Raw genomic sequence first — 42132 nt, 5'->3', positions numbered from 1 at the left:
TTTCGACTGCGCCGGAAGTGGGGCGAATTATAGACAGATATAATTCGCCGTCAACTCTTAATTTTGCTTTCCTATCAATAAGTTAGCTTCGGTTAAAAAACAACCAGCTCACCAGTGCGCTTCTATATAGAAGGGAACGCTCAAATAACACCCGCCTCCTTCAATGCGGCCACATGAGCAGCTCCCAGCCCCAGAACCCCCTGCAGCACCTCAAGCGTATGCTCCCCCAATAGAGGAGGCGCACTCCGGTACTCAACAGGCGTCTTGGATAAGCGTATCGGGCTCGCAACCTGGGGCACCGTCCCCGCCAATGCGTGAGGCAGCTCAATCGCCAAACCACGCGCCTGGACCTGCGGATCGGAAAACACCTGCGCCAGATCATTGATCGGCCCACATGGCACGCCCACTTGCTCCAGCTGCGACACCCACTCAGCGGTCGTCTTGAAGACCGTCGCTTGACGGATCAAAGGAATCAGCTCCGTGCGATTAGCCACCCGCGCGCGATTAGTGGCGAAACGCACGTCATCCGCCCATTGTGGCTGCCCGGCGACTTCAGCGAACTTACGGAACTGCCCGTCATTGCCTACGGTGAGGATGAAATCTCCATCGGCAGTGGGAAAATCCTGATAGGGCACAATATTAGGGTGAGCGTTCCCCAAGCGCTTCGGCGGCGTCCCGGTGGTCAGGTAATTCATCGCCTGATTCGCCAGGCAAGCCACCTGCACATCCAGCAACGCCATGTCGATATGTTGCCCACCACCGTCGTGATCGCGATGCGCTAGCGCAGCCAGGATCGCCACGGTCGAATAAAGCCCGGTCAAGATATCGGTCAAGGCTACGCCAACCTTTACCGGCCCAGCGCCTTCATCCCCTTCAGGCCGCCCGGTCAGGCTCATGAGCCCGCCCAGACCCTGGATCATGAAATCGTAGCCGGCACGCATCGCATAGGGGCCCGTCTGACCAAACCCAGTGATGGAGCAGTAAATCAGCTCCGGGTTGACCTCTTTGAGGGATTCATAGTCCAGCCCATACGCCGCAAGGCCGCCCACCTTGAAGTTTTCGATCAGTATGTCGGACTTGGCAGCCAGATCGCGTACCAGTTTCTGGCCTTCCGGCCGCGTAAAGTCGATGGTCACCGACTCTTTATTACGGTTGGCCGACAGGTAATACGCCGCCTCACTGGTATTCTCGCCATCCGCACCCTTAAGGAAGGGCGGCCCCCAAGCGCGCGTGTCATCGCCGCTGCCCGGCCTTTCGACCTTGATCACCTCGGCCCCAAGGTCTGCAAGAATCTGCCCGGACCAAGGGCCCGCGAGTACTCGCGACAAATCCAGCACTCGCAGATGCGAAAGCGCGCCCATACCCATGCTCCTATTAATAGAACGCTTGAAGACCGGTTTGCGCGCGCCCCAGGATCAAGGCATGCACGTCATGGGTCCCCTCATAGGTGTTGACCACTTCCAGGTTGACCAAGTGGCGCGCCACTCCGAATTCGTCGGAGATACCGTTGCCGCCCAGCATGTCCCGGGCCATGCGCGCGATATCCAATGACTTGCCACACGAGTTACGCTTCATGATCGAAGTGATCTCAACCGCCGCCGTACCCTCATCCTTCATCCGACCCAGGCGCAGGCAACCTTGCAGGGCCAAGGTAATCTCGGTCTGCATGTCTGCCAGCTTCTTCTGGATCAGTTGAGTAGCAGCCAACGGGCGACCAAACTGCTGGCGATCGAGGGTGTACTGGCGCGCGGTATGCCAGCAGAACTCAGCAGCCCCCAGCGCCCCCCAAGAAATCCCGTACCGTGCCGAGTTGAGGCAGGTAAAAGGCCCTTTCAAGCCACGCACATCCGGGAAGATATTTTCTTCCGGCACAAATACGTTATCCATGACGATTTCACCGGTAATCGAGGCCCGCAGACCCACCTTGCCGTGGATAGCGGGAGCGCTCAGGCCTTTCCAGCCTTTTTCCAGGACGAAGCCACGGATATCACCTGCATCGTCTTTGCCCCACACCACAAACACATCCGCAATCGGACTGTTGGTGATCCACATTTTGGCGCCGGTCAGGCTGTAGCCGCCATCCACTTTGCGTGCACGAGTAATCATCGCACCCGGGTCGGAACCATGGTTGGGCTCGGTCAGCCCGAAGCAACCGATCCATTCACCAGAGGCCAGTTTGGGCAAGTACTTCTGTTTTTGCGCCTCGGTACCAAACTCATTGATCGGCACCATGACCAGGGAAGACTGCACACTCATCATCGAGCGATAGCCGGAGTCGACACGCTCGACCTCACGCGCAATCAAACCGTAGCTGACGTAGTTCAAACCACTGCCACCGTACTGCTCAGGGATCATCGCCCCCAGCAAACCGGTCTCGCCCATCTCACGGAAAATAGCGGGGTCTGTCTTTTCATGACGGAAGGCTTCGAGCACACGAGGAGCCAGCTTGTCCTGAGCAAATTGCTCGGCGCTGTCACGCACCATGCGCTCTTCTCCGGTGAGCTGTTGATCCAGCAGCAGTGGATCGATCCAGTTGAAGCTTGCCTTGCCAGCCATGAATAAGTCCTCGCGGAAAAAATCAGAAGTCGTGGAACCAGACTAGGCGCGGTCAGCGCAGAGGGCAAACGAGGTTTTTGCATAGGCTTGTGCTAATTTCTCACTTCGTAACACTAAAAAAGCCCAGAAATGCGCTTTATCTGTGAGGGCAACGTACATGCGCCGGAAAATCCCCAGTACCACCGCACTCATCAGCTTTGAGGCAGCAGCCCGGCACGAGAGCTTTACCAAGGCAGCACTGGAGCTTTCCATCACCCAAGGCGCGATTTGCCGACAGATCGCCAGCCTGGAGGAGTTTTTGAGTGTCGAACTGTTTCGCCGCTCACGCCGTGGAGTGAAGCTGACGGAGGCGGGGCTGTCTTATAGCCGCAGGGTTGCAACGCAACTGGACGCCGTAGAGCGCGACACCTTGTCGGTGATGGGCCAGCAGGGCGCCAACGTCATCGAACTGGCGGTGGTACCTACCTTCGGCACGCAGTGGCTGATCCCACGCCTGAAGGATTTTCAACATCAGCACCCGGAAGTCACGGTGAACCTGACAAACCGCACGCGCCCCTTCCTGTTCGCTGATACCGAGTTCGATGCGGCGATCTACTTCGGGGATGCCGATTGGTCGGGTACGCAATCCCACCGGTTAATGGGCGAAAACCCGGTACCGGTATGCAGCCCGCGCTTACTCGGCGACCGCACGCATTTCACCCCTCAACAGATCGCCGAGCTGCCCCTGCTGCAGCAGACCACACGTCCCTACGCCTGGCGCCAATGGTTCAACGCCCAACAACTGAACATCCCACGCGACATGACAGGCCCTCGATACGAGCTATTCTCGATGCTGTCTCAAGCGGCCATGCATGACATGGGCATCGCACTAATTCCTCCCTTCCTCATACAGCGGGAGCTGAAGGAGCAACAACTGGTAATCGCCAGCACCGAAGCACTGACCAGCGAAAAGGCTTATTACCTGATGATTCCTGACAAAAAGGTCGAATCCGCTTCTCTGCATGCATTCAGGGACTGGCTGCTCGACCAGTCAAGACGCTACAACCCATGTAAATGAAGGACACAACGCAAGTGCTGACTTTGTAGTCAAATAAATTCAGAACCTACAGATGTACGTATATGTCGCATTTAAACAGACTGTACTTGTCAGCCAAAAAAAAGGCTAAAAGCCATGTATCTCATGGCTCTTAGCGACTCTTACCGGCCAATGCACGACTATTCACACTGGCAATGGAAAAACGGACCGAAAACGCCTGAACACCTTTAAAGGCCTGTATTTAAAGAGGTTATTTCAGCTTGTTGCGACAATCAGTCACAGGGTGACTTGTAGTTAATTTTTCGTCACCCGTCATAATCCCTTGATGGCCGTAAAGTTCGCCTGCAAAATGCCGCGCCCCGCTGTCATTTCAGCGGGATCGTGCTGATCGGCCGCCCCAGTTGCGCCACTCGCGGTGCACTGGCCTTTTTACAAAAAGATCAAAAGCAAAAAGATCATGCAGGAGATTTGACGTGCACATTGGTGTTCCTCTCGAAACCCAGACCGGTGAAACGCGGGTGGCTGCCACCCCGGAAACCATCAAGAAGCTGATCGGCCAGGGCCATAAGGTCACTGTACAAAGCGGCGCAGGCATCAATGCCAGCATCGTCGACAGTGCCTATGAAACGGCAGGCGCCACCATTGGCAGTGCCAACGACGCGTTTGGCGCCGAGCTGATCCTTAAAGTGGTTGCCCCCAGCGACAGCGAACTGGCGCTGATCAAAAGTGGCACCGTGTTGGTGGGCATGCTCAACCCGTTCAGCAACGAAACCATCGCCAAGCTCGCCGAGCGCGGCATCACCGCTTTCGCCCTGGAAGCCGCGCCGCGCACTTCACGCGCCCAAAGCCTTGATGTGCTGTCTTCGCAGGCCAACATCGCCGGTTACAAGGCCGTGTTACTGGCCGCTCATCACTACCCGCGCTTCATGCCGATGCTGATGACTGCCGCTGGCACTGTAAAAGCCGCGCGCGTACTGATCCTCGGCGCCGGTGTGGCAGGCCTGCAAGCCATCGCCACGGCCAAGCGCCTGGGCGCGGTGATCGAAGCGTCCGACGTACGCCCGGCGGTAAAGGAGCAGATCGAATCCCTGGGCGCCAAGTTTGTCGACGTACCGTACGAAACCGATGAAGAACGTGAATGCGCCGTTGGTGTCGGCGGCTACGCGCGCCCGATGCCCAGCAGTTGGATGCAGCGCCAGGCCCTGGCCGTGCACGAACGCGCCAAACAGGCCGACATCGTCATCACCACCGCCCTGATTCCGGGCCGCAAGGCTCCGACCCTGCTGAGCGCCGATACCGTGGCGCAGATGAAACCCGGCTCGGTGGTCATCGACCTCGCTGCAGCCCAAGGTGGCAACTGCCCGCTGACTGTGGCCGACCAGGTCGTGGTGGAAAACGGCGTGATCATCTGCGGCCCGACCAACCTGGCAGGTGCGGTCGCCGCCGACGCCTCTGCCTTGTATGCGCGCAACCTGCTGGACTTCCTGAAGCTGGTCTTCACCAAGGAAGGGCAGTTTGAAATCAACCTCGAAGACGACATCGTCGCCGCGTGCCTGATGTGCCGCGACGGCCAAGTCATCCGCAAAAACGCCTAAGCAGGGATTCAGACGATGGAAGAGCTTATCTCCCCCGGTATCTACAACCTGATCATCTTTGTGCTGGCGATTTATGTCGGTTATCACGTGGTCTGGAACGTAACACCTGCATTGCACACGCCGCTGATGGCCGTGACCAACGCCATTTCCGCGATTGTTATCGTCGGCGCCATGCTAGCCGCAGCTCTCACCGTGACGCCACTGGGCAAGACAATGGGCACACTGGCCGTGGCCCTGGCGGCGGTGAATGTCTTCGGTGGCTTCCTGGTCACCCGCAGGATGCTTGAGATGTTCAAGAAGAAAGCCCCGAAAGTAAAAGAAGAGGCGCCCAAGTAATGAGCATGAATCTCGTGACGACGCTCTACCTGATCGCGTCGATCTGTTTCATCCAGGCCCTCAAAGGCCTCTCGCACCCGACCACTTCGCGGCGCGGCAACCTGTTCGGCATGCTCGGCATGGCGCTGGCGGTGCTCACCACCGTCGGCCTCATCTATAAGCTGGGGGCTGAACTGGCGACTGCCGGTATTGGCTACGTCATCGTTGGCCTACTGGTCGGCGGCACCGCCGGCTCGATCATGGCCAAGCGCGTCGAAATGACCAAGATGCCAGAGCTGGTCGCCTTCATGCACAGCATGATCGGCCTGGCAGCGGTGTTCATCGCCATTGCCGCCGTGGTCGAACCGCAGTCCTTGGGCATCGTCAAGCAGTTGGGCGATTCGATCCCGGCCGGTAACCGCCTGGAACTGTTCCTCGGTGCTGCCATCGGTGCTATCACCTTCTCCGGCTCGGTGATCGCGTTCGGCAAGCTGTCGGGCAAGTACAAGTTCCGCCTGTTCCAGGGCGCACCGGTACAGTTCGGCGGGCAACACAAACTGAACCTGGTGCTCGGCCTCGCAACCCTGGGCCTGGGCCTGGCGTTCATGTTCACCGGCAACCTCACTGCGTTCGCGCTGATGCTGGCCTTGGCCTTTGTACTGGGTGTGCTGATCATCATCCCGATTGGCGGCGCCGACATGCCCGTGGTGGTGTCGATGCTCAACAGCTATTCCGGCTGGGCAGCGGCGGGCATCGGTTTCTCGCTGAACAACTCGATGCTGATCATCGCTGGTTCCCTGGTGGGCTCCAGCGGCGCGATCCTGTCGTACATCATGTGCAAGGCGATGAACCGCTCCTTCTTTAATGTGCTGTTGGGCGGTTTCGGCAATGCGCCGGATGCTGGCGCCGCGGCGGGCTCCAAAGAAGCACGCCCGGTGAAGTCCGGCTCCGCGGATGACGCCACCTTCCTGCTGACCAATGCCGATACCGTGATTATCGTCCCAGGCTACGGCCTTGCGGTCGCGCGGGCACAACACGCGCTCAAGGAGCTGACCGAGAAGCTGACCCACCGCGGCGTCACCGTGAAGTACGCGATCCACCCGGTGGCGGGCCGTATGCCGGGGCACATGAACGTATTGCTGGCCGAGGCCGAAGTGCCTTACGACCAGGTGTTCGAGATGGAAGACATCAACTCCGAGTTCGGCCAGGCCGACGTGGTGCTGGTGTTGGGCGCCAACGACGTGGTCAACCCGGCCGCCAAGAACGACCCGAACTCACCGATTGCCGGCATGCCGATCCTCGAGGCCTTCAAAGCCAAGACCATCATCGTCAACAAGCGCTCGATGGCCAGCGGCTACGCCGGCCTGGATAACGAGTTGTTCTACCTGGACAAGACCATGATGGTCTTCGGTGATGCCAAAAAGGTCATCGAAGACATGGTCAAAGCCGTCGAATAACACTGCGCCAGCGCAATACCCGAAACCCTGGCCTGCTGTAGGCTGGGGTTTTTTTATGGTTCCCAAGCTCTGCGTGGGAACGCGTCCCGGGATGCTCTGCGTCCCGCTTTGCACACACATGAAACCCGACCAAAGGCTCTAAATCGCGACCTGGCATTCGACCATGGTAGCGGGCCGAAACTTTTTGAAATCACTACACTGCCCACCTTGCTTTCCGTAGCCAGAGATAACAATTCATGTACCGTGATCGTATCCGCTTGCCTTCGTTGTTGAACAAGGTCATGAGCGCGGCAGACGCCGCTGCACTGATCGAGGACGGCATGACCGTCGGCATGAGCGGCTTCACCCGTGCCGGTGAAGCCAAGGCCGTCCCCCACGCCCTGGCCGAACGCGCCAAGACTTCGCCGCTCAAAATCACGCTGATGACCGGCGCCAGCCTGGGCAATGACCTGGACAAGCAGTTGACCGAAGCCGGCGTACTGTCACGACGCATGCCCTTTCAAGTCGACAGCACCCTGCGCAAGGCGATCAATGCCGGCGAGGTGATGTTTATCGACCAGCACCTGTCGGAAACCGTCGAGCAACTGCGCAACAATCAGCTCAAATTGCCCGACATCGCCGTGATCGAAGCCGTCGCGATCACTGAGCAGGGGCATATCGTGCCCACTACCTCCGTAGGCAACTCGGCCAGCTTCGCGATTTTTGCCAAACAGGTGATCGTCGAGATCAACCTGGCGCACAACCCGAACCTGGAAGGGCTGCACGACATCTACATCCCGACCTACCGGCCGACGCGCACGCCGATCCCGCTGGTGAAAGTCGACGACCGCATTGGCAGCACTGCGATTCCGATCCCACCCGAGAAAATCGTCGCCATCGTCATCACCAACCAGGCGGACTCCGCCTCCACGGTAACGCCGCCTGATAGCGACACCCAAGGCATCGCCAACCACCTGATCAACTTCCTCAAGCAAGAAGTCGATGCCGGGCGCATGACCAACAAGCTCGGCCCGCTGCAAGCCGGCATCGGTAATATTGCCAACGCGGTGATGTGCGGGCTGATCGAGTCGCCGTTCGAAGACCTGACCATGTACTCGGAAGTGTTGCAGGATTCGACCTTCGACCTGATCGACGCCGGCAAGCTGAGCTTTGCCTCCGGCAGTTCGATTACCTTGTCGGAGCGGCGTAATGCCGATGTGTTCGGCAACCTGGAGCACTACAAGGACAAATTGGTGCTGCGCCCGCAGGAAATTTCCAACCACCCTGAAGTGGTACGGCGCCTGGGCATCATCGGTATCAATACCGCGCTGGAGTTCGATATCTACGGCAACGTCAACTCCACCCACGTCTGCGGCACGCGGATGATGAACGGCATCGGCGGCTCCGGGGATTTCGCCCGCAATGCGCACCTGGCGATCTTCGTCACCAAGTCCATTGCCAAGGGCGGCGCAATTTCCAGCGTGGTACCGATGGTCAGCCATGTGGATCACACCGAGCATGACGTGGACATTCTCGTCACCGAAGTAGGCCTTGCCGACCTGCGGGGCCTGGCGCCACGGGAGCGCGCTCGGGTCATCATCGATAACTGCGTGCACCCAGCCTACCGCGATGCCCTGAACACTTACTTCGATGCCGCCTGCGCCATCGGTGGGCATACCCCGCACATCTTGCGCGAAGCACTGAGTTGGCACATTAACCTGGAAGAAACCGGGCACATGCTCAAGGCTTGATGAATACAGATCCGGGCTGATGCAAATACAGTTTCATCAGCTCGGTGAACCCACCCGCACTTATGGAAAAAAACTGTACTGCTGTACTGGTCATTTCCTACCGAAATATCCCACACCTCAACCCAAAAATGCCGATTTCGCACCTTTTAAGTGCGCACAGGTACAGTTGCCCCAATTTCGTACCGTACAGCCTGTTTAAACAGTTAACTGGCCTCTCACAATACAGGTGAACTGTATCTAGAGAGTCTTGCCTCGGAAGAGGATCATTGGCATCAGTTAAACCACTACCTAATCCCGCCACAAGCGGAAGGATGTCATCATGGAACGTACACTCAGTTCCGAACTGTTCTTCGAAGAAAAAGCTGTAAACACCCAGGCTTCTCTGCCTTTGCGCGTTCTCGCCAACCTGATGTTGTGGCAGCGCCGCATCTCCAGCCGCCACCAACTGGCTCGCCTGGATTCGCGTCTGCTGGCTGACGCCGGTATCAGCGAAGCTCAACGCTACGAAGAGCTGAGCAAGCCGTTCTGGCGCTAAGTGGCGCCCGCTGGCCCTGACCTGACGGGTCCACTGCCAGCACCCTGATTTGTCAAAGCAAAGCCCGCCCCGGGTAACCGGAGGCGGGCTTTGTTGTATCTGCGATAGCGCATTGGATTGGCTCGATTCAAGCACACAGATACAGTTTTAAATTAATAAAATATGACAGGTACAGTTTAATTACAGGCTTCCGAATAGCTGGGCACACGCCTAATATCGGTTCACCACGTGGCGAACCCTGTAGAGCGTGCGTCTGATGCTCGACAGTCCCAGTCCGTTTCATTGTGGCCGTTTCGCGCCACCTTATTATTCGTCTACAGGAGTTACCCCATGTCCCGTCTTCGCCTGCTGTGCACTGCCGCTGTGCTGACCCTGGCTGCCAATGCCAACGCGAGCAGCCTGATCATGACGACTGACTCGATCGTCGGCGCTCTGAAGGCAACCTCCGATGCCACGTCTGATGCCACCTCATCCCTGCGCGACAACAAGGTCGTACAAGCGGCCCGTGACGACGCCGCCAGCTTTGTCGCCAGCGAAGGCGCCATCCGTGGCGTGAAACTGGAAAGCGCCCTGGCCCAGATCCGCCAACAAGCGCCGCAATTGAATACCGCTACCGATACGCAGCTGGCACAGGCCATCCTGGCTATCTGACCCACGGCAACCAGACGGGAGCGCCTGCCGCTCCCGGATGGCTCGGCGCTGGCTCTCGCCCGGCCGTTGCGCTAGCCTTGGCGCTCGCTTTCAGTTGTCGAGTCCCATGGCTTTTTCATACCGTTTATTGAGTGTTCCTGTACTGTTTTGCGCCTGCTGGTCACCCATGGCTTCAGCGTTGGATGTGTCCACCCAGAGCACGGTTGTCAGCGTGTATGCCACCAGCAAAGTGACCTCTGCGCCGTTCGACAATAAGTTGGTCCTGGCCGCTCGGGATGATGCTGCCGCTTTCATTGCCACTGACGGCCAATGGCGGGGCGCACGCCTGGAGTCCGCGCTGGACTATCTGCGCCGCACCCAGCCAAAACTTCATGCAAGCGACCTTGAACTGGCGCAAGCAATTCTCGTCCAATAATCATCATTGTATTTCTATCTTTGTCATTGGAGTCACCCCATGCGTAGCCCGCTGATCGTCGCCGCCCTCGGCCTGCTGTTTTTGGCCGATGTCGCCCAGGCGCAAACCTTGAAGGCCACCAGCAACATCGTCGTGCGTGCCTCGGCGCGCACCATTGATTTCACCTCGGACACCACCACCTCCATCCGCGACTCCAAGATCGTGCGCGAAGCCCACGATGACGCCGCCAGTTTCGTCGCTACCAATGGCGAGATCCGTGGCGCCCAACTGGAAGCCGCGTTCGATACCCTTCGCACCCGCGTGCCAGAAGCCCGTGATGCCAGCGACCAGACCCTCGCAGAAGCTATCCTCGCTCTGTGAGGCGCCTCAAAACCTGGCTCCTGGCCGGGGCCGTGCTGCTGTGCGCGAGTACGGCCCAGGCCGGCCTGCAACTGCGGCTCAAGACCGAAGGCTTGAGCCCGGCCGAACAGCAGGCCAGCCAGGCATTGCTGGATGAAGCGCTGCGCTCCTTGCCGCCGCGCTTTGTCGAGCAATTGGACCGACGTATTGATGTCGGCTGGACCGACAAGATGCCTGAGAACGCCTACGGGCAGGCATCCCTGGTGTCCGAGTTGGACCTCAACCAGAACCTGCTCGCCAGCCTGACTGACGGCAGCGCCGCCACCCAGAAAACCAATCGCCCCCACGGTACGGTGCGCCGGGAAATGCTCGCCACCGTGCTGCATGAACTGACCCACATCTATGACCGTGCGCGCCTGTGGTCCAAGGACGAGCGCACGCTGATCCAGCGCTGCAGCCGTCAGAACAACATCACCGGCTTGATCGGCTTGCCCGACCAGTGCCGTGGCCAGAACGACCGCCGCTTTACCCTCAGTGACGACCCGCGCCTGCTGGACCTTGCCGGCTGGCCACAATATGTGGGTCGGCGCGGCGAGCGTGAGCAGCACAACCATCAGGTGGTACGCAGCCCGGACATCTACGAAACCACCAGCCCGCTGGAGTTCGTGGCGGTCAACATGGAGTACTTCCTCCTAGACCCCAGCTACGCCTGTCGCCGCCCCGCGCTGTTCCGTTATTACAAGGATCACTTCGGCTGGGCTCCACCCGAACAGGACACCTGCGCCAGCACCTATGCCTTCCTGAACGCAGGCAACGATTTCGCCAAGACGCCCCTGGGCCAGATCGATCCGGAACGCGTGTATGAAATCGACTATTTGCTGGCCGAAGCCAACCAGAACCTGGTGAGCCGTTGGGGCCACAGCATGTTGCGCCTGGTGATTTGCGCCCCGGGCCGCCCGCGTGGCCCGGATTGCCGGCTAGATCTGGACCGGCACCTGGTCTTGTCTTATCGCGCCTTCGTCGGTGACGTTCAGCTGTCGAGCTGGGATGGCCTGGTGGGCAAATACCCGTCACGGCTGTTCGTGCTGCCGCTGGCCCAGGTCATTGATGAGTACACCAAGACCGAACTGCGTGGCCTGGCGTCGGTGCCACTGAAGCTCAGCCGCCAGGAAATCAACGACACCGTCGAACATGCCGCCGAGATGCACTGGAGCTACGACGGCAACTACTTCTTCATTTCCAACAACTGTGCGGTCGAAAGCCTGAAACTGTTGCGCAGTGGCAGTGCCAACCCGCAATTGACCGGCCTGGACAACATCACCCCCAATGGCTTGCTGGAAGTGCTCAGCGCCCGCGGCCTGGCCGATACCAGTGTATTGAACGACAAGCGCGAAGCCCTGCGCCTGGGGTATCACTTCGACTCGTTCCGCGAGCGCTACCAGGCCATGTTCGATGTGCTACGCAAGCAACTGCCTATCAAGCAGACCCAAGTCGAAGACTGGTTGTCCCTGGACGCGCAAGCGCGTCGCCAATGGTTTGCCCAGGCCGACCTGCGTACCAGCGCCGCACTGTTGCTGCTGGAGCAGGCCAGCTATCGCAAACAACTGATGCTCGCCCAGGATGAGGTCAAACAACGCTATCTCAATGCCCGCGAGCTGAAATACGGCGGCATGGAGAAAGCCAACAACACGCTGCAGCAAATTCTCGCCAACAGTGGCTTTCTGAGCCGCCCGGCCGAGTTGCTGGACAGTGGGGGTTATGGCCTGCCGCAACCTTCGGAAGCCAAGCGCCTGGAATCAGAAAGCGCCGAACGCCAGAAGCAGTTGCAGTCGTTGACCGGCGAGCTGGATAAGGAGGTGAGGGCGCTGCTCGATCCGTCTCGCGCCGCCGAGATTGCCGCCTGTGAGGCCAACCTCAAACAAGTGGGTGAGCATTTGCGGGCGCTGCATAAAGCCGCCGGCGGCCTCGAACTGCCCTGAATTTTATTAGCAACCACCTTCCAAATGTGGGAGCTGGCTTGCCTGCGATGACGGCGTCACAGCCATAAGAGATATTGGCTGATACACCGCCATCGCAGGCAAGCCAGCTCCCACATTTTGTTCTGCGCCAACCTGAAGATTGGTGCCTGCCCTTCATCAGCTGTTTTCCCAGCGAAAGCTGGCTGAAAGCTTCCCCGTCTAGGATCGCCTCCACTGCCGGCAACAGACCGGCTGTTAACAACAACAATGGTGATTCCCGATGTCCGCTCGTACCCGCCTGTTCGCTCCAACTCCACCCGTACGCCTCGTGCCTTTCGTTCTGCGCTGACCGCCACTCGGTCCGCCATTCCCTAGCCGCGCTACGCCTGGAGTATTCCTATGCTGACTTTCCTTGGCTTTGCCATGGTCATCACGTTCATGTTCCTGATCATGACCAAGCGCCTGTCCGCGCTGATCGCCTTGATCATCGTGCCGATCCTGTTCGCGCTGTTCGGCGGTTTCGCACCGAAGATCGGCCCGATGATGCTCGAAGGCATCACCAAGCTTGCGCCGACCGGCGTGATGCTGATGTTCGCCATCCTCTATTTTGCTTTGATGATCGACTCCGGCCTGTTCGACCCGGCCGTGCGCAAGATCCTCAAGATGGTCAAGGGCGACCCCCTCAAGGTGTCGGTCGGCACTGCCGTGCTCGCGTTGGTGGTATCCCTGGACGGTGACGGTGCCACCACCTACATGATCTGCGTCGCGGCCATGCTGCCGCTGTACCAGCGCATCGGCATGAGCCCACGGATCATGGCCGGCCTGATCATTCTCGCCGGTGGCGTGATGAACATGACCCCCTGGGGCGGCCCGACGGCGCGCGCCGCCAGTGCGCTGCATGTAGACCCGTCGGACATCTTCGTACCGATGATCCCGGCCATGGCCGCCGGTGTCGTGGCGATCCTGGTGATTGCCTACATGTACGGCAAGCGCGAGCGTGCACGCCTGGGTGAATTGCACCTGCAAGGCGATGAGATCGATCACAGCGAAATCAGCGTGTCGCAATTCCCCGACGCCCGCCGGCCGAAATTGATCTGGTTCAACGGCGCCCTGACCCTGGCGTTGATGTGCACCCTGATTGCCGGCCTGTTGCCGCTGCCGGTGCTGTTCATGGTGGCGTTCAGTATCGCCATGATCGTCAACTACCCGTGCCTGCAGCAGCAGAAAGACCGCGTCGCTGCTCACGCCGGTAGCGTATTGGCCGTGGTGGGCTTGATCTTCGCCGCCGGTATCTTCACAGGCATTCTGTCGGGCACTGGCATGGTCGACGCCATGTCCAAAAGCCTGTTGGCGGTCATCCCCGAAGCGATGGGCCCTTACCTGGCGGTGATTACCGCGCTGGTGAGCATGCCGTTTACCTTCTTCATGTCCAACGACGCGTTCTACTACGGCGTCCTGCCGGTACTGGCCGAAGCCGCCAGCCATTACGGCATCACCGCTGTGGAAATGGCGCGGGCGTCGATCGTCGGGCAACCCGTGCATTTGCTCAGCCCACTGGTACCCTCGACGTACTTGCTGGTTGCCCTGGCGGGTATCGAATTCGGCGATCACCAGCGCTTCACGCTCAAGTGGGCAGTGCTGGTGTGCCTGTGCATAATGTTCGCCGCATTGCTGATGGGGATTTTTCCGCTGTTCAGCACTCTATAATCGTACCGACTCACTCACCGCGCGGCGCTACAGCTTGCGCGGTTTAACATTTGCTCAAAGGAATACACATGGAATGGCTGACCAATCCGGAAATCTGGATTGCCTTCTTCACCCTGACGGCCCTTGAGATCGTCCTGGGCATCGATAACATCATCATGATTTCGATCCTGGTCAGCCGCATGCCCAAGCATATGCAGGCGCGCACTCGGATCTTCGGCCTGGCGTTGGCCATGGTCACGCGCATCCTGTTGCTGCTGTCGATCGCCTGGGTCATGCAACTGACCGCCGACCTGTTCGTGGTGTTTGGCCAGGGCATCTCCGGTCGCGACCTGATCCTGTTCTTCGGTGGCCTGTTCCTGCTGTGGAAAAGCTCCCAGGAGATGTACCACGCCCTGGAGGGTGAAGATGAAACCCAGGACGAGCCCAAAGGCGCCGGTGGCAAATTCATCTACACCATTATCCAGATCGCCATCATCGACATCGTGTTCTCCCTGGACTCGGTGATTACCGCCGTCGGCATGGTTTCCCACGTGCCGGTGATGGTTGCCGCCATCGTCGTTGCGGTATTGGTGATGATGCTGGCTGCCGGCACTATCAGCGAATTCATCGACAAGCACCCGTCGCTGAAAATGCTCGCGCTGTCGTTCCTGCTGGTCGTGGGTACCGTGCTGATCGCAGAATCCTTCGACGTGCACGTGCCAAAAGGCTACGTCTACTTCGCCATGGCGTTCTCGCTGGCGGTGGAAGCGGTGAACATCAAGATGCGTACCGCCATCGCGAAAAAGAAGAAACAGCAGGACCCAGTGAAACTGCGCAAGGATATTCCGGGTCAGTAAATTTGACCCGCGAGTGATCGTTCCCACGCTCCGCGTGGGAATGCCCTCTCGGACGCTCCGCGTCCGCAAAGTGACGCAGAGCGTCACAGGATGCGTTCCCACGCCGAGCGTGGGGAACGATCTTCATGACAGTTTTGTTTCAATCCCAAGTTTAGCTATGCGATGCTGGCGCAGAGCCCATTCGCCAACTACAGCTTAGGTACAAGACGTAGAGCGGCACGCGGTAACTTTCCTTCGCTCCTGCTGGAGCGCACCCACACGGGGGGCCGAGCATGCTGACCTTGCTCAATCTGCTTTCCGCCGTGACCCTGCTTATCTGGGGCACGCATATCGTCCGAACCGGCATCCTGCGGGTCTACGGTTCCAATTTGCGCCAAGTCATCGGGCAGAACATGTCCAAGCGCTGGCTGGCATTTGTCGCCGGTATCCTGGTGACGGCCATGGTGCAAAGCAGTAACGCCACCGCGATGCTGGTGACTTCGTTCGTCGGCCAAGGGCTGATGAGCCTTACACCGGCCCTGGCCACCATGCTTGGCGCCGACGTCGGTACGGCTTTGATGGCGCGGGTGCTGACGTTCGATTTGTCCTGGCTGTCGCCGCTGCTGATCTTCCTCGGGGTGATTTTCTTCCTGTCGCGCAAACAGACGCGGGCAGGGCAGTTGGGCCGGGTCGGGATCGGCCTGGGCCTGATCATCCTCGCGCTGCAATTGATCGTCGAAGCCGCCGGGCCCATTACCCATGCCCAGGGCGTCAAAGTCATCTTCGCTTCGCTGACCGGCGATATCTTGCTGGACGCCCTGGTCGGCGCGCTGTTCGCGATGATTTCCTACTCCAGCCTTGCCGCCGTGTTGCTCACGGCCACCCTGGCCGGTGCCGGCGTGATCGGCTTGCACGTGGCCATCGGCCTGGTGATCGGCGCCAACATCGGCAGCGGCGTACTGGCTTTTCTCAGCACCAGCATGCAAAACACTGCCGGTCGCCAAGTGGCCCTGGGCAGCCTGTTGTACAAATTGATCGGTCTGTTGCTGATCATTCCGGTGCTCGACCCGCTCGTAGGCTGGATGGACGGCCTGGACTACAGCGTTCAGGGCATGGTCATCACCTTCCACCTGCTCTACAACGTCAGCCGTTGCCTGATCCTGTTGCCCACCATCGGGCCGATGGCACGCCTGTGCGAATGGCTGCTGCCGGAACGCCCCGAAACCAATGGCAAAGCCAAGCCACGCCATCTGGACCTGGCCTCATTGAATACCCCAAGCCTGGCCCTGGCGAACGCCGCCCGCGAAACCCTGCGCCTGGGCGACTTGATCGACAATATGCTTACCTCGATGCAGGAAGTGCTGCGCGGCAATCAAACCGCCGTTACCCAAGAAATGCGCAGCCTGAGCGATGACGTCGAAGCGCTCTACAGCGCGATCAAACTCTACCTGGCGCAAATGCCCCGTGAAGACCTCAGTGAGCAAGACAATCGCCGCTGGGCCGAGATCATCGAGCTGTCGATCAACCTGAAACTGGCGGGTGACCTGATCGAACGCATGCTGCGTAAGGTCCAGCAACAGAAGACCTCGCAGCGCCGGCAATTTTCCGAAGTGGGCCTGGAGGAACTCAGCGGCCTGCACAGCCAGTTGATCGCCAACCTGCGCCTGGGCCTGTCGGTGTTTCTCAGCGGCGACCCGGAAAGCGCCCGCCAATTACTGCGAGAAAAGCGCCGCTTCCGCGCCCAGGAACGCCGCCTGGCCCACGCCCATGTCAGCCGCCTGCAGCGCAAGATCGTGCAGAGCCTGGAAACCAGTTCCCTGCACTTGGAACTGATTGCCGACATGAAACGCTTGAACTCATTGTTTTGCAGCAGTGCTTATGTAGTGTTGGAAACGTCCGACACTGGCGCGCTCTCGGCTGAAAGTATTGCCGACATTACCCATTCGCCCTGAACGTACGCCCGCGAGCGAAGTCAGTTAACAATGGACCTCATTCGCCAGGAAGCTTGTTATGCGTCGCCTGTTACTCGCCTGCCTGCTCTTGGGCTCGGCACACGCCTTTGCCTTTGACCGTCTGCAAGTCGAGGGCTACACCTTGCCCAACGGCCTGCAACTGCTGCTCAAACCGGGCACCGAGCGTGGGCATGTCGCTATTCGCCTGGTGGTTGGTGTGGGCCTGGACGACTTCGGTTGCGAAGAAAAAGAACTGCCGCACTTGTTCGAGCACTTGCTGTTCAGCGGCATCGACGGCGGCGGCGAGGGCGACCTCGAAGACCGCATGCAAGCCCTGGGCGGCGAGTGGAACGCCTACACCAGCAACGCCGATACCACCTTCGTGATCGAGGCGCCCGCGCAGAACCAACGCAAGGTGCTGGACCTGCTGCTGGCAATCCTCACGCGCACGCAACTGACCGACGCTCATATCAACGCCGCCAAACAGGTGGTGGAGCGCGAAGACGGCGGCCATTACTCACACTTGCAACGCCTGCTGGACCGCCAGGACCTCGGTCACAGCGCCAGCAACCAATTGGCCGTGGAGTTGGGCCTCAAGTGCGCCGAACGCGCCGAGGTCAGCCACCTCACCCGCGATCAGTTGGAGAAGCTGCGCAACGAATGGTACGCGCCGAACAACATGACCCTGATCGTCGTCGGCGATCTCGACAAACTGCTGCCTGCCTACCTGGAACGCACCTATGGTCAACTCGACCCCGTGGAGCCGAGCGAACATCGCCCGCTTCCGGAAATCCAGCACACAGCCGCCAGCCACCGCGACCTGATCCGCGGCTGGGTGGGCGATGGCGCCAAGCTGCACTGGCTGTTCCCCGAGCCGGTGTTGGATGACCAGCATGATGAAACCTACAACCTGCTCAGGGATTACCTCGACTGGGCACTGTACCGGCAACTGCGCCTCAAGCACGGTTTGTCCTACGGCCCCTGGGTAGAACGCGAAGTGCTCGGCGGCGTTGGATTCCTCAGCTTGAATGCCGACCTTGAGCGAGAAAACCTCCCTGAAGCTGAGCAGGTCTTGCAAGACCTCAAGGCCCAACTGCTCAAGGACGGCCTCGACCCAACAGTATTCACACGCCTGCAGCAAGCCGCCATTGCCCGGCAGGCTTGGGCGGTGCAGGGCAACAGCGCGCTGGCCGACTATTATTGGAGTGCGGCCGGCGACTACAGCAACGGGCGTTTCAGCGATCCGGTCAAACGCATCAAGGCTGTAAGCCTGGCGCAAACCAACCAGGCCATGCGCGAAGCGTTCCAGCAGCCGGGCTACTGGCGCATCGAAAAACCGCTGTTGAGTTATGACGCGTTGACCTGGATCGGTGCGGGCGTGCTGGGCCTGATCATCCTTGGTTTGATCGGCTTGAGGCTTTATCGCAAACCTGTTGAGTAATGACGCACAGAATATCGGGCTAAGGCGTTATTCTGTCTGAGATTTTTCCCACAACCAGTGAACCGCCCATGCCGAACTTGCCGCCCCTCATCCAGCGCGTTATAGAACTGATCAAGCGCTACCCAGGGGTGATTGCACTCGGCGGTTTCATCTCGGGGGTCGGCAGCTTCATTCTGGTAGACCGCCAGCAGGGCATGGCCAGTTGGATCGCGGTGATCATGCTGGTGAGCTGGTTGTGGCTGATGCTGGAGAACAGCTTTACGCAACTGTTCACCAAGGTCTTCAATCGCGAGATCCCTGAACCGCTGCTGCGCTACGCCACCCAGATGATCCACCAGGAAAGTCTGTTCTTCGTGCTGCCCTTCTTTTTCGTCACCACCGCTTGGAACAGCGGCCAATCGCTGTTCACTGGCCTGCTGGGCGCGGCGGCGCTGGTGTCGATCATCGACCCGCTGTATTACAAATGGCTGGCGCCCAAGCGCTCGCTGTTCCTGGCCCTGCACACCCTGACCCTGTTCGCCGCGTTGCTGACCGCGCTGCCGATCATCATGCACCTGACCACCGCCCAGAGTTACAAACTGGCGTTGGGTGTAGCCATGGTCTTGTCGATTCCCAGCCTGGCCGTGAGCCTGCCGCTGCGTAGCCTCAAGGGCTGGGCGATGCTGCTGGGGGTAACGGCCGCCATCGGCTGCGCCGGCTGGTTCCTGCGCAGCTGGGTACCGCCCGCCACCCTGTGGATGACCGAAGTCGCCATCAGCACCCAACTGCAAGACCGCACGCCGGGCGACGACCTCAAGCAAGTCACCGCCGCCCAATTGCGCAGCGGTGGGCTGTACGCCTACACCGCGATCAACGCGCCACGCGGGCTGGATGAGCGCATCTACCATGTGTGGAAATTCAACGGCCAGGAAGTCGACCGCATTGCCCTGGACATCCACGGTGGGCGCAAGGAAGGCTATCGCGCCTGGACCCACAAGCAGAACTTCCCGGGTGACGCCGTGGGGCGCTGGCAGGTGCAGGTGCTCACCGAAGACGGGCAAGTCATCGGCGTTCTACGCTTCAAGGTGATAGACACAGCACAAGCGGACAACCCAAAGTAAGCCGGATCGTGCTATTACGTAGCAATTGTGGATAGCCAAACAAGCTCGGAGCTTATGACCACTCGCACGACGGCCGGCGCGGCCCATCTTGATACGTCCAGCACCCCGCCTTCGCTACGGATTACCGGCGACTGGACGCTGGCCCACTACGCCAACCTGAAAAAGCTGTCGGCCACACTCGACGGCCAATACGACGCCGGCGCCCGCATTGACCTCAACGGCCTCGGTGCGCTGGATACAGCCGGCGCCTCGCTGCTGGTGGAGTTGCTGGGCCCTGCGCGCATCGAACACTCTGCCGAACAGACCGATTGCACCCTGGCAGCCGCCGACCGGGCACTGCTCAAGACCGTCTACCGCTCCCTGAATGACTTTTGCGTACCGATCAAAGAGCCAGAAGAGGCCGCCGGCATTCAAGTGCTGGCCCGTATCGGTCGCGCAGTAGACACGGTCTGGCAAGACGCAATGAAGCTGTTGGGCTTTATCGGCCTGATCCTCGAAACCTTCGCCCGCGGCATTTGGCGGCCCAAACGCTGGCGCCTGACGCCCATGGTCGCCCACATCGAACAGACCGGCCTGGATGCGGCGCCTATCGTTGCGCTGTTGACCTTTCTGGTGGGCGCCGTCGTGGCCTTCCTTGGCGCCACCGTGCTCAAGAGCTTCGGCGCGACGATCTTTACCGTGGACCTGGTGGCCTTCTCCTTCCTGCGCGAATTCGGCGTGTTGCTCACCGCAATCCTCATCGCCGGCCGTACCGCCAGTGCATTCACCGCGCAAATCGGCTCCATGAAAGCCAACGAAGAAATCGACGCCATCCGCACCCTGGGCCTGGACCCTATGGAGCTGTTGGTATTACCCCGCGTGCTGGCGCTGCTGGTGGCGTTGCCGATGCTGACGTTCCTGGCGATGCTCTCGGGGATCGTCGGCGGTGGTGTGGTGTGTGCCGTGGCCCTAGATATTTCGCCGGCGATGTTTCTTTCGCTGCTGCAATCGGACATTGGCGTGCAGCACTTTCTGGTGGGCATGGTGAAGGCGCCGATCTTTGCCTTTTTGATCGCGGCCATTGGCTGCCTGGAAGGTTTCAAAGTCAGCGGCAGTGCCGAATCAGTCGGCGCGCATACCACGTCGAGCGTGGTGCAATCGATCTTTGTGGTGATCGTGCTGGATGCGGTCGCGGCGATGTTTTTCATGGAGATGGGCTGGTGAGTCGTCTACACCGTGCGCCCACTGAGGCGGTGATTGAAGTGCGTGGCCTGTGCAACCGTTTTGGCAGCCAAAGCGTGCACGAGAACCTCGACCTGGATTTGTACAAGGGCGAGATCCTGGCGGTGGTGGGCGGCTCTGGCAGCGGTAAATCCGTGTTGTTGCGCAGCATCGTTGGCCTGCGTCGCCCCAGCGAAGGCGAAGTACGGGTGTTCGGCAAAAACCTGCCGAGCCTGCCCGAACATGAACGCTCGCTGGTGGAGCGCCGCTTTGGCGTGCTGTTCCAGAAGGGCGCTCTGTTTTCCTCGCTGACGGTGACCGAAAACGTGGCCCTGCCCTTGATCGAGCACGCCGGCCTCAGCCGCGCCGATGCCGAGCACTTGGCGGCGGTGAAGCTGGCCCTGGCAGGGTTGCCGCTGTCGGCGGCCGACAAATACCCGGCCTCGTTATCCGGCGGCATGATCAAGCGTGCAGCCCTGGCCCGCGCACTGGCCTTGGACCCGGACATCCTGTTCCTGGACGAACCCACCGCCGGTCTCGACCCGATTGGCGCGGCGCAATTCGACCAACTGATCCTCACCCTGCGCGATGCGTTGGGCTTGAGTGTGTTTTTGGTCACCCACGACCTCGACACGCTGTACACCATCACCGACCGTGTGGCGGTGCTGGCGCAGAAGAAAGTGCTGGTGGCCGACGCCATCGATGTCGTGTCGGAAACGGACGACGCCTGGATTCACGAATATTTCCACGGCCCCCGAGGCCGCGCGGCATTGGATGCCGCTCAATCGCTCAACGAGGTATGACATGGAAACCCGAGCCCATCATGTGATGATCGGACTGTTCAGCGTAATTGTGGTGGTCGGCGCGATGCTGTTTGGCCTGTGGCTGGCCAAGTCCAGCGTCGATACCGCCTTCCAGGATTACGAAGTGATCTTCAACGAAGCGGTCAGCGGCCTGTCCCAGGGCAGTGCGGTGCAGTACAGCGGCATCAAGGTGGGCGACGTGATCAGCCTGCGCCTGGACCCCAAAGACCCGCGCCGCGTCCTGGCTCGTATCCGCCTGGCCGGGCAAACGCCGATCAAGGAAGACACCCAGGCCAAACTGGCCCTGACCGGCATCACCGGCACCTCGATCATCCAGCTCAGTGGCGGCACCCCACAGAGCCCGGAACTCAAGGGCAAGGACGGCAACCTGCCGGAAATCATCGCATCGCCATCGCCCATCGCGCGCCTGCTCAATAACAGCAACGACCTGATGACCAGCGTCAACCTGCTGCTGCACAACGCCAACCACCTGTTCTCGCGGGAAAACGTCGAACGCCTGAGCAACACCCTGGACAACCTGCAACAAACTACCGGCGCCATTGCCGAGCAACGCGGCGACATCAAGGTGGTGATGCAGCAATTGATGCAGGTGAGCAAACAGGCGGGCGCGGCGCTGGAGCAAACCACCGTGCTGATGCGCAGCGCCAATGGCTTGCTCAGCGAACAAGGCAAGCAAGCCTTCGGCAGCGCCGAGCAGGCGATGAAATCCCTGGAGCAAAGCACCGCCACCATCAATACCTTGCTGACCAATAACCAGGACTCGGTAAACAGTGGCATGCAAGGCCTCAACGAACTGGCACCAGCCGTGCGCGAGCTGCGTGAAACCCTCGGCTCGCTGCGCGCCATCTCTCGCCGCCTGGAAGCCAACCCCAGCGGCTACCTGCTGGGCAGCGACAAGAACAAGGAGTTCACGCCATGAAGCGTGTGTATCACATGATCATCCCTATGGCCCTGGCACTGGTCAGCGCGTGCTCGATCCTGCCCAAGCCGGACCCGTCGGACGTGTACCGGCTGGCGTCCGCCCAACCGGCCAGCCAAGGCACGCCCGTGAGTTGGTCGCTGCGCGTGACCAAGCCGCAGACCAGCGAGTTTCTCGACAGCCCGCGCATCGCCGTGGTGCCTGACGGGAACCTGATCAGCAATTACGCGAACTCGCGCTGGAGCGACCCGGCGCCGGTGTTGCTGCGTAATCGCCTGCTGGATGGCTTCCAGCGCGACGGGCGCGTGACATTGTTGAGTACCGACGAGACCAACCTGCAAGCCGACTATGAGCTGGGCGGGCAGTTGCAGGCGTTTCAGAGCGAGTATCGGGGCACGGCAGTGGAGGTGGTGATTCGTCTCGACGCGCGATTGGTGCGTGGGCGTGATCAAAGGATTATCGCCAGCCGTCGGTTTGAAGTGAGGCAGCCGGTGAATGACGCCAAGGTGCCGGCGGTGGTGGCTGCTTTTGGCCAGGCCGGGGATCAGTTGAATAAGCAGGTGGTGGATTGGGTAGTGAGTCAGGGCAATACAGCACTGAAACCTTGAGGACCTCATCGCAGGCAAGCCAGCTCCCACAGTTTGATTTGGAACACAGTCAAATGTGGGAGCTGGCTTGCCTGCGATAGCGATTGTTGCCTTAACCAAAAAACCAGTAGCACACGGAGATAGCCGCCACTACACCGGCAAACTCAGCCAGCAACGCACAACCCACGGCATGCCGCGCCCGCTGGATGCCTACCGAGCCGAAGTACACGGCCAACACATAAAACGTGGTTTCCGTACTGCCTTGGATCGTCGCCGCCACCAACGCCGGAAAACTATCCACACCCTGGGTCTGCATGGTCTCGATCAGCATCGCCCGCGCCGCGCTGCCGGAGAACGGCTTGACCATCGCGGTCGGCAGCGCGTCGACAAAGCGCGTATCCAGGCCCGTCCAGGCCACCACATGGCGAATCCCCTCAAGGCCGAACTCCAAGGCCCCCGAGGCACGCAACACGCCAACCGCGCACAGCATCGCCACCAGATAGGGCAACAGGTTCTTGGCTACGTCGAAGCCTTCCTTGGCGCCTTCCACAAAGGCCTCGTACACCTTGACCTTGCGCAACGCGCCGATCACCAGGAACAGCATGATCAAGCCAAACAGTGTGAGGTTGCCCAAGATCGACGACAAACCGGCCAGCGCCGTGGCGGACAAGGTCGCCAGCAGCGTCATGAAGCCACCCAGTATCAACGCGCCGGGGACCAGATAGGCCAGCACCACCGGGTCCCACAGCCGCAGGCGCTGCATGACTGCCACCGACAGCAGGCCCACCAGCGTCGACGCACTGGTGGCCAACAGGATCGGCAGGAACACCAGCGTCGGGTCCGCAGCGCCTTGCTGGGCGCGGTACATGAAGATAGTCACCGGCAATAGCGTCAGCGAGGAGGCGTTGAGCACCAGGAACAGGATCTGAGCGTTGGTCGCCGTATTGGGGATGGGGTTGAGCTCTTGCAGCGCCTTCATGGCTTTCAGACCGATGGGCGTGGCAGCGTTGTCCAGGCCCAGGCCGTTGGCGGCAAAGTTGAGGGTGATCAAACCAATCGCGGGGTGCCCGGCAGGCACTTCCGGCATCAGGCGGCGAAACAGCGGGCCCAGGGCCTTGGCCAGCCAATCGACGATCCCGGCTTTTTCGGCGATCCGCAGAAAACCCAGCCATAACGTCAGGGTACCGAACAGCAGCACCATGACTTCCACCGACAATTTGGCCATGGCGAAAATGCTTTCGACCATCGCCGCGAAGATCAAGGCGTTACCGCCCACCAGCCATTGCGCCAGTGCTGACACCATTGCCACGACAAAGAAGCCAAGCCACAGGCCATTGAGCATCAGATAAGTCCCCCGAAAGATGGGGCGAATGATAACGGGGCTGGCAGAAACGACAAACCCCGGAATTCTCCGGGGTTTGTTTTCGATCAATTGGTAATCAGCTACGGGTGGCTTGTGCCGTAGGCAGGGCTTCCTTGCTGCGCCAGTGCGGCAGGGAATTCCAGTAGCGCTCGCCCTTGGCATCGTCGTACATGCCTTCCCAACGGGAGATAACCAGTACAGCCAAGGCGTTGCCGATCACGTTCAGGGCGGTACGTGCCATGTCCATCACACGGTCGACACCGGCGATAAACGCCAAGCCTTCCAGCGGGATGCCCACGCTGCCCAGCGTCGCCAACAACACCACGAAGGACACGCCCGGCACGCCGGCGATACCTTTGGAGGTCACCATCAGGGTCAGTACCAGCATCAGTTGCTGGCCGATCGACAGGTCGATGCCATACAGCTGGGCAATGAAGATTGCTGCAATGCTCTGGTACAGGGTCGAACCGTCGAGGTTGAACGAATAACCGGTCGGCACCACGAAGCTGCAGATCGCTTTCGGCGCGCCGTAGGCTTCCATCTTTTCGATCACACGCGGCAGCACGGTTTCGGAGCTGGCGGTGGAGTAAGCCAATACCAACTCATCCTTGAAGATGCGGATCAGCTTGAGGATCGAGAAGCCGAACAGGCGTGCGATCAAACCCAGTACCGCGAAGGCGAAGAACAGGATCGCGACGTAAACCAGGATCACCAGCTTGGCCAGTGGCAGCAGCGAGGCGAAGCCGAAGTTGGCGACCGTCACCGCGATCAGCGCGAATACACCGATAGGGGCGTACTTCATGATCATGTGGGTGACTTTGAACATGCTCTCGGACACGCCCTGGAACATAGTCACCAGCGGCTCGCGCAGCTCAGGCTTGAGGCTCGACAGCCCCAGGCCAAACAGCACCGAGAAGAAGATGATCGGCAGCATCTCGCCACGGGCAACAGCGGCGAAGATGTTCGAAGGGATCAAGTTAAGAATGGTCTCGATGAACGCATGTTCATGCTGCACTTCGGCAGCAGTCGCCTGGTACTTGGAGATATCGACGGTACCCAGGGTACTCATGTCGATGCCAGCGCCTGGGTGGAACAGGTTGGCGAGCAACAGGCCCACCACGATGGCGATGGTGGTGACGATTTCGAAGTAAAGAATGGTTTTGACGCCGATACGACCGAGCTTTTTCGCGTCGCCGACACCGGCAATACCGACGATCAGCGAAGAAATCACAATCGGGATCACGATCATCTTGATCAGGCGGATAAAGATATCGCCCGCCGGCTGCAACACATTGCTGATCCACCAGGCCTTTTCAGCACTGAAATGGTTGAGCACTGCACCGATTGCAATGCCCAGTACCAAACCGATGAGGATCTGCCAGGCGAGGCTTAGCTTTGCCTTCTTCATGTCATTACCCTTGCTTCAAGTGGACTTACGGCAAATGCGCCAGCTGCAACGCTCGAAAGCGAAAAAGTGTGTGCATCTGCCTCCATGGAAGGTCACCGCAGCGTGGCCGAAATGGCTTACTGGCAGGCGAAAAAAGGCGCAACTATTCCCATGCAAGGGAGCGGCGTCTAATGCCGTAAACGCCTACCCTATGCCGAATCGGCATGGCTTTTTTTGAAAATATTTGTCCAAACGGTCAGTTCGTATCCGCCATTCGAGCGGGTGAATATGCCGTTAAGCGGCCAAATCAGGCTCGCTCAGAGATACTGGACGACTTCGATTGATTGGCAGAAATGTCTGAGAAATCCATCACCTAGCGCCAGAAAGATCCTATAGCGCGGATGAAAAATTCTCGATAGATGGTCACGCCGACATACCCGGTAATGGTTGGCCAGAGGCAAAAAGCAAAACTGCGGCTATGGGCGGCATGAAACGCGAGCATGAGAGCGATAAGCCCGCCGCAAGTTCAGCAAGCTTGAGGTCTTGTGAACTTGCGTCGCAGCTTTTCGCCTGACCCGGCCCTTGCGCAGGTACTCCCTGTACCCGTAGGTCACGCCGATCCTGATCGATCAGAGCAACCCGGCCCCCTGGTCATGCATCACTCAAGGAGCGATGCAAACAGAAAGAAGCACAAGGGCTTCTTTCTATGGACGCCGGCTCCGTCAGACGGAACCTAGTACCAATTCGGATCTTTCTTGAGCTGCTCCATCAGCAGCTTTTGCATACCCTCGTCCGGCTTACCGATAAAACGGTAATCGGCGTGCCGCGTCGGGGACTTGTCCGCCGGCAAACCGGCCGGGACTTCCACCAACATGGCGTAGGCATCTTCCTTGTCGAGGCTGAAGGCAACGATCAGGCGCTTGTTCAGGCAGGTATCTGCGGTTTCGCAGAGCGGCCCGACCAAGTACTTGTCGCCATCTTCCTCAACGGCATTCATTTGCTCGGCCGTGCCCGACAGGTTCATCACCCACTCGGGCAGGCGCTCTTCTTTCTTCACCACGTCTTGCCAGGTTTCACGGTACTGCGGATCCGCGCTGAGCAATTCGTTAGCCCGGGATTGGCCGTCATTGGCGGCCAAGGCCAAGCCGCTACCGCCCAACAGCAGGGCGGCAGCAAGGGCTTTAAAAGGCAGGTTGGCCATATTCAACCTCGGCCTTTGCGACCAAAGAAGAACGAAGCGATGAACATCACCAGGAAGACCACAAACAGGATCTTGGCGATGCCGGTAGCGGTGCCAGCGATACCACCGAAGCCCAGGACTGCAGCCACAATGGCGATGATCAGAAATGTGATTGCCCAACTCAACATGGTGATTCTCCTTATGCTTCTATAGGGGTAACAGCGGTGATGCCGTGCAGCCGCTCAACACAAGCGACGTTTTTTGCCTAGAACACCCAACGGTCATGGGCCGGTAGTTCGTCCAGGGTAGAACCCTGATCTACTAGGCTCAATTGCGGGGCAGTCACATCGGCGCTGGCGCTGCCAATGGAACGAAAATGAGTCTGGGTCATGGCAGGACGTTCAAATTGCGGGGCTGGCTGCGCGCGCTCTTGCCAATGCTGCAACTGCTGGCCAGCAATCAACGTGACCATCAAGGCCAGGCTGGCAAACAGGCCCTGCTGCAAGCGCAGCGGCGATACACGCAATTGGCTGAGGCTTTGGCGAGTCATACTGCATTGCTCCCGCATTCTGATTATTCGTTCATGACGCTCTTGGGGGAGATATTGCAGAGTGCATGCCAGCTTTATTGCAAAATAAAACTCAATAAAATCAAATGCTTACACTTGATCAATAGATTCGTCGCCTAGCATCCTGCACGATGCATCCTTGCAGGCCGTGCGAAATGCACGATGGCAAGTGGTCGGAACCAGCCACCCAGCGCACACATCGAAGGATCGAAGGGCGAACGGAAGGGAAAATGCGCTCAGACGACGTCTGTAGGAAGGCGCGCAGATAGCTGCACGAAGAAGCCTTTTATGAATCAGAATAAACCATGCAACTTGCCCGATTATTCCGGGACTAAACACCATCACATTTATAGTTAAGGAGTGCGGGACAGATGGAATCAGCCAAGGAACTTCAAGGCCGCATTCTTTTAGTGGATGACGAATCTGCGATCCTGCGCACCTTCCGCTATTGCCTGGAAGATGAAGGCTATACCGTCGCCACCGCGAACAGTGCCGCTCAGGCCGATGCCCTGATGCAGCGTCAGGTGTTCGACCTGTGCTTCCTCGACCTGCGCCTGGGCGAGGACAATGGCCTGGACGTGCTGGCCCAGATGCGGGTGCAGGCACCGTGGATGCGCGTGGTGATTGTGACCGCCCATTCGGCCGTGGATACCGCCGTGGACGCCATCCAGGCTGGCGCCGCCGACTACCTGGTCAAACCTTGCAGCCCAGACCAACTGCGCCTGGCCACCGCCAAGCAACTGGAGGTGCGTCAGCTCTCGGCGCGGCTGGAAGCGCTGGAAGGCGAGGTGCGCCAGCCCAAAGACGGCCTGGACTCCCATAGCCCGGCAATGATGGTGGTGCTGGAAACCGCGCGGCAGGTGGCCGGGACGGACGCCAATATCTTGATTCTCGGCGAATCCGGCACCGGTAAAGGTGAGTTGGCCCGGGCGATACACGGCTGGAGCAAGCGCTCGAAGAAGTCCTGCGTGACCATCAACTGCCCGTCACTGACCGCCGAACTGATGGAAAGCGAACTGTTCGGCCATAGCCGCGGCGCATTCACCGGCGCCAGTGAAAGCACCCTGGGCCGAGTGAACCAGGCGGACGGCGGTACGCTGTTTCTCGACGAGATCGGCGATTTCCCCCTCACGTTGCAACCCAAGTTGCTGCGGTTTATCCAAGACAAAGAGTATGAGCGTGTGGGCGACCCGGTCACCCGCCGCGCCGATGTGCGCATCCTCGCAGCCACCAACCTGAACCTGGAAGACATGGTGCGCGATGGCCGCTTCCGTGAAGACTTGCTCTACCGCTTGAATGTCATCACCTTGCACTTGCCGCCGCTGCGCGAACGCAGTGAAGACATCCTGACCCTGGCTGACCGCTTCCTTGCCCGCTTCGTCAAGGAATACGCACGCCCGGCGCGCGGCTTCAGTGATAATGCCCGCGAAGCGCTACTCAACTATCGCTGGCCCGGCAATATCCGCGAACTACGTAACGTGGTGGAACGCGCCAGCATCATCTGCCCCCAGGAGAAGGTGGAGATCAGCCACCTGGGGATGGCCGAGCAACCGGCCAACAATGCACCCCGTATCGGCGCGGCTTTGAGCCTGGATGAGCTGGAGAAAGCCCATATCGGCGCCGTACTTGCGACCAGCGACACACTGGACCAAGCGGCCCGCACACTCGGCATCGATGCGTCGACGCTGTACCGCAAACGCAAGCAGTACAACCTTTGAACAGGACCTTATGAAGCTCGCGATGAAACTGCGCACCCGGTTATTCCTGAGCATCTCAGCGCTGATCACCGTGGCATTGCTGGGGTTGATCCTGGGCTTGGTCAGTGTCATGCAAATGGCCAAGACTCAGGAATCGCTGATCCGCAGTAACTTCATCACCCTGGACCTGGGGCTCAAGTTGCGTCAGAGCCTGGGCGACCAGTTGATCATGATGCTGGAGAAGCGCCCCGACCCGGACGCCCTGCAAGCCTCCAAGCAACATTATTTCGACCTGTTGGACCAGGGCATCGCCCATGAGCAGGTCGACGGCACAAACCATGGCTTCAGCCAGGCACGCTCCGATTACCAGAAGCTACTGGAAGCGTTTGACCAATCCCAACAGGCATCACCGCCCGCAGGCAGCAAAGAAAAGCTGACTGAAACCTTCAACATATTGCGCAACGGCCTGATCGCCGATCACAAGCGGGCGCTGGAAAATATCAGTACCAGCGAGCATAAATCCCGCGAGCGCGCGTTGTTGATTGCCGGCCTGCTCGGGCTGGTAGGGCTCGCGGTGCTGATCATCGGTTTCGTCACGGCCCATGGCATCGCCCGGCGCTTCGGTGGCCCCATCGAGGCGCTGGCCAAGGCCGCCGACAAGATCGGGCAGGGCGATTTCGAAGTCACCCTGCCGATCTCCTCCGCAGCGGAAATGAACCTGCTGACCCGCCGTTTCGGCATCATGGCCGAAGCGTTGCGCCAACATCAGGCCACAAACATCGATGAGCTGCTGGCCGGCCAACAGCGCCTGCAAGCGGTGCTCGACAGTATCGATGACGGCCTGTTGATGATTGATCGCCAAGGCTGCCTGGAGCACCTCAACCCTGTGGCGCAGCGCCAATTGGGCTGGGATGAGGAGCGGCTCGGCCAAGGTCTTGGCGAAGCCATGGGTCGCGCAGAAATGGATGAACAGCTGCAACTGGTGCTGCGCGGCGGCAACCTGGAGCGGGCCCCGGATGATCTCGAAGTGGAAGTCGAGGGTGAATTGCGCCTGCTGACCTACAGCCTGACCCCGGTCAGCCATACCCAGGGGCATATTCTGGGGGCCGTGATGGTGCTGCATGACGTGACTGAACAGCGCGCCTTCGAGCGAGTGCGCAGCGAGTTCGTGTTGCGCGCGTCCCATGAGCTGCGCACGCCGGTCACCGGCATGCACATGGCCTTCGGTCTATTCCGTGAGCGGGCCAAGTTCCCACCGGACTCCCGTGAGGCGGACCTGCTGGATACGGTCAATGAAGAGATGCAGCGCCTGATGCAGTTGATCAACGACCTGCTCAACTTCTCGCGCTACCAGAACGGCCTGCAAAAACTCACCTTGGGCACGTGCGATGTCACCGACTTGCTGGAGCACGCACGGGCTCGATTTGCTGAGCCTGCGAACGCCCAGCACATTGAGTTGCTGGTGGAAGCCCAACCTGAGTTGCCACGGCTATATGCCGACCAGGTGCAACTGGAGCGGGTACTCGACAACCTGCTGGGCAATGCCCTGAGGCACACCGCCGAAGGCGGGCAGATCCGCCTGCAGGCACGACGCCATGGCGAGCGGGTGATTATCAGCGTCGAGGATAACGGCGAAGGTATCGCCTACGGCCAGCAAGGGCGGATCTTCGAGCCCTTTGTGCAGGTGGGCCGCAAGAAAGGCGGTGCGGGCCTGGGTTTGGCACTGTGCAAGGAAATCGTGCAATTGCACGGCGGCCGCATGGGTGTGTACTCGCGGCCGGGGCAGGGTACGCAGTTCTATATGGCATTACCCCTGTAGGAGCGAGCTTGCTCGCGAAAAACGTCAACGATAACGCTGTGCTGTCAGGCAGCCCGCGTCGTCTATGCGTTCTTCGCGAGCAAGCTCGCTCCTACATTATTATTTTTACACCATCAGCGGTGATTCAAGGCCCGCAGGATCGCGGCGCTTTCAGCATCCGGGGTGCCATCAAACAATGACGGGCGAAAGCGCATCTGGAACGCAGCGATGACATGCCGCGTGGCCACGTCCAGCTCACCGGTCTGCGGCGTCTGGTAGCCCAGGCGCGCCAGTTCTTCCTGAAACCAGGTAATGCTCGGCAACTGCGCGGCGTACTGCACCTGAAACCGAGCCACTGCCTGGGCATCCGGCCACACGGCCAGACCTTCTGCCGCCAAGCGCTTCCAGGGGAACAACGGGCCTGGGTCCAGCTTGCGCAGCGGGGCGATATCGCTGTGCCCGATGATGTTCTTCGGGTCGATGCCGTTACGCTTGCTGATGTCCTTGAGCAGCACGATCAGCGACTGCACCTGCGCTTCGGAATACGGGTACCACACACGCCCCGTCGGCGTATCGCTGAACCCTGGGTTGACGATCTCGATACCGATGGAGCTGGAATTGAGCCAGGTGCGCCCCATCCACTCGCTTTCCCCCGCGTGCCAGGCGCGCTGGCTTTCATCCACCAGCTTGTAGATGGTGCCGGAGGCATCGTCGCCGATCAGGTAATGGCTGCTGACCTGGCCATGGGTCAACAGCGCCAGGGAACGTTCAAGGTTGGTCGAGGTGTAATGCACCACAACGAACTGCACGCGATTATCGTGGTTGACCGAAGGATGGCTGGTGTTCAGGCGCGGGCCATTGGCGCAGCCGGCGAGCAGAAGAAACGCTAAAGCGATATACAAGGATTTCATGGCGAGAGGCAGTACACTGAAAGACGATAATGCAACAGTGTAACGTACGACTCACGGCCAGGCGGTCAAATTACAAAATGGAACATCTTTTATGCCGCCTGCACCTGATTACGCCCCGCGGCCTTTGCCCTGTAGAGCGCTTCATCGGCACGCTTGAGCGCCAGGTCACTGCGCTCGCCGGGTTGAAACTGCGCCACGCCCATGGACACCGTGATCGTTACCGGCTCACCCTTGAAGTGGAACGGGCACGCGGCAATGGCCTCACGCAATACTTCACCTACGGCCAAGGCATCCGCCAAGGTCGAGTCGGGCATGAGCAGCACAAACTCTTCACCCCCAAAACGCGCGATGAAGTCCGTCGGCCGCAGGCGCTTGCTCAGCACATTGGCGATGATCTTCAAGACTTTGTCCCCAGCCAAGTGACCGTAACCGTCGTTGATGCGCTTGAAGTGGTCCAGGTCGAGCATGGCCAGAGACAGGCTGTTACCGCGCTGATGCCAGGCGTTGACTTCGTAATCGAGGCGTTCGCTCCACGCCGCACGGTTGGGCAAGCCGGTGAGCGGATCGATCAAGGCCTTCTGGCGCTGCACCTCCAGGTGCTCGCGGTAGCCCTGGGCTTCCTGCTCCATATGGGCCACGCGTTCAGCCAGGCCTTTGAGGCGTGCGGCCACTTCCTGTTCGCGCAGGTCACGCTGTTGCTGGTGTTCATCCATGGTGCCAAGCAAGCCTTCAAGATGGCTTTCGAGCACTTGCTTGAGGCTGTCCAAGTCGGCGGCATCCTGCACGCTGCTTTGCAGGCCGTCGACCTGCTCACGAATCTGCGTGTCCAGCTCCCGTGCGGCCAGGCTGCTGTCGGCGTGGCCCTCGCTGGCGACTTGCAGATGGCCCTGGAATGCCTCGAGACGCTCGTTGAGCTGCTTGAGATAAGCCTCGAACTCATGCTGGCCACTGTCGGTGATCGCCAGCATCAGCACCGCCAGGTCATCGAGGATCGGCAGCAGTTCGTACCAGTTCAAGCCGTGGGCGAGACGCTCACGCATTGCCTCGGCCTGGGGTTGGTGACGTTCGGGCAGGGAAAGATCTTCCAGCAGGCCGAGTAAAGTGCCTTCAATGTGTTTGGCCACCGAGCTGTAGGACGGTTCAGGCGAATCGGGCAGGGCGTAGGTGCCGTCCGGTTGCAGCTCGTCGGGCTCGGGGCTTTCCTGCACGGGTGGTAGCGACAGGCTGCCGATGCGGGTCTCATCCGGCGTTTCGACTGGAACCGGCGGCGGTTCGATAAAGGCGGCGAGTGCGCTTTCGTGAGCAGGCTCCGCAACTGGCGGCGCCTGCACGTCGGGTTCAGGTAGTTGCGCAGGCGCCGCAATCGACGGCAGCTCTGGAGCGTCGAATACCGGCGTTTCGCTGGCGACCTCTTGCACTTCGGCCACTGCAACAGGCACAGGCTTCAAGGGTGGCAACGGCGCAAAGGCACGCAAGGCTTGGGTCAATTCTTCCGATTGCCCAGGTTCTTCCGGTTTGGGTGTGGGTTTGGGCGCTGCGGGCGTTGGCGGTGCCGATTGCGCTGCTGGCAGTGGCTCGGCATCAACAGGAGGCGCTTCACTGGCGGCCTCTTTACTGCCAAACAGACGTTGCAACAGTCCCGGCCCTGGGCGTGTGGTTTCGCCATCCGGCTCCAGATTATTCAGCGCCTGCCCCTGTAGGCTGCTCAGCTCACTGAGCAGCAGCGGTATCTCCCGCGCTTGTGCCACGCGACCATCGAGTTGCTTGGCGAAGGTTTTCAGCGGACGAGCCACCTCGCGGGGCAGCGGCAGCTTTTGCAACTGGGTGACCAAGGCGGTGAGCGCAGTGCTGATCTGGTCGACGCGGGTTTCGCGGCGTTGCTCCGAATCCAGCACGGCCTTTTCCAGGCGCGGCAGTAAAGCGGCGAGAGCAGCGTCCATGTCGTCCGTGCGCACAACATCGCGCATTTCCTTCATGCATTGATCGACGGCGCGGTCAGTCCCTTCAGCGGCCAGCGTGCTGCGCACCAGCCCGCGGCGCAGCAAATCGAGGCGGGCGGCCCAGCGGCGTTCGAGTTTGTCTTGTTGCTCGATGCTTTGGAGGTATTTCTCTTTCCAGCGCTGGGCGTCGTCGCTCATGCAAGGGGTCCGCGAGGGCCTGGGCTCAACGCGGGTAATGCATCAGCCGTGAGCGAGCCCGGCAGACGAATCTCTACCGCGACCGGCAGGTGATCGGAAATGGGCTGCGCCAGCACCTGCACACTTTCCAGTGTGAGGCTTGGGCTGAGCAGGATATGGTCAAGACAGCGCTGCGGGCGCCAGCTGGGAAACGTGGCTTCGACTTGCGGCGCCAGTAACCCCAGGTCGCGCAGCGGAGAATTCTGCAGCAGGTCGTTGGCATGGGTGTTCATGTCACCCATGAGCACCTGGTGCTTGTAGTTGCCAATCAATTCACGCACGTAGGCCAGTTGCAGGTTGCGCGTACGCCCCCCGAGGGCCAGGTGCATCATCACCACCACCAGGGCTTCCGGGCCTTCGCCAAAACGCACAAGGATCGCCCCGCGCCCTTTGGGGCCTGGCAAGGGGTGATCTTCAATGGCAGTGGGTTTGAGACGGCTGAGCACGCCGTTGCTGTGCTGTGCCAGGCGCCCTAGATTACGGTTGAGTTGCTGATACCAGTACGGAAAAGCACCCAACTGAGCCAGGTGTTCCACCTGGTTGATATAGCCGGAGCGCAGGCTGCCGCCGTCGGCTTCCTGCAGGGCGACCAAGTCGAAGTCGCTGAGCAGGTCGCCGATTTTCTGCAGGTTACCGGTACGCCCCTTGTGGGGCAGCAGGTGCTGCCAGCCACGCGTGAGGTAGTGCCGATACTTTTCGGTACTGTTGCCCACCTGGATGTTGAAACTGAGCAGGCGCAAGCGGCTGTCTGCCGGCAGGCCCGTGGACTCCAGGTGATGCTCGTTGACCTGCGGCTCATGCAGGCCAACGACACGCTCGGTACCCCAGCGGCGCATGGCGAGCCCCTTACTTGGCAGCGCGTTCTTTGGCAATCAGCTGGTCAGCAACGTTCAGGGTCGCTTCAGGACCACCGGTGCTGCCCAGGTCGAAACGGTATTTGCCGTTGACGATCAGGGTTGGAACGCCTTGCACGCCGTACTTCTGCGCGAGTTCCTTGGCCTGTTTGATCTGGCCCTGGATAGCGAAGGAGTTGAAGGTCGCCAGGAACTTGTCCTTGTCGACACCCTGAGTGGCAACGAAGTCAGCCATTTCGTCCGGCTTGGTCAGGCGCTTGCCTTGTTTCTGGATCGCTTCGAAGACAGCGTTGTGGACCTTGTGCTCAACACCCATGGCTTCCAGGGTCAGGAACAGCTGGCCGTGGGCGTCCCATGGGCCACCGAACATGGCGGGAATGCGACGGAAGTTAACGTCCTTGGGCAGCTTTTCAGCCCATGGGTTGATAGTCGGCTCGAAGGCGTAGCAATGCGGGCAGCCGTACCAGAACAGCTCCACCACTTCGATCTTGCCCGGCACTGCAACGGGAACCGGGTTAGCCAGCTCAACATAGGTTTTACCGGCTTCAAGCGGCACATCGGCAGCTTGTGCGGTCATGCCGAAGAGGCTGGCAGTGACGAGAGCGGCGCTGAGGATCAGATTACGCATGCTTTACTCCTGGACAAATAAAGTCGCCTCACGCGACCTTTGTTGTGACAGGTCTACGCGGACATGAGTTCGTTAGTGTAACGGCAGCGGCCACAAAAAAGGGCGGCCTAAGCCACCCTTTTTATGCTTGCATCGCGGGATTAATCGAGCGTTAACGCCCAGCCCCGTCAGTGCAGGCCCTGGATATAACTGGAGAGGGCTGCGATGTCTTCGTCGCTCAGCTTGCGAGCGATGGTGCGCATGGTCATCGCGTCGCCATCGTTGGCCCGGCCGGCTTCTTCCTTGCGAAAGTCGGTCAACTGCTTGGCGATGTAGGTGGCGTGCTGGCCGCTCAGGCGCGGGAAGCTGGCAGCAGCGTTGCCTGCGCCATTGGGCGAGTGGCAACCGGTGCAGGCAGGCAAGCCTTTTTCCAGGTTACCGCCACGGAACAACTGCTCTCCGCGGGCGACCAATTTAGGATCGGCAGCTCCCACGCTACCCTTCTGGCTGGCAAAATACGCCGCGAGGTCCGCCAGGTCCTGATCGTTGAGATTGGTTAGCATGCCGGTCATTTCCAGCACCGTGCGCTTGCCGCTCTTGATGTCGTGCATCTGCTTGCTCAGGTAACGTTCACCCTGGCCGGCCAGTTTGGGGAAGTTCGGCGCCGGGCTGTTACCATCCGGCCCGTGGCAGGCACCACACACGGCGGCCTTCGCTTGACCGGCAGTGGCATCACCTTTGACGGGGCCCTCTGCAGCGACGGCAGCGCCTGTGATGCCCAAGGTCAACAGCAGACTCACGATCAGTTTGTTCATCAGCTAATCCAACTACGGCTAAGGGTTTAAGAGTTATCTACCGGGTTTACTCACCATCACATCAGTGACGGCCTGGTAATCCTCAGTACTGCAGTCCATGCACAAACCACGCGGCGGCATTGCCTTGAAACCCTGGGTCACGTGCTGCGTCAGCCTGACCATGCAAACTCGGTTGATCCTGTGTAGCCTGAGCGCCGTAAAGCGGAATCAGGGCAGCAGAAGCGAGCAACCGTCGGTCCATACATCGACCTTTTCAGGGTTTGAGAGCGTTTTGCGTTCTAATGCGCAATAAAGGTCTTTCGCTCCCGTGAACTTCATCCTTCGCTGGGACAAAGCACACACAAAATCTGCGGCATTATATACTGGCGCTACTGAAACGGAAACGACACCGCTTGCCGCACCCTTTCTCGGCACCGCCCACATCGGAAATCTCATGCAACTCAAGAACCCCATCCTCGGCCTGTGCCAACAGTCCACCTTCATGCTCAGCGCCGCCAAAGTGGACCAATGCCCCGATGACGAGGGCTTTGAAGTCGCCTTTGCCGGCCGTTCCAACGCCGGTAAATCCAGCGCACTGAACACCCTGACCCACGCCAGCCTGGCGCGCACCTCGAAAACCCCGGGCCGCACGCAACTACTCAATTTCTTCAAGCTAGACGATGATCGGCGTCTGGTCGACCTGCCGGGCTACGGTTATGCAAAAGTACCTATCCCGCTGAAGCTGCACTGGCAGCGTCACCTCGAGGCTTACCTGGGCGGTCGCGAGAGTTTGAAGGGTTTGATTCTGATGATGGATATACGTCATCCAATGACCGACTTCGACTTGCTGATGCTCGACTGGGCTGTCGCCAGCGGCATGCCGATGCACATTTTGCTGACCAAGGCCGACAAGCTCACCTACGGTGCAGCCAAGAACACCCTGCTCAAAGTGCAGTCCGAAATCCGTAAGGGTTGGGGCGACACCATCACCATTCAGCTGTTCTCCGCCCCCAAGCGCATGGGTCTGGAAGAGGCTTACACCGTACTGGCCGGCTGGATGGAATTGGCGGACAAGGGCACAGAAATCGCCGAATAACTTTTCTGCGGGCAAAAAAAACCCCGGACTTCTTTTGGGGAGGGGAAGTTCGGGGTTCAAGTTCCGGACCGCTAGGGCGGGGTCCGGAATTATCTGCCAACACTTAACACAACATAGGAGCATTGAAGGGCTTCACCACCCATTCAGTAACTCTGAGTGGCAGTTCACAGGTTAAGTTCCGACAGGCTCAAAAAACTATTGGAAATAACTGACCGCGGTTTGCGCTCTAAACCGCCTCGCCACCGCGCAATGTGATGGCGAAGCCGCAGAATCAGTGCGCCTCGTCCCAGTTATCGCCTACGCCTACGTCCACCACCAAAGGCACGTCCAACTGCGCCGCCGCGCTCATATGCTCGCGAATCTTCTCGCTGACCTGCGCGACCAAGTCTTCGCGCACCTCCAGCACCAATTCGTCGTGCACCTGAAGGATGACCTTGGCATCCAGGCCCGACTCAGTCAGCCAGTTATCCACCTGCACCATGGCTTTTTTGATGATGTCCGCCGCCGTGCCTTGCATCGGCGCGTTGATCGCTGTGCGTTCGGCCGCCGCGCGCTCCTGGGGCTTGTTGGAGTTGATGTCCGGCAAGTACAGGCGTCGCCCGAAGAAGGTTTCGACATAGCCCTGATCCGCCGCCTGGGCGCGGGTGCGCTCCATGTATTCGCGCACCCCTGGATAGCGGGCGAAGTAAACATCGATGTAAGCCTTGGCGGTCTTGGTATCGACGCCGATGTCCTTACCCAGCTTCTGGGCGCCCATACCGTAAATCAGGCCGAAGTTAATCGCCTTGGCGCTGCGGCGCTGGTTGGACGTGACCTCATTCAACTCGACCTTGAACACTTCGGCCGCCGTGGCCGTGTGTACGTCCAGGTCATTGCGGAAGGCGTTCATCAAGCCCTCGTCCTTGGACAAATGCGCCATGATCCGCAGCTCGATCTGCGAATAGTCCGCCGCCAGCAGCTTGTAGCCCTTGGGCGCGACAAACGCCTGGCGAATGCGCCGCCCCTCGGCGGTGCGCACCGGGATGTTCTGCAAGTTCGGATCGCTGGAGGACAAGCGCCCGGTCGCCGCGACGGCCTGATGGTAAGACGTATGAATACGCCCGGTACGGGGGTTGATCTGTTCCGGCAGGCGGTCGGTATAGGTACTTTTGAGCTTGCTCATGCTGCGGTACTGCATGAGTACCTTGGGCAGCGGGAAATCATCTTCGGCCAGTTTGGCCAGCACTTCTTCAGCCGTGGAGGCCTGGCCCTTGCCGGTTTTTTTCAGCACCGGCATGCCAAGCTTTTCGTAGAGAATCGCCCCAAGCTGCTTGGGCGAACCCAGGTTGAATTCTTCACCGGCGATCTCGTAGGCCTGGCGCTCCAGCTCAACCATCTTGTTACCCAGCTCGATGCTCTGGATGCCGAGCAGGTCCTTGTCTACCAGTGCGCCCTGGCGCTCGATGCGGGCCAGCACCGGCACCAGCGGGATCTCGATGTCCGTCAGCACACTGGCCAGGCTCGGGATCGCTGCCAGTTGCGCGTAAAGGTACTGATGCAGGCGCAAGGTCACATCAGCATCTTCGGCCGCGTAAGGGCCGGCTTGCTCAAGGGCGATCTGGTCGAACGTGAGTTGCTTGGCGCCTTTGCCGGCGATGTCCTGGAAGCTGACCGTGTCGTGGTCCAGGTACTTCTTCGCCAGGCTGTCCATATCGTGCCGCGTCGCGGTGGAGTTGAGCACGTAGGATTCGAGCATGGTGTCGAAGGCGATGCCGCGCACGGTAATGCCCTGGGCAGGGTCGCCACCAATGGCGCAGTTGGCCAGGATGTTCATATCGAACTTGGCGTGCTGGCCCACCTTGAGTTTGGTCGGGTCTTCCAGCAGCGGTTTCAGGGCCAGCAGCACGGTGTCGCGATCCAATTGATCCGGCGCGCCGATATAGGAATGGGTCAGCGGGATGTAGGCGGCTTCATGAGGCTGCACAGCAAACGAGACCCCGACCAATTGCGCCTGCTGGGCGTCGATGCCGGTAGTTTCGGTGTCGAAAGCAAACAACGGCGCATCGTGGAGTTTTTTCAGCCACACGTCGAAGGTGGCCTGGTCCAGAATGGTGGTGTAAACGGCCTCTACCGGTACCGATATAACAGCCTCGACCGGCATTTCGGCGGCAGGCGCAACTTCGCTCGCCGATTTGAGCTCGACACGCTTGGCATCGCGCTGGATCTCGTCGTACCAGCTTTTGAACTCAAGCAGCGTGTACAGCTCCAGCAGCTTTTCGCGATCCGGTTCGATCAGGTGCAAATCATCCAACCCGATATCCAGCGGCACATCGATCTTGATCGTCGCCAACTGATAAGACAGGAATGCCATCTCCTTATGCTCTTCCAGCTTGGCCGGCAGGGTCTTGGCCCCACGGATAGGCAGGGTCGGCACAATATCCAACTGCTCATAAAGCTCTTTGAGGCCGCCATTGACCCCCACCAGCAAGCCGGAGGCGGTCTTGGGGCCAATGCCCGGAACGCCGGGAATGTTGTCGGACGAATCTCCCATCAACGCCAGATAGTCGATGATCTGCTCCGGAGCGACGCCGAATTTCTCCTTAACGCCCTCAATGTCCATGGAGCTACCGGTCATGGTGTTGACCAAGGTAATGTGCCCGTCCACCAGCTGCGCCATGTCTTTGTCACCGGTCGAGATCACCACCGGGCGGCTGGCGGCCGCGCTGCTGCGGGCCAGGGTGCCGATCACGTCATCGGCCTCCACACCCTCGACGCACAGCAACGGGAAGCCAAGAGCGATCACGCTTTGATGCAGCGGCTCGATCTGCAGGCGCATGTCATCGGGCATGCTCGGGCGGTTGGCTTTGTATTCGGCGTACATCTCATCGCGAAACGTCCCACCCTTGGCGTCGAAAACCACCGCAAATGGGCTGTCCGGGTACTGCTTGCGCAGGCTTTTGAGCATGTTCAACACGCCCTTGACCGCACCGGTGGGCAGGCCTTTGGAGGTGGTCAGCGGTGGCAGCGCGTGGAAGGCGCGATACAGATAAGAAGAACCGTCCACCAGGACGAGGGGCGCTTGGCTCATGAGCAGGATCAACCTTTTCGGCGGGTCAGGCGCTAGAATAGCCGGACCAATGAAAACAAAGGGACAAGGTTATCATGCGTACATTCAATCGCCTGCTGTTGACCGGTTTGATTGCACTCGCTCCGATGGCTGCCATGGCGGCAGACGATGCCCCTTCGGCAGACCCGGAAGTTACCATTCGCACGGAAGGCGACAAAACCATCCAGGAATACCGCCAAAACGGCTTCCTGTACGCAATCAAAGTCACCCCGAAGGGCGCACCGCCGTACTTTCTGGTACGTGCGGACGGCACCGACGCGAACTTCATCCGCTCTGACCAGCCGGATATGCTGATCCCGTCATGGAAGATCTTCGAATGGAAATGATTTCTTAATTTTAACCGGCGCTGCCCACCGCAGCGCCCGTAACGGCAGTTTTAACCATGTCTGTGTTCACCCCCCTGGCTCGGCCCGAGCTGGAAACCTTTCTCGCCCCTTATGGGCTCGGCCGCCTGCTTGATTTCCAGGGGATTGCCGCCGGCAGCGAAAACACCAATTTCTTTATCAGCCTGGAGCAGGGCGAGTTCGTCCTGACCCTGGTTGAGCGTGGCCCGGTGGCAGAAATGCCGTTCTTCATCGAACTGCTCGACGTGCTCCACGACGCCGACCTGCCCGTGCCGTACGCCCTGCGCACCACCGACGGCATCGCTTTGCGCGAACTCAAGGGCAAACCGGCCTTGCTGCAACCACGTCTGGCGGGCAAGCACATCAAGGAGGCCAATGCGCAGCATTGCGCCCAGGTTGGCGAACTGCTCGGCCACCTGCACCTGGCCACCCAAGGCGAAAAGGTACTTGAACGCAAGACCGACCGCGGCCTGGAGTGGATGCTCAGCGAGGGCGCGCAGCTTATTTCGCACCTTAACGAGGCCCAGCAACGCCTGTTGCGCGATGCGCTGGCCGAGATCGACGCCCACAAGGCCGACATCCTCGGCCTACCACGGGCGAATGTGCACGCCGATCTGTTTCGCGATAACGCGATGTTTGAAGGCACGCACCTGACGGGCCTGATCGACTTCTACAACGCCTGTTCGGGGCCGATGCTCTACGACGTGGCCATCGCCTTGAATGACTGGTGCTCGGATGCCGAGGGCGTGATTGACGGCCACCGTGCCCGGGCGCTGCTGGGCGCTTACGCAGGGCTACGAGCGTTTACCGCGAAGGAAGCCGAGCTATGGCCGACCATGCTGCGCGTGGCGTGCGTGCGGTTCTGGCTGTCGCGGCTGATCGCGGCCGAGTCATTTGCCGGGCAGGATGTGTTGATTCATGACCCGGCTGAGTTCGAGCACCGCTTGGCGCAGCGTCAGCAGGTCACGGTCCACCTGCCGTTCGCACTTTAAGACACCGACTCGGTCAATGTGGGAGCTGGCTTGCCTGCGATAGCGGTATCGACTGAGCCAACGCTATCGCGGCATAGGTATCTACACAACTTCGGTACGACGCTAAACCTGTGGCGAGGGAGCTTG

37 protein-coding genes and 1 pseudogene are annotated in these 42132 nt (G+C 59.8%); 24 read left to right on the top strand and 14 right to left on the bottom strand.

What is annotated here, in order from left to right; all coding sequences use genetic code 11:
• Positions 1-140 precede the first annotated feature (140 nt).
• Entirely contained in the window at positions 141-1361 is a 1221-nt protein-coding gene (locus QK296_RS25290) for a CaiB/BaiF CoA-transferase family protein (protein WP_169857059.1), read from the bottom strand.
• 13 nt (positions 1362-1374) lie between these two features.
• Complete coding sequence (locus QK296_RS25285; RefSeq protein WP_169857057.1) at positions 1375-2556, bottom strand: acyl-CoA dehydrogenase; 1182 nt, start codon at positions 2554-2556, stop codon at positions 1375-1377.
• Between the two features lie 157 nt (positions 2557-2713).
• Here QK296_RS25285 and QK296_RS25280 point away from each other — a divergent pair, with 157 nt between their 5' ends.
• The 19 genes from QK296_RS25280 to lptE all read left to right on the top strand — a co-directional run bounded on the left by QK296_RS25280 (position 2714) and on the right by lptE (position 23153).
• Positions 2714-3613 (top strand): LysR family transcriptional regulator, encoded by a 900-nt coding sequence (locus tag QK296_RS25280; protein WP_003187421.1) that lies wholly within the window; start codon positions 2714-2716, stop codon positions 3611-3613.
• 452 nt (positions 3614-4065) lie between these two features.
• Positions 4066-5187: a Re/Si-specific NAD(P)(+) transhydrogenase subunit alpha gene (locus tag QK296_RS25275; RefSeq protein ID WP_003187419.1), complete on the top strand. Its 1122-nt coding sequence runs from the start codon at positions 4066-4068 to the stop codon at positions 5185-5187.
• Positions 5188-5202: 15 nt separating this feature from the next.
• Positions 5203-5523: an NAD(P) transhydrogenase subunit alpha gene (locus QK296_RS25270; RefSeq protein ID WP_003187417.1), complete on the top strand. Its 321-nt coding sequence runs from the start codon at positions 5203-5205 to the stop codon at positions 5521-5523.
• On the top strand, positions 5523-6959 hold the full coding sequence (locus QK296_RS25265) for an NAD(P)(+) transhydrogenase (Re/Si-specific) subunit beta (protein ID WP_003187415.1): 1437 nt from the start codon (positions 5523-5525) through the stop codon (positions 6957-6959). Before QK296_RS25270 ends, QK296_RS25265 begins: the two co-directional genes overlap by 1 nt.
• A gap of 236 nt (positions 6960-7195) precedes the next feature.
• Positions 7196-8689, top strand: coding sequence for an acetyl-CoA hydrolase/transferase family protein (locus tag QK296_RS25260; protein ID WP_003187414.1), 1494 nt, complete (start codon positions 7196-7198; stop codon positions 8687-8689).
• Positions 8690-9008: 319 nt separating this feature from the next.
• Positions 9009-9224 carry a DUF1127 domain-containing protein gene (locus QK296_RS25255; RefSeq protein WP_003187413.1) on the top strand — a complete coding sequence of 72 codons (216 nt, stop codon included), beginning with the start codon at positions 9009-9011 and terminating at the stop codon, positions 9222-9224.
• Between the two features lie 330 nt (positions 9225-9554).
• Positions 9555-9875 (top strand): DUF2388 domain-containing protein, encoded by a 321-nt coding sequence (locus tag QK296_RS25250; protein WP_003187411.1) that lies wholly within the window; start codon positions 9555-9557, stop codon positions 9873-9875.
• A gap of 106 nt (positions 9876-9981) precedes the next feature.
• Complete coding sequence (locus tag QK296_RS25245; protein WP_032894275.1) at positions 9982-10290, top strand: DUF2388 domain-containing protein; 309 nt, start codon at positions 9982-9984, stop codon at positions 10288-10290.
• 39 nt (positions 10291-10329) lie between these two features.
• Complete coding sequence (locus QK296_RS25240) at positions 10330-10650, top strand: DUF2388 domain-containing protein (protein ID WP_003187408.1); 321 nt, start codon at positions 10330-10332, stop codon at positions 10648-10650.
• Positions 10647-12608: a DUF4105 domain-containing protein gene (locus tag QK296_RS25235; protein ID WP_137204694.1), complete on the top strand. Its 1962-nt coding sequence runs from the start codon at positions 10647-10649 to the stop codon at positions 12606-12608. The genes QK296_RS25240 and QK296_RS25235 overlap by 4 nt, the downstream gene beginning before the upstream one ends.
• A gap of 378 nt (positions 12609-12986) precedes the next feature.
• Positions 12987-14294 carry a CitMHS family transporter gene (locus tag QK296_RS25230; protein WP_003187405.1) on the top strand — a complete coding sequence of 436 codons (1308 nt, stop codon included), beginning with the start codon at positions 12987-12989 and terminating at the stop codon, positions 14292-14294.
• 68 nt (positions 14295-14362) lie between these two features.
• Positions 14363-15130 (top strand): TerC family protein, encoded by a 768-nt coding sequence (locus QK296_RS25225; RefSeq protein WP_282391692.1) that lies wholly within the window; start codon positions 14363-14365, stop codon positions 15128-15130.
• A gap of 272 nt (positions 15131-15402) precedes the next feature.
• The gene (locus QK296_RS25220; protein WP_003187402.1) at positions 15403-17061 is read left to right on the top strand and encodes a Na/Pi cotransporter family protein; all 1659 of its coding nucleotides are present in this window, start codon (positions 15403-15405) and stop codon (positions 17059-17061) included.
• A gap of 58 nt (positions 17062-17119) precedes the next feature.
• The gene (locus QK296_RS25215) at positions 17120-18502 is read left to right on the top strand and encodes a pitrilysin family protein (protein ID WP_094775364.1); all 1383 of its coding nucleotides are present in this window, start codon (positions 17120-17122) and stop codon (positions 18500-18502) included.
• Positions 18503-18570: 68 nt separating this feature from the next.
• Complete coding sequence (locus QK296_RS25210) at positions 18571-19602, top strand: DUF5924 family protein (protein ID WP_003187399.1); 1032 nt, start codon at positions 18571-18573, stop codon at positions 19600-19602.
• Positions 19603-19656: 54 nt separating this feature from the next.
• Positions 19657-20805 carry an ABC transporter permease gene (locus tag QK296_RS25205; protein ID WP_282391690.1) on the top strand — a complete coding sequence of 383 codons (1149 nt, stop codon included), beginning with the start codon at positions 19657-19659 and terminating at the stop codon, positions 20803-20805.
• The gene (locus QK296_RS25200) at positions 20802-21605 is read left to right on the top strand and encodes an ATP-binding cassette domain-containing protein (protein ID WP_014716351.1); all 804 of its coding nucleotides are present in this window, start codon (positions 20802-20804) and stop codon (positions 21603-21605) included. Before QK296_RS25205 ends, QK296_RS25200 begins: the two co-directional genes overlap by 4 nt.
• Before the next feature lies 1 nt (position 21606).
• Positions 21607-22545: an MlaD family protein gene (locus QK296_RS25195; RefSeq protein ID WP_003187394.1), complete on the top strand. Its 939-nt coding sequence runs from the start codon at positions 21607-21609 to the stop codon at positions 22543-22545.
• Positions 22542-23153, top strand: a complete 612-nt coding sequence (gene lptE / locus QK296_RS25190; RefSeq protein ID WP_282391688.1) for an LPS assembly lipoprotein LptE — start codon at positions 22542-22544, stop codon at positions 23151-23153. The genes QK296_RS25195 and lptE overlap by 4 nt, the downstream gene beginning before the upstream one ends.
• 91 nt (positions 23154-23244) lie before the next feature.
• Here the strand turns inward: lptE and QK296_RS25185 are convergent, their stop codons facing one another.
• The 5 genes from QK296_RS25185 to QK296_RS25165 all read right to left on the bottom strand — a co-directional run bounded on the left by QK296_RS25185 (position 23245) and on the right by QK296_RS25165 (position 27612).
• Positions 23245-24474, bottom strand: a complete 1230-nt coding sequence (locus QK296_RS25185) for a spore maturation protein (RefSeq protein ID WP_282391686.1) — start codon at positions 24472-24474, stop codon at positions 23245-23247.
• A 97-nt stretch (positions 24475-24571) separates the two neighbouring features.
• Complete coding sequence (gene gltP / locus QK296_RS25180; RefSeq protein ID WP_003187390.1) at positions 24572-25903, bottom strand: glutamate/aspartate:proton symporter GltP; 1332 nt, start codon at positions 25901-25903, stop codon at positions 24572-24574.
• 712 nt (positions 25904-26615) lie between these two features.
• Complete coding sequence (locus QK296_RS25175; protein ID WP_032894297.1) at positions 26616-27083, bottom strand: inhibitor of vertebrate lysozyme family protein; 468 nt, start codon at positions 27081-27083, stop codon at positions 26616-26618.
• 2 nt (positions 27084-27085) lie between these two features.
• Positions 27086-27250, bottom strand: coding sequence for a DUF1328 domain-containing protein (locus QK296_RS25170; RefSeq protein WP_003187386.1), 165 nt, complete (start codon positions 27248-27250; stop codon positions 27086-27088).
• Positions 27251-27327: 77 nt separating this feature from the next.
• Positions 27328-27612: a hypothetical protein gene (locus tag QK296_RS25165; RefSeq protein WP_003187385.1), complete on the bottom strand. Its 285-nt coding sequence runs from the start codon at positions 27610-27612 to the stop codon at positions 27328-27330.
• A gap of 389 nt (positions 27613-28001) precedes the next feature.
• Here QK296_RS25165 and algB point away from each other — a divergent pair, with 389 nt between their 5' ends.
• On the top strand, positions 28002-29348 hold the full coding sequence (gene algB / locus QK296_RS25160) for a sigma-54-dependent response regulator transcription factor AlgB (protein ID WP_003187383.1): 1347 nt from the start codon (positions 28002-28004) through the stop codon (positions 29346-29348).
• 10 nt (positions 29349-29358) lie between these two features.
• Positions 29359-31146 (top strand): KinB sensor domain-containing domain, encoded by a 1788-nt coding sequence (locus tag QK296_RS25155; protein WP_003187382.1) that lies wholly within the window; start codon positions 29359-29361, stop codon positions 31144-31146.
• A 113-nt stretch (positions 31147-31259) separates the two neighbouring features.
• Here QK296_RS25155 and QK296_RS25150 read toward each other — a convergent pair whose 3' ends face one another.
• The 6 genes and pseudogenes from QK296_RS25150 to QK296_RS25125 all read right to left on the bottom strand — a co-directional run bounded on the left by QK296_RS25150 (position 31260) and on the right by QK296_RS25125 (position 36730).
• Positions 31260-32036, bottom strand: coding sequence for an N-acetylmuramoyl-L-alanine amidase (locus QK296_RS25150; protein WP_003187380.1), 777 nt, complete (start codon positions 32034-32036; stop codon positions 31260-31262).
• Positions 32037-32125: 89 nt separating this feature from the next.
• A complete protein-coding gene (locus QK296_RS25145; RefSeq protein WP_003187379.1) occupies positions 32126-34174 on the bottom strand; it encodes a diguanylate cyclase in 2049 nt (682 codons plus the stop codon).
• The gene (locus QK296_RS25140; RefSeq protein ID WP_003187377.1) at positions 34171-35049 is read right to left on the bottom strand and encodes an endonuclease/exonuclease/phosphatase family protein; all 879 of its coding nucleotides are present in this window, start codon (positions 35047-35049) and stop codon (positions 34171-34173) included. Before QK296_RS25140 ends, QK296_RS25145 begins: the two co-directional genes overlap by 4 nt.
• A gap of 10 nt (positions 35050-35059) precedes the next feature.
• A complete protein-coding gene (gene dsbA, locus QK296_RS25135) occupies positions 35060-35695 on the bottom strand; it encodes a thiol:disulfide interchange protein DsbA (RefSeq protein WP_003187375.1) in 636 nt (211 codons plus the stop codon).
• Positions 35696-35862: 167 nt separating this feature from the next.
• On the bottom strand, positions 35863-36489 hold the full coding sequence (locus QK296_RS25130; RefSeq protein WP_003187372.1) for a c-type cytochrome: 627 nt from the start codon (positions 36487-36489) through the stop codon (positions 35863-35865).
• 33 nt (positions 36490-36522) lie between these two features.
• Positions 36523-36730: pseudogene (locus QK296_RS25125) on the bottom strand (cytochrome).
• 192 nt (positions 36731-36922) lie between these two features.
• On the opposite strand from QK296_RS25125, the gene yihA reads away from it, so the two are divergent.
• Complete coding sequence (yihA, locus tag QK296_RS25120) at positions 36923-37564, top strand: ribosome biogenesis GTP-binding protein YihA/YsxC (RefSeq protein ID WP_073526417.1); 642 nt, start codon at positions 36923-36925, stop codon at positions 37562-37564.
• Between the two features lie 271 nt (positions 37565-37835).
• Here yihA and polA read toward each other — a convergent pair whose 3' ends face one another.
• Positions 37836-40631: a DNA polymerase I gene (polA, locus tag QK296_RS25115; protein WP_282391681.1), complete on the bottom strand. Its 2796-nt coding sequence runs from the start codon at positions 40629-40631 to the stop codon at positions 37836-37838.
• 74 nt (positions 40632-40705) lie between these two features.
• Here polA and QK296_RS25110 point away from each other — a divergent pair, with 74 nt between their 5' ends.
• Together QK296_RS25110 and QK296_RS25105 are read left to right on the top strand one after the other, a co-directional pair.
• Positions 40706-40996 carry a DUF2782 domain-containing protein gene (locus QK296_RS25110; protein WP_003187366.1) on the top strand — a complete coding sequence of 97 codons (291 nt, stop codon included), beginning with the start codon at positions 40706-40708 and terminating at the stop codon, positions 40994-40996.
• Between the two features lie 56 nt (positions 40997-41052).
• On the top strand, positions 41053-42006 hold the full coding sequence (locus QK296_RS25105; protein ID WP_003187365.1) for a homoserine kinase: 954 nt from the start codon (positions 41053-41055) through the stop codon (positions 42004-42006).
• The last annotated feature ends 126 nt before the right edge of the window (positions 42007-42132 follow it).

Source organism: Pseudomonas sp. AL10, from assembly GCF_029960685.1.
GTDB lineage: Bacteria > Pseudomonadota > Gammaproteobacteria > Pseudomonadales > Pseudomonadaceae > Aquipseudomonas > Aquipseudomonas lactis.
This window is presented reverse-complemented; position numbering and strand designations above follow the sequence as displayed.

Coding starts and splice junctions, on each gene's coding strand:
- dsbA (WP_003187375.1), bottom strand. CDS start 35,695: ATGCGTAATCTGATCCTCAGCGCCGCTCTCGTCACTGCCAGCCTCTTC.
- QK296_RS25205 (WP_282391690.1), top strand. CDS start 19,657: ATGACCACTCGCACGACGGCCGGCGCGGCCCATCTTGATACGTCCAGC.
- QK296_RS25245 (WP_032894275.1), top strand. CDS start 9,982: ATGGCTTTTTCATACCGTTTATTGAGTGTTCCTGTACTGTTTTGCGCC.
- QK296_RS25225 (WP_282391692.1), top strand. CDS start 14,363: ATGGAATGGCTGACCAATCCGGAAATCTGGATTGCCTTCTTCACCCTG.
- polA (WP_282391681.1), bottom strand. CDS start 40,631: ATGAGCCAAGCGCCCCTCGTCCTGGTGGACGGTTCTTCTTATCTGTAT.
- QK296_RS25185 (WP_282391686.1), bottom strand. CDS start 24,474: ATGCTCAATGGCCTGTGGCTTGGCTTCTTTGTCGTGGCAATGGTGTCA.
- QK296_RS25230 (WP_003187405.1), top strand. CDS start 12,987: ATGCTGACTTTCCTTGGCTTTGCCATGGTCATCACGTTCATGTTCCTG.
- QK296_RS25270 (WP_003187417.1), top strand. CDS start 5,203: ATGGAAGAGCTTATCTCCCCCGGTATCTACAACCTGATCATCTTTGTG.
- QK296_RS25220 (WP_003187402.1), top strand. CDS start 15,403: ATGCTGACCTTGCTCAATCTGCTTTCCGCCGTGACCCTGCTTATCTGG.
- QK296_RS25105 (WP_003187365.1), top strand. CDS start 41,053: ATGTCTGTGTTCACCCCCCTGGCTCGGCCCGAGCTGGAAACCTTTCTC.
- QK296_RS25140 (WP_003187377.1), bottom strand. CDS start 35,049: ATGCGCCGCTGGGGTACCGAGCGTGTCGTTGGCCTGCATGAGCCGCAG.
- lptE (WP_282391688.1), top strand. CDS start 22,542: ATGAAGCGTGTGTATCACATGATCATCCCTATGGCCCTGGCACTGGTC.
- QK296_RS25145 (WP_003187379.1), bottom strand. CDS start 34,174: ATGAGCGACGACGCCCAGCGCTGGAAAGAGAAATACCTCCAAAGCATC.
- yihA (WP_073526417.1), top strand. CDS start 36,923: ATGCAACTCAAGAACCCCATCCTCGGCCTGTGCCAACAGTCCACCTTC.
- QK296_RS25285 (WP_169857057.1), bottom strand. CDS start 2,556: ATGGCTGGCAAGGCAAGCTTCAACTGGATCGATCCACTGCTGCTGGAT.
- QK296_RS25195 (WP_003187394.1), top strand. CDS start 21,607: ATGGAAACCCGAGCCCATCATGTGATGATCGGACTGTTCAGCGTAATT.
- QK296_RS25170 (WP_003187386.1), bottom strand. CDS start 27,250: ATGTTGAGTTGGGCAATCACATTTCTGATCATCGCCATTGTGGCTGCA.
- QK296_RS25250 (WP_003187411.1), top strand. CDS start 9,555: ATGTCCCGTCTTCGCCTGCTGTGCACTGCCGCTGTGCTGACCCTGGCT.
- QK296_RS25175 (WP_032894297.1), bottom strand. CDS start 27,083: ATGGCCAACCTGCCTTTTAAAGCCCTTGCTGCCGCCCTGCTGTTGGGC.
- QK296_RS25255 (WP_003187413.1), top strand. CDS start 9,009: ATGGAACGTACACTCAGTTCCGAACTGTTCTTCGAAGAAAAAGCTGTA.
- QK296_RS25215 (WP_094775364.1), top strand. CDS start 17,120: ATGCGTCGCCTGTTACTCGCCTGCCTGCTCTTGGGCTCGGCACACGCC.
- QK296_RS25110 (WP_003187366.1), top strand. CDS start 40,706: ATGCGTACATTCAATCGCCTGCTGTTGACCGGTTTGATTGCACTCGCT.
- algB (WP_003187383.1), top strand. CDS start 28,002: ATGGAATCAGCCAAGGAACTTCAAGGCCGCATTCTTTTAGTGGATGAC.
- QK296_RS25260 (WP_003187414.1), top strand. CDS start 7,196: ATGTACCGTGATCGTATCCGCTTGCCTTCGTTGTTGAACAAGGTCATG.
- gltP (WP_003187390.1), bottom strand. CDS start 25,903: ATGAAGAAGGCAAAGCTAAGCCTCGCCTGGCAGATCCTCATCGGTTTG.
- QK296_RS25150 (WP_003187380.1), bottom strand. CDS start 32,036: ATGAAATCCTTGTATATCGCTTTAGCGTTTCTTCTGCTCGCCGGCTGC.
- QK296_RS25130 (WP_003187372.1), bottom strand. CDS start 36,489: ATGAACAAACTGATCGTGAGTCTGCTGTTGACCTTGGGCATCACAGGC.
- QK296_RS25280 (WP_003187421.1), top strand. CDS start 2,714: ATGCGCCGGAAAATCCCCAGTACCACCGCACTCATCAGCTTTGAGGCA.
- QK296_RS25265 (WP_003187415.1), top strand. CDS start 5,523: ATGAGCATGAATCTCGTGACGACGCTCTACCTGATCGCGTCGATCTGT.
- QK296_RS25155 (WP_003187382.1), top strand. CDS start 29,359: ATGAAGCTCGCGATGAAACTGCGCACCCGGTTATTCCTGAGCATCTCA.
- QK296_RS25210 (WP_003187399.1), top strand. CDS start 18,571: ATGCCGAACTTGCCGCCCCTCATCCAGCGCGTTATAGAACTGATCAAG.
- QK296_RS25240 (WP_003187408.1), top strand. CDS start 10,330: ATGCGTAGCCCGCTGATCGTCGCCGCCCTCGGCCTGCTGTTTTTGGCC.
- QK296_RS25165 (WP_003187385.1), bottom strand. CDS start 27,612: ATGACTCGCCAAAGCCTCAGCCAATTGCGTGTATCGCCGCTGCGCTTG.
- QK296_RS25290 (WP_169857059.1), bottom strand. CDS start 1,361: ATGGGCGCGCTTTCGCATCTGCGAGTGCTGGATTTGTCGCGAGTACTC.